Genomic DNA, 51,507 nt, shown 5'->3' with positions numbered 1-51,507 from the left:
GCTGCCAGAACGGCGTGCTGGTCTACCGCGACGGCAAACTCACGAAGGTCACCAGCCCGACCCCCTACGGCCGGATCGGCAACCAGGCGGGCAGCGAGGAATCGCCGATCGTGCTCGGCGACTACAAGAAGGACGAGGACGCCGAACTCGAGCGGCCCGAACAGGTCTCGCTGATCGATACCGAGAAGGGCACCATGCGGCTGGTGGATATCGGCACCAGCTACACGTTCCGCTCGCTCGAACGCGGACCGCACGGGGAGGCACTGGTCCTGGGCACCGACGGCGGGCTCCGGGTGATCGATCCGAAGGCCGGCACCGTGACCCGCACCATCGACGTCCTGGACCCGTGGCAGGAACCCATCGAATGGCAGCAGCCGCGACCGGCGCTGTTCGTACGCGATCACACCGCCTACGTGAGCGATCCGGCCACCCGACAGGTCCACCGCATCGATCTGGAGGCCGGTACGGTCGCCGCCTCGGTCACTCTGCCCGACGCCCCGAACGAGCTCAGCGGCGTGGTCTCCTGAGGTGAGTGCCGCTCACCCGGCGGGACAACCGGCCGCCGGGTGAGCGAACCCCACCAATAGGTGAAAACCGTTATCATCAAGAAATGTCCGACGAGGAACGGCGATTGCGCGCCTTCGACACCGCCAGCAGCGATTTCGATCGCCTCGGTGTCCATCTGTGGAACCCGATCGGGGCCGCGACCGTCGCCGCGACCGCACCGCGCGCCGGTGACCGTGTGCTCGACGCCTGCTGCGGCACCGGCGCCTCGGCGCTGCCCGCGGCCGGCCGTGTAGGTCCCACCGGCCGAGTGGATGCCGTCGACCTCTCCGCTCCGATGATCGATCAATTGCGCCGGACCGCGACCGGACTGGCGCAACTGCATCCCCGCGCCGCGGACGTCACCTCGTGGCCCGAAGGCGGCTACGACGTGGTCCAGGCGGTGCTGGGCATCTTCTTCTTCCCCGATATGACCGCCGGAACCGAGTATCTGGTCGGCCGGGCCCGGCCCGGCGGCCGGGTCGGGCTGACCATCTGGCGCCGTGGTTCCATGGAGGAAGCCGGGCGGCATCTGCATACCGCGCTCGCCCGCGTCACCGGGGCGGCGCCCCGCCCCCGCCCGAAGCATCCCCTCGACGGGATCAACGAATCCGCCGCGTTCCGGGACTGGCTCACCGACCGGGGGCTCACCGAGGTCGCCGTGTCCGAATACGAATTGCGGCTCACGATGACCGCGGAGACGGCCTGGCTGGTCGTCACCGGTTCCGGCTACGTCGGCGCGTTGTCCGGCCTGGATACCGCGAAGATCGCCGAGGTCCGCGGCGCCTACCTCGATACCCTCGCCGCGGCCGGGACGACCGAACTGGAAGCGACCACACTCATCGGTATCGGTACCCGGCCGATCCGTTGACCGGCGGTGGCCCACCGTGTTTCGGCATCGGTGAACGCGCCGCACCGCACGCGTCGGCACCCCTGGACGGCCATCCGGCGAACACGCGTTAACGGATAGGCGCCGAATCGGGATGGGTACCATGAACGTATCCGTCGATCGGACCGGGGATCCATCATGCGGGAGGGAGGTACCGGCATGCCGGAAAGCGACGGCCGTACCGCTCTGCGTGACGAGATCCGGTCGTATTACGCCGGTTTCGGACAGCCCGTGAGCCTGCGCAACGCCCTGCGCGACGCCGCGCTGCTGGTGCCGGTGACCGACGACGACCGGGTGTTCCTGCTGCGGTCCGGCGGGCTGCGCTGGTTGTGTGCCTTCACCACCGTCGAGGAATACGCCCGGTACACGATGGCGCGGGAAACCATGACCGCGGGCGGGGTCGTGGCGGACCGGCAGTACCGGTACCACACCTTCCGGGGCGCGCGGCTGGTCGCCTACGCCGAGCGACAGGAAGATCCCACCGGTATCGCGGTGGATATCGCGGGACGGGCGCCGATGGCCTTCCCGCCGAACGTCATGGAGTAGGCACAACCACGGGAGGGGCGGGGAATGACACAGCAGGTGCAGGTCGATCCGGCGGTACTGCAACAGGCCGCGGACGGGATCGAGGCCACCATCGGGGAATTGACCGAGCTGGGTATCGGGGAGACCGGCAATATGGGCCGGGGCTTCTCGCTGCTGACCATGTCGACCCTCGATATCGGCAAGCACACCGTGCAGAAGTCCTTCGAGGAGTTCACCGAACGCTGGTCGTGGGGCGTGCGCGCCCTGGTACAGGCCGGTAATTCGATCGCGCAGACGCTCGGTCTGGCAGCCGGGCGCTACGACGAGATGGACAACCAGGCCGAGGGCACCCTGAAACAGATGTGGACCCATCTGGTGGGCAACCCGCATCTGTCGGAAGAGGAGATCACCAGCCGGTCCTGGGGCGATACCTTCGCCGACAACCCCATCAACCATGTCCTCAACCCCGACTACAGCCCGGAATCCTTCGAGCGGGCGTTTCAGACCATCGAGACCAACAACCGGATCATCGAGGAGGTCGGCCCGCAGGCACTGGCGAATCTGAGTGTTTTGAGCCCGGTGAGCATTCCGACGACGATCGGGGCCACCGGCGAGACGCCGGGCTGGAATACGGGGGCCGCGCAACGCGCCGCGGAGATCACGCAGGAGTCCGGGGGGCAGTAGGTGGGGGTTTTCGATTTCGTCGACGATATCGGCGAGGCGATCGAGGACGGTGTCGAGAATGTCGTCGAGGGCGCCGGTGAACTGATCGACGACGGGCTGGATCTCGTCGCCGAGGGCGCGGACGCCATCGGGCTCGACGGCGCCGCCGAGGCGCTCGACGATTTCGGCGACGAGATCGCCTCGGCCACCGGCGGCGACGTCGAGGAGCGGGAACTCGGCGAGACCGATGACCCGACGGAGTTGATTCTCGGTAACCCCGCCGAGATCGGCTCGACGGCCCAGACCCTCGACGATATGGCGGCCGCCCTCGAATCCACCGGGGAGGCGCTGAAACAGATCGATTCGGCGAACTGGGTCGGCGACGGCGCCGACGCGTTCAACGAGGTCTACGACAAACAGCCGAAACTGTGGTTCGACGGCGCCGACGCCATGGCCGACGCGGCCGAGGCGATGACCGCCTGGCACAACGTGGTGAAAACCGCGCAGGGCAAGGCGGCCGACGCCATCGACGAGTGGAAGGCCGCCGCCAGGGAGGAACAGCGGCAGATCTCCTGGTGGAATTCGCTGACCGGCGAACAGCAGTCGCAGACCACCCTGGTGGACACCTGGACCCCGATGCGCAACAACGCCCGGGCGATTCTGCGCAACGCCCGGATCGCGCGCGACAACGGCGCCACCGTCGCGGTGGGCGCGATCACCGCCGCCACCGAGAAGGCCCCGGCCGAACCACCTTTCACCGACCGCTGGCTGGCCAACCTCTCCGATCTCGGCGGCGTGCTCGAACACGGTGCCCTGAATTTCATGTCCGGCCTGCTCACCAGCCTCACCGGGCTCGTGCAGTTCGTCCGGCAGGTGAACCCGTTCGACACCTACAACCTGACCCACCCGGCCGACTATCTGGAAGGACTGTCGAACCTGGGCACCGGGCTGGTTGTCGCGGCCGCGGATCCGGGCGCCGCGGTATCGGCGATCCTGGACGACGCCCGCCGCAATCCCTTCGAGTTCATGGGCGCCCTCACCGGCGACGCCCTGCTCACCGCGGCGACCGGCGGCGGAGGCAGCGCCAAGGTCGCGATCAGCGCGATGCGCCGGCTCGCCGACGCGGGTCAGACCGCCCGACGGCTCGACGACCTCGCCGATCTGGGCCGCCATCTGCCGGGCAACCACCCGCCGAATCCGCACACCCCCAGCAATCCGCCCGGTCATCCGAACCAGCCCTCGCACCAGGCCGGACCGGCCCCGGATTCCGGTCACACCCCGGATTCCGGCCCGATGGACACCGGCAACCGCCCGGATTCGGACGGCCCCGGCGGCGGTGACCGTCCCTCCCACGACACCGACGAGCCCCCGGCCCGATCGGAGCCCGCGCGGGACCGCGAAACCGACGAGGACCCGGGCGGCGGACAATTACCGGATCACACACCCGACGATCCTCCCGCCGCCCGCCCCGACAACGACCGGCCCGCGGATACCGATACCGAGGCACCACCGCCCCGGGCCGATACTCCCGAACCGGACCGCACCCCCGACCCGGATCCGCAGGGCCCGGGCGACGATCCCGACCCACCGCCGCAGCGCACCGAGCCGCGCCCCGACGCGGCCGACCCCACCACCCGCACCGACCCGCCACCGACCACACCGGCCGATTCCGGCCCGGGCTCCCACACCCCCGGCGATTCCGCAACGCGCCCGGCGGGCCACGACGATCCGCAGCGACCGCCGGCGCAGACCGGCACCGATCCGTCCGCCGGGCCCGGCCGCGACACCTCGCCCGACGCGCCCCGGGATCCGGCACCGGACACCGGCACAGACCGGCCTGGCACGGATCCGGCAGCCGAAGCGCCGAACTCCCGGGACGACACCGGCCCCGCGACCGGCGACACGAGCCGCCCGCCCTCGTCTCATCCCGAGAGCGACCGCCCGTCCACATCGGGCCGGGACACCGAGAACGCGCCGGGCAGCCGCCCGGAAGGCGGCGACCCGCCCGGGCCCCGCGGTGATACCGAGTCTCCCGGCGGCCGCGATACCGGCCAACCGGGCACACGCACCACCGACGAGTCGCCGGCCGGGGTCACCGACGACCCGAACGCCCCCCGAAACCGCCCGGACGACTCCGGTACGCCTTCGCCCTACCTCGCCCCCGGGACACACCCGGGTCCGGGCACTCCCGGCCCGCGCCCGGACGCCGGTCCCGACTCCCGATCACCGGATCCGGACGACCGGTCGCGGCGGCCGGACCATTCGTCCCCGGCTCGCCCTCGCGACACCGGGCCGGCGTCACGCGCGCCGGAGAGTTCTTCGCCCGCCCGCACCCCCGGCTCCGCGCCGTCACACACACCCGACCGCCCCGGCCCCACCACCCGCCCGGACCCCGGCGCCTCGTCGCCTGCCCGGCCCGACGCGAATCCCGCACCGGCCACCCGGCCGGACCACGAGTCACCCGCCCGGCGCCCGGAGTCCGACGGCCGAGCCGACCGCCCGGGCCCACGTCCCGATACTTCCGACAGCCGGCCCCCGCGCGACGGAACACGTCCCCACGGCGACGATCACGACGGTCCGCGCGCACCGACCCGCCACGACGATCCGGATTCACCGACCGATCGCACCGGCCGCGATCCCGCCGACCGGCCGGGAGACCGGCCCCCACATGACCGCGATCGCGACCCCGATCACCGGGATCACGACCCCGATAGGCGCGATCACGACACCCCCGCGGACCGCGATACCCAGACGCCGCGGGACCGGGCCGATACCGACCGCGACGCCCACGAACACGCCCGCGAATCCGGCGCCGACCACAACCGCACCCCCGAGCAGAAGACCTGCTCCACCGATCCGGTGGATATCGGCACCGGCGAATTCCTGCTTCCCGACGTCGATGTCGAGCTCGCCGGTGTGCTCCCGTTGCTACTGCGGCGGTCGCATCATTCGAACTACCGGTTCGGGCGCTGGTTCGGGCCGTCGTGGGCCACCACGCTGGATATCCGGATCGCCGTCACCGACGACGGTGTCGTCTTCTTCGGCGAGAACGGCATCATGCTCGCCTACCCGCATGCCGAGGCCGGCTTCCCGGCCCCGCCGCTCACCGGAGGCCGGCAGTGGTCGCTGACCGCCACCGAGTCCGGCGGTTACCGGGTGTGGGACCGGGAACGGGAACTCACCTGGCATTTCGCACCGGAACCGATACTCGGCGGCCTGGATACCGCGCTCGGCAATTACGCGGTATCGGCCCTCACCGACCGCCACCACAACCGCATCCGCTTCCACTACGACGCCCGCGGCGTCCCGGTGGAGGTGTCGCATTCCGGCGGCTACCGGATCCGGGTCGATACCGGCGGTGACCGTATCACCGGGCTGTCGCTCGTCACCGGTGCACCGGATGCCCCCGTCGCGATACCGCTGCGGATATTCGGTTACGACGCCGGGGATCTGGCGGTCTTCACCAACGCCTCCGGTGCCACCACTCGTTACACCTACGATGCCGCGCACCGAATGACCTCGTGGACCGATTCCAACGGCAACCGCATGGTCAACACCTACGACGACTCCGGCCGGGTCATCCGCCAGCGCGGGACCGCGGGCATGCTGAACTGCGATTTCGACTATCTGGAACTACCGGACGGCACCGGGCGGCTGACCCGGGTGACCGACTCACGCGGTGCGGTCACCGCCCACGGATTCGACCGTGATCTGCGATTGCGCGATCTGGTCACCCCCGGCGGCGCCCGATTCCACTACGACTACAACCTCGACCGGAAGCCGCTGGTCGTCACCGGCCCCGACTCCGCCACCAGGACGCGATACGTCTACAACTCCGACGGCGATCCGACGGCGATCACCCGGCCCGACGGCGCGAGGATCGAACTGGAATACGCGCTACCCAACCGCGCCGCCGCCGTCACCGGCGCGGACGGGGTGGTGCATCGCCGCGAATGGTCCGACAGCGGGGACCTGACAGCGGCGCCGGACGCCGCCGGTGGCCGGATCGAGTTCGCACACCGGGCCGACGGCGCCCTCGCCACCTTCACCGCCGGGGGCGGCCGGACCGTCGTGCACAGCGATGCCGCCGGGTTGCCGATCCGGATCACCGACCCGCACGGCGGGATCACGGAGATCGAGCGCGATGCCGCGGGCCGTCCGCTCCGCCGGATCGCCGCCGACGGTGCCACCACCCAGTACGAATGGTCGGCGGCCGGGAATCTCGTCCGGAGAACGGATCCCGGCGGCGCCGAGGAGGCCTGGGACTACGACGGCGAGGACAATCTCGTCCGGCATATCGACCGTGCCGGCGGGGTCACCGAATACCGCTACGGTGTTTTCGACCTGATCGCCTCGCGCACCGACCCCGACGGATCGGTCACCCGGTACGAATGGGACACCGAACGCCGCCTCACCGCCGTCCACAATCCGCTCGGGCAGCGCTGGACCTACGAATACGACCCCGCCGGGCGACTGACCGCCGAAACCGACTACTCCGGGGCCACCACCACCTACACCCGGGACCCGGCCGGTCGGGTCGCCGAGGTCACCCTCGCCACCGGCGTCACCCGGTACCACCGTCACGACATCCTGGGCAGGCTCACCGAGATCGCCACCGGTACCGGTGAATGGATCCGCTACACCCACGACCGCGCCGGCCGAGTCCTCGGCGCGGTCACCGGAGCCGGTACCGAAACAATCCACACGATCGAATACGTCTACAACGCCGCGGGATTGCCGGTCACCGAGCGAATCGACGACCGCGCGCCGATGCTGCACACCTACGATCCCTACGGCCGCCGCGCCGGCCGCACCATCCCGGCCGGCGCCGAGACCGGCTGGCATCACGATATCGCCGGCCGCGTCGAGAGGGTCGATCTCGGTGATCGCGATATCACCGTCGAATACGACCCTCTCGGCCGGCGCACCGGCTGGCGCACCGGCGAGGTCTCCGTCCTGCGCGCCTTCGATCGCAACGGCCGCGTCGTCCGCCAGGACGCGACCGCGTTTCCCGCACCGCTGCTGTCCCTCGGTCTCGGCGAGGGAAACCGCCCGTCCCCGCGCCCGCTGCACCGCGACGAATTCGACTACCGCCCGGATGGTCACCTCACCGCGCACACCACCAGCCGATCCGGAAACCCACCGCGGGCACGCCACTACACGCTGGACAGCATGGGCCGGGTCACCACCGTCACCGGTAGCGACCACACCGCCGAGCACTACGGCTACGACGCACTCGGCAATATCACCGGCGCGGCACGGATACCCGGGCCGCCCGGCGCCGACCCGGCCGTGCTGCCGCCCGGGTCGGCCTCTCCCCATCGATACGACAACAACCTGCTGGTCCACGACGGCCACAACCACTACAGCTACGACCGCGGCGGTCGCCTGATCCGCAAAACCGCCACCGGACCGTCGGGCCGGGCCGGTGTCTGGTTCTACCGCTACAACGGATTCGACCAGCTCACCGACGTCTATACGCCGGACAGGCAGTGGTGGCGATACACCTACGATGCGCTCGGCCGGCGCACCACCAAACAGCGTCTGGACACCACCGGAACCGTTCTGGAGCGAACCGATTTCACCTGGGACGGAGATCGGCTGATCGAATGCGCCGAACCGGGCACGACGACCCGCTGGGAATACCTGCCGGACTCCCACACCCCGATCACCCAGATCAGGTATCGCGAGGGTCGCGAACCCGAGATCTGCACGATCATCACCGACCTCGTCGGCACACCGGCGCATCTCGTCGACCCCGTCACCGGCGAGACCGTCGCCACCGCCACCACCGATCTCTGGGGCAACACGACCTGGGCCGGTACCGGCACCACGCCGCTGCGCTTCCCCGGCCAGTTCCACGACCCCGAAACCGGCCTGCACTACAACCGCCACCGCTTCTACGACCCCGAGACCGGCCGCTTCCTGACCCGCGACCCCCTGGGCCTGGCCCCCGCCCCGAACCCCTTCGTCTACCCACACAACCCCACCGTCTGGAGCGACCCGCTCGGCCTCATCCCCCGAGCCTGTGACGAGGACACCCCGGACCCCGACCGAGAACCCACCCCCGACCCCGACAACCCCACCCCGCCCGATCCCACTCCGGCCCGCCCGACCGCGGACACGGACCGTATACCGGACACCGATCCCGCTACGCCCGGTGGACCCGACACGGATACCGGGCGCCCCGGAACCGACGATCCCCCCGCCGACCGCGACCCCGCGGCCGCACCGCTCGCGGTTCGAACCGATTCCGCGGACGACAGCCCTACTCCGGACAGGCGGCTACCGACCTACCAACGACCGGATGCCTATTCCGGTGAGCCGAGACCACTCACCCGCGCTCAATTACGAGACCTCCGACGGCCTTACGATCCGAGTGGGAACCTGAAACCATCGCAGTTGGAGCCGAATACTCGGTATGAACACCGAGATGGCAATAGAGTAACGGTGGTCGTCACCCGCGCAGATAGAACGCCGGAGTACATCGAGACGTGGGGTAGTCGCGATGCAAGTGGTAACACCGTTGACACCATCAAGTACAACCCGCTGCTTCGAAATCCCCTCCCGAACACGACGTATCGAGTGAACCAGGATTTCTTGGTACGCACCGATGAATACGGACGGGTAGTGGAAGGCTACAACCAGCGGCTCGAAATCATCGACGAACCCAATCGGACGAGAAGCGAATCTCAGCAATCCAGCTTCAACAAGACAAAGGGGACCATCAGCGGCCCGAGCGTAGATGCGGGTCACCATTTCCGCGTAATGTTCGGATCTCCGGCAGAGCACCTGTTCTATACGCATCAGAGATCGAGCGTGAATCATGGCGGCGGCGAATTCTATATTATGGAGGGAAATATCGAAGATTTACTCGTGCAGCACGCAAATGACACACCGCCCGGTCGAGTGGAATACAGCGTGCTGATCGAGTACGATCATACTCCGTCGGCAACCGGTACCTGGCCGAAGAATGATGAGCGCGTGCCATCCAGATATGACGTTCAATACAGGCTTACCGGCACCAGAATATGGGAACAGGACATGATCGATAATGGCTGACAGCGAAAATTCTGGGCTGACCGGACAAAACGAGTTGGTCCAGCTGGTAAGTCGTGGAATCGTGAACGACGCACCGCCGAGATGGACCCGGATCGAGGCGGTCTATATCGCCGCGGGCAATTGGATCCACCGCAGACTCGACATCCAGACGGAAACCGGGCCGTACGACGGCCCGCCCGGAACCATCGATCCCGAACCGATTCGCAAGCTCCGGGAGGTCATGTACACACCCGGGTCAGGTACATGGTTCACCATGTACCTGACCATAGAATCGGACGGTGCTGTCAGCACGAACTTCGACTACGACAGCCGTCCGCCCGTTCCGGCTCGGCTCGGCCCTGTTCTCGTCGACGATCTCCGGAGGTACCCGCGTTCGGTGATCCCGGAATGGGCAGAAGAAGACATAGCCGATTGGAGCAACCGGAGCCCCGGTGGGGAAATAGGCGAGATCGGCAGCCCACATCCGGCCGATGCGGTCTCTCCGGAGTCCGGGTCCAGCGGTACGACCGCGAGCCGCCCGGATGACAACAATCAACCGGTCGGTGCCGCCTCGCCCGGATCGCCGACATCCGGAGAAATTCGCTATATCAGGATCGATCGCACCGATAACCCCGCAGTGGAACCCGTTACCACCTATTGCGAAATCGATGAGGACGGATTCGAGAATCGAAAAGTAGAAATCTACCCGGATGAGATCACGGATTATGCGGGCGGGCTCGTAGAAGGCGAAAGGACAATATTGTCCGACGATCCGGTGGCCCCCATCTCGGTTCTATCGAAACAACCAGGACTTCGGGCCCGCGAAATAACGGCGGCAGAGTTTCAGGAAGCCTGGACGGCCGCCGGTGGTTACGAAGACTAGCCGGGCCGACGGACGAGGGAGTCGAACGCGGGCGGAGTGCGGATGTCGAAGGTGATCGGTAAGGGCGGGAACGCGGCCGTCCGGGGCGGGATGTTGCGGGTCTCGGCCACTCCGGCGGGCATCGACCTCACCGCCCTGTGCCTGCGAGGCGACGGCAAGGTCGGCGGGGACGAGGATTTCGTTTTCTACAATCAGCCGCGTTCGCCGGACGGCGCGGTGCGGTTGAGCGGTGCGGAGCTCGAGATCGATGTGGCCGGTGTCGCGGCGGGTACCGATCGAATCGTGGTGTCCGCGTCGGTCGACGCGGGGACTTTCGGTGATATGGCACTCGCGGTGCGGATCGTCGAGGACGGCGGAGATACCTACGACCTCCCGATCACCGGGCTCACCTCGGAAACCACGGTGATCCTGGCGGAGGTCTACCGGCGGGCCGGGGGCTGGAAGATCCGGAATGTGGCGCAGGGTTATGCCACCGGTTTGGCCGGTCTGGCCACGGATTTCGGGATCACGGTCGACGATCCGCCGTCACCGGCGGTGATCGCTGCCCCAGATCCCTCCCCGCCGGCACCGGAACCTTCCGTCGGGCCGCCCGTTCATCCGGCCACATCCGAAGCATGGAACGCCGACTCCACGCCTTCGGTGAATTTCGCGAAAGGCGCGGTGACGCTCACCAAAGGCGCGCCCCCGGTATTGCTGCGGAAGGCGCCGCTGGTCCGATTGCGGGTGGCGTGGGAAAGCGGTACCGACTACGAGGCCTACGCCCTGGTCGTCCTCACCAGTGGCGAAGTCGTCCATATCGCGACCTTCCCCGCCGCGGGCGTCCCGGCCGCCCCGCACTACGGCGAACTCGTACGTCACCTCGGCGACCGGGGACGCGGTGACGTGCGGCGCGGGGGCGGGCAGGCGGAGGAGATCATCGAGGTCCGCCTGGCTCCCGAAATCCTCGCGGTGATCCCCGTCGCGTATTCGGCGATCAACAACGGCACCGGGTCGTTCCACAAGTACCGGGTGACCCTGTCGATCGAGAGCGGCGCCGACAGCGTCACCATCCCCGCCGACCAGGCCAAGAAGTCCGCCTGGATCTTCACCTGCGTACCGGGCATCGTCTACAACCGCCCCGAGGGTGTGCTCATCGAACGGCTCGAGTTCTACAGCAAACGGTTCTCCGAACGCCGCCCCGAAGTGATCCTGCGTCCCGGCGGCGAGGTGGAGGTCCGGATGGACAAGGGCCCGGTGAACCAGTTCAAGTCCGACCGAACCTGACCAGTTCACCGCAGACCACGCGCCGGGCCTACGGGATCCCGGAAACTCCTCTGGCTCCGCGGAACATCGGGGACTCACAGCGTTCGAAGCAATTCCTCGGTGTAGCCGGCCAGGCGGCGCGCGGCGACCGGGTCCAGCGTCGGGAAGGCCGGATCCAGAATCGTGCCCCGGTCGACAGCGGTCAGGGCGGCGGCCGGTGGCCGGTCGATGAAATCCAGGATCGGGGCCACCGACGCCTCGACCGGCCGGGCCCGGAATCGGGCGAGCACGCGAATCATGGTGCGGGTCAACGGGTTCAGGGTGGACAGATCACCACTGCGGGTGAAACCCGGGTGGTACATCACGAACGGGACAGTTCCGCCACCGCTCTCGGCGTAGGCGACTCCCAGCAGATCGTTCGCGCGCCCGGCGTGCAGCTGGGCGCGTACGGTGCTGTACCGGCGGGTGAGCTGCATATCGTCCCACCGCACCGCACCCGCGGTGGCGCCCACCCCGGCGACGCTCACGACAACCGGCGCGGGTGCCGCCGCGAGCTGTGGCCGCAGACCGTGGGCCAGCAGATACCGGCTCAGGTAGTACAGCGCGAAGACCGACTCCAGCCCCTCGGCGGTTTCCCGGCGGCGCGGCCAGGGCCGGTTGGCGAACAACGCCAGCGCGTCGATCGACGGGTACTCGCCGGCGAGATACTCCAGGATTCTGCGGTTCTCGGCGACCGAGCTCAGGTCGGCGCGCAGGAATTCGAGGCGGCCGCCCGCTTCGGCCCGCAACGCGTCGCCTTTCTCGGCGCTGCTGCCGATCGCGACCACCCGGTCACCGCGCGCGAGGCGGGCGCGGGCCAGCGCGCGGCCCATACCGTCGGTGCCGCCGCTGATCACAACGGTTTTCGTATCATCGCTCATGAGGCCGATCGTCGAGGTCGTCCGGTCCGGCGCGCAAGGAGGCAGTTTCATGTCCGGTACGCACACCGATGTTCCGGTCCTGCTCACCGGGCCGCTGCCGGACCCGGTTCCGCGCGCGGAGTACGAGGCCTGTCCGGTGACCGAGATCGCGCGACGGCTCGGGGACAAGTGGACCTTGCTGATCCTGGTCTTGCTCGGGCGCGGGCCGCAGCGATTCAACGCGCTCGAACGGGCGATCGAGGGAATCAGTCAGCGCATGCTGACCCGGACCCTGCGGCAGTTGCAGGCGGACGGTCTCGTGGTGCGGACGGTGTTTCCGACCGTGCCTCCGAGCGTGGAATACTCGCTGAGCGACGCCGGGCGGGATCTGCTCGGGCCGGTGTCGGCGTTGGCGTCGTGGGCGGTTACCCGGTCGCGGGAGAACGCCGGTTCCGTGGCATCGAGCGCGGATATCCCATGACCGTCCCGGCGGCCTCGGCCACCGCAGGCGAAGCTCGGTTCTGTCCTTGCCAATATTGCAATCATTGATGAACTAACCAGGCCGGGATAAACTCCAGTTCATGGTGTATCCATCCGGCCGTAAGCGGCTGTCGTGACGGCCCCGCGGCGCGGGCGGGTCACTCAGCATCGCGTGGCGCAGACCGTCGCGGCGGAGCTGCGCACCCGGATCCTCAACGGCACCGACGACTACCGGCTCCCCACCCAGGATCAGCTCGTCCAGGAGTTCGGCGTCTCCTACCCCTCCATCCGCGAGGCTATCCGGATCCTGGAAACCGAGGGCCTGGTCACCGTCCGGCGCGGCAATGTCGGTGGCGCCGAAGTGCACCGCCCCGACGAGACCTCGGCGGCCTATCATCTCGGGCTCGCGCTGCAGGGCGGTCGCGTGACGCTCGGCGATCTGGCCACCGGCCTGCAGATGCTGGAGCCCATGTGCGCGGCCGAATGCGCCCGCCGCGAGGACCGGCTGGACGTGGTGGTCCCGGCGCTCACCGCGAACATCGCGACATCGATGGAGCTCATCGACGACGGGGTCGCCTTCACCCAGACCGCCCGCGAATTCCACGACCTGGTGGTCTCCTTCACCCCGAACGCGACCGTCCGCTATGTGGTGAGCAGCCTGGTGGCGCTGTGGTCGGCCCAGGAGGAGGCCTGGGCCGAGGCGCTCACCGGCCGTGGCGAGTATCCCTCCCCGGAGCAGGCCCGCGCCGCCGTGCGCACCCATCAGAAGATCGTCGACGATATCGCCGCCGGTCAGGCCTCGGCCGCCGAACATATGGCCTGCGCCCATCTGGCCGCGACCCAGGCCCTGCTGCTCAAACGTTTCGACGACGGCATCGTCAACGCCTCGTCGACCATGGCGCAGCAGGCGATCCGGGGCGAGCGCGGCGTGCGGCGCTGAGCTACAACCGGGCCGAGCTGTGGATCTCGGTCACCGGACCGGGCTCGAAACCCCGGATCATCGCGTCCTGCGCGAAAGAGGCGAGGAGCACCCCGCTCTCGGTGCTGATCTGGCCACGGATATGGGCGCTGCCCGCGCCCATGAACACCGCCTCGTGGTGATAGCGCAGCCAGCCGTCCCATCGCACCGGATCGTGGAAGGTCACGGTGATACCCATGGGCGCGGTCGACAGGGTGTGGTGGGCCTGGGCGGTGCCGAGACCGGGATGCGGGCGCAGCGCCGTGGAAATGCCCAGATGTCCCGTGAAATGCGCCAGAACCGCGCGGCGTAGTTCGTCGGCGGCGGGCACATCGTCGTAGCGCAGCCAGGCATCGACCACCGGCGGGCCGATCTCGTCGGGGTCGTTGATATCAGCGCAGCCGACGATACGGACCTCACGTCCCGTTAGCGGCAGACTGTCGGCCGGTACCGCGTGCTCCGGTCCCGCCACCGGGAGCCCGGCGGGTGCGTCCAGGCGCACCAGATCCGGCTGCGGACTGTCCAGCAGCAGGGTGACGCTGGTGCGGACCCGCAACTCCTGGCGCACGGTCACCGTCACGCTCGCGTAGCTGCGTCCCGTCTTGATCGGGGTGACGGTGAAGTCCAGCGGGAGATCGGGGTCGGCCGCCGAGACGAACAGCGCGTGCGCGGAGCGGACGGTGCGGCCGGGCAGGGCCCGGGTGGCGGCCACGATGCTCTGCCCGAGGATCTGGCTGCCGTCGACCACCCGCCGGCTGCCGCCGTCACTGTCGCCGAGATACCGGGCCGGTACCACCGGATCGGCACGCACATCGAAGATCTCGATCATGCGCGCCATCGAGGATTCCGGGATACCGGTGGGATCGCCGGGTTCGGAGGCGAACTGCGTACTCATGAACGAACCCCTGTATAGCGCCCGGCACCGATGGTGACCGTGACGGCGCTCTGGTCGAAGGCGATATAACCGGCCAGCCGGGCGACGGGCGGATGCGGACGGGGGTAGGTCCAGGCGATCCAGGGCCGGTCGGAGCCGGGCAGCGTCCAATACGACGCCTCACCTTTGAACGGGCATACGGTGTGCAGGCCGTCGACGGGCTCGAGCCGGGTCAGGTCGACCGCGTCCGGCGGGAAGTACACGACCAGGCCGTGATCCTGTTCGTCGACCAGTAGACAGGCATCGCTCGTGGCCAGCTGCCGCCCTCCGGCGACCGCGGTCATCGTATTGGTGCGGGCGAGCAGATCGACGCGGTAGTCGGGGTGCCGGTCGTATCCCGACGGAATGGATTGTTCACTCATCTTCGGCTCCCAACTCTGTGTGCTCCGGACCTCACTGTGCCACGGGCAGATACGGCAGGAGACCGGCTTCGGGCCGGACTCCGAAGGAACGCAGCGCCATGGCCAGCATCGCGTAGGCGCCGACCGTGAAGACGATATCCATCAGCTGTTGTTCGTCGAACTCCCCGGCCAGGGCCTGCCAGGTGCCGTCGCCGATCGCGCCCTCGGTCCGCAGATCGTCGGCGGCGCGCAGCAGCGCGGATTCCTCCGGCGTCCAGCCGGGCGCGTCCGGCCCGGCGGCGATCCGCGCGATCTCGTCCTCGGAGATCCCGGCGTTACCGCCCAGCACGGCATGCTGAGCCCATTCGTAATCGCTGTTCCAGAGATGCGCCACCCGCAGGATGAGCATTTCGCGCTGCCGGTCGGAAAGCGCGGTGCCGTAGAGCAGGTGCCCGTTGAACGGCAGGAACGCCATGGTGAAAGCGGGATAGCGGGCGAGGGTACCCAGCAGGTTGGTCCCGGACTGGGTATTGGACGGCGCGGGCCCGCCGTGGTGCACCCGGGTCCGGAAGTCACGGAAGAAGGCGAGCAACTCCGGCGACCAGTCCGCGGGTTTCAGCGGGGGTATCCGCTCCATATCCTGCTCCTTGCCGATATCGGGATCGTGTGCGGTGCGGTTCACTTGATGGCTTCCGAACCGAGCACGGTGGAACGGGCCATCCGCCGCGGCTGGGTGCGGTCGAACTCGCAGGCCCGATGGACCAGGCCGGTGTTGTCCCAGAGCACCAGATCGCCCACCGCCCACGAGTGGGTGTACACGCGGTCGGGGGTGGTGGCCCGATGTTCCAGATCGTCGAGCAACGCGCGGTCGCCGTCGGGGTCCTCGCCGTCGATATGGGAGGCGGTGGCACCGAACACCATGGAACGGCGACCGGATTCGTGTTCCCACACCAGCGGATGCACTTTCGCCGCCAGGCGGTCCCATTCCGCGAGCTGTTCGGGTGTGGGATCGGGATGGCTGAGTTTCTGCACCCGCGCCATCCGGTGCACCACGCGGATATCGGCCAGCCGTGCCTTCTCCCGCTCGTCCAATTCCTCGTAGGCGAGATAGGTGCTCGCGAACGCGGTTTCACCGCCTTCCGCGGTGATCACCCGGGCGCTCATGATCGAGGTCTTGGCGATGACGCGGTCCAGGCAACCGTCGATATGCCAGAAATCGTTGCTCGGGAAATACTTGGCGAGCGGGTTGGCCGGGTCGAAACTGATCTCCATCACGTTCTTGTTGGGGAACGGGAACTTCGCCAGTTCGCCGAGTTTCGTGCCGAATTCGACCTGCTGCGCATCGGTGGCGTGCAGTTCCCGGAACAGCACGACCCCGTGCCGCTCCAGCAGATCCTCACAGATCCCGGGCAGATCCGGATCGGTGACGAATCGGTGCGCGTCCACCTCGAGAACCTCGACGCCGACCTTCTCGCTCAGTTCTCTCGTTGCTACCGCCGGCATGACTCTGCCTCCTGTCAGCTGGGAATATTCGGCGCCCGCAGATTGCGCAGCGGACGGGCGTAGGACGGGTCGCCGGTACTGCGCGACGGGGTCCCGTTGGCGTACAGATCCACGACCCCGGCGAACGGGAGCGGCATGGTCGGGACCGTGCCGGACCATTCGATGACATTGGTCCGCAGCGCGATCCGCCATGATCCGTCCCGGCGTTGCAGCCGGTCGAGATAGCGGCCGCCGGCGAGCCAGTTGCTGTCGTCGCGGTTGCGGGCGGCGAACAGGTAGTAGGTCTCGGTGTGGGCGATATCGCCGTCGATATCGCAGGTGTGGTTGAGCAGGTTGTGGTGGGTGGCGATCTGACCCTGCTCGTGCATGGCGCAGGCCCAGTCGTAGAGGTCGGCGGGGCCGCCGACGAAATCGCCGGCGGCGATCTCCGCGTCCGGATGGAACGCCGACAGGAAGATCGCGCGGTCGAATCGGTCCATCCCGCGCGAGAAACGGATCAGGCAGTCGGCGATGTCCTGGCGGTCCAGCAGGACGGCCAGCCGGCCCTGGAGATCTGTGGTGGTCATGAGTTCCTCGGAATTCCGGCGTCGCCCGCGGTCACGGGATCGGCGCCCAGATCGGCGCGCCGCGGGTGGCCCGCAGCGAAGGGATCTCCCGGCCGTCGATATCGGTGATGCCGTAGTCGCGGCCCAGTTCGGCGGTGATGAAGGTGCCCCCGGTGCGGGACATGAGGGCGGGGTCGCCGGCCAGGGCCGCGATGACCCGGCCCGGGTACTCCGGGGAACAACCATCGGCCGGCGTGGTGGCCGCGGCCCCGGACAGGCCCGGAATCGTGGCGAGATTGCGTTCGGCGCGTTCGGTCAGGGTGAGGCCCTGCCACAGCGAGACCGAGGCGATGCCGAATGGTTTCAGCTCGACCGCCATATCGCGGGCCATCCGGTCGACCGCCGACTTCGCGGTGCCGAAAACCACCCCGTAGGTGTAGGCGACGCCGGTATAGCCATCGGATATCGCCACGATCAGCCCCGCTTTCTCCGGCACCATGAGCGGGGCGGCGTAGCGGGCGGCCACGAAGTTGGAACGGACACCGATATCGACCATCTCCCAGTTGGATACCGGTTTCTCCCAGAACGGCGCCGGATCGGTCAGATCCTCGGGGAGCGAGAAGGCGTTGTTGACCAGGATGTCCAGCCGGCCCTGCTCGGCGCCGACCCGGTCGAAGAGCGCGGCCACCTCGGCGTCGGCACCGTGGTCCACCCGGACCGCGATCCCGGTGCCGCCGCGGCGTCCGCATTCGGCGGCCGTCTCGACGATCGTGCCCGGTAACGGATGTTCCCCGGACCCGGTCGTTCGCCCGGTGACGTAGACCGTGGCGCCCTGTTCCGCCAGCGCCAGCGCGATCCCCTTGCCGATCCCGCGGCTGGCACCGGTGACCACGGCGACCCGGCCGGTCAGTGCACCCATCCCGGTACCACCTATTCGCCGAAGAACTGTTCGCTGTAGTCGCCGTGGGCCCGGCCGACGAACCGGTCGTCGCGTAGCGGCGCGCCGAGCACACCCTGTGACCAGTCCACCGATTCGCCCTGGTCCTGCGCCCAGTCGTAGAGCATGATCCGTTTGCCGATCCGCCAGCGCCCGTCCCGCCATTCGAAACGGTCGAGGTAGCGGCCGCCGAGCACCGAATCACGGTGCCCGGCGCCGGTGTCGAGCCGGTGGTAGGCGATGACCTGGGTTTCCGACAGTGCCACCGCACCCCGCAGATCGATGGAGGTCTGCCCCAGCAGATGCTGGGTCGCCACCACCGCCGGGGACCCGGGGATCACCCAGCTCAGGTACTGGTCGAAGGTGCCGTCGAAGATACCGAAATCCACGGTGGCGTCGGGCCAGAAGGCGTCCTTCACCAGGGTGGCGTCGCGGCGGTCCTCGCCCCGCGCGAGCGCGACGATCCGGTCCCGGATGCGGGCGTGGGCGAGAACGGTGGCGATCTCCTCGGTGGCCTCGTCGGTCATCGGGTCCCTAGGCCTGGGCCGCGTCGGGGGCGTAGCCCTGGATACCTTTGGTCTCCAGATACTCGTCGAAACCCGCTTCGCCCCATTCGCGGCCGTTACCGCTCTTCTTGTAGCCGCCGAACGGGGAGGCGAAATCGAAGCCGCCGTTGATGGCGATCGAACCCGCCCGCAGCCGCCGCGCGATGGCCCGCGCCTGGGCCAGGTCGCGGCCCGCGACGAATCCCGACAAGCCGTACTCGGTGTCGTTCGCGATCTCGATCGCGTCGTCGATATCGTCGTAGCCGATAATCGCCAGCACCGGTCCGAAGATCTCTTCGCGCGCGATGGTCATATCATTGGTGACCTCGGCGAATACGGTGGGTTTGACGTAGAAGCCCTTGTCGAGCCCGTCGGGACGCCCGGGACCGCCGGCCACCACGGTGGCGCCCTCCTCGATACCCTTCTCGATGAGTGCCTGGATCCGGTCCCATTGCGACCCCGCGACCACCGGTCCGATGGCGACCTCGCCGGTGGGGTCGCCGACGGTGACGCCCTCGGTGGCGGCCCGGGCCGCGGAAACCGCCTCGTCCATGCGGGCGGCGGGCACCAGCATGCGCGACGGGGCGCTGCAGGTCTGCCCGGAGTTGCCCATCATATCCGCGACGCCCTGGCCGACATTGGTGGCGAAATCCTCGTCGTCGAGGATGATGTTGGGGCCCTTGCCGCCGAGTTCCTGGGCCACCCGCTTCACGGTGGGGGCCGCGTTGCGCGCGATATCGATGCCGGCGCGGGTGGATCCGGTGAACGAGATCATATCCACGCCCGGATGGGAGGCCAGCGGGACACCGACGCTCGGCCCGTCGCCCTGGACGAGGTTGAAAACCCCGGCCGGGACGCCCGCGGCATCCAGCACCTCGGTGAAGATCTGGCCGGTGAACGGCGACCGTTCCGACGGTTTCAGGATCATGGTGCACCCGGTGGCCAGCGCCGGGAAGACCTTCACCGCGATCAGTGCCATCGGCCAGTTCCACGGCGTGATCAGGCCGCAGACCCCGATGGGTTCCTTCACGATCAGGGTCGCGCCCTGCTGTTCCTCGAACCGGAAGCTCTGCAGGACCTCGGTCGCCTTCTGGAGATGGCCGAGCACCAGGTCCACCTGAAAGCCGCCGGCGAGCGCACTCGGGGCGCCCATCTCCTCGGTGAGCGCGGCGGCGAGATCACCGGTGCGCTTCTGGTATTCCGCTCCGATGGCGCCGAACAGTTCGAGCCGGTCGGCGACCGCGGTCTGCGACCAGCGCGGGAACACCTCCCGGGCCGCCGCGACGGCCGCGTCCACATCCGCGGCCGACCCCTGGGCGACCGTCCCGCAGACCGCTTCGGTCGCTGGATTGATCACTTCGAAGGTCCGGTCGGCCGCGGGTTCGACCCACCGGCCGTCGATATAGAACTTCAGGTACTCGCGCATCACTGCATCCCTTCCGCGTACCAGGTGCGGAACTCGTCGTAGCTGGGCATTTCCTCGGAGTTCGCCTTCGGGTCGACCGCGACGTGGATGACGCCGGGCTTTCCGCTGGCGAAGGCGCGTTTGATCGCGGGCGCGATCTCGGCGTCGGTCTCGACGTATTCGCCGTAGCAGCCGAAACCTTCGCCGACCTTGTCGAGGCGGGTCTCCTTGCTCCAGTGCACCGCGGTTTCACGCGAGCCCTGGCCGAAGGTGCGTTTGTAGACGCCGACCTCGAGACCCCAGGCGTAATCCACGGCGACGACACAGACCAGCGGCAGATTGTGCCGGACCGCGGTTTCCAGTTCGGCGATCTGGAACTGGAACGAGGAGTCACCGGTGATCATCAGCACCGGGCGTTTACCGCCGTCGGCGATGGAGGCGCCCACCGCGTAGGGCAGGCCGGTGCCGAGATGGCCGAAGTTCTGGTTCCAGATCACATCGTGGGGTTTGCACTGGGTGTAGGTCCAGCCGAAGATCGTGGTCGCGCCGCCGTCGCGGACCAGGATGCCGTCGGTGGGGAAATCCTTGGTGGCCTCGACGACCAGGCGCGCGGGATGAACGGGGGTGCCGCCCGAGGGGGCGGTCTCGGCCAGTTCCCGCAACCGCGACGCGTCCTGCTCGATCCACTGGGCGAGTTCGGGAGTCGCGGAGCGCGGGGTGTTCTTCAGCGCTTCGCTCAACTGCGGAACGATCGCCCGCAGATCGCCGACCAGCGGTACGTCGATGGGCCGGTTGACGCCGATGGCGCTGGGGTCCTGTTCGATCAGGATCCAGTTCCGGTTCTCCTCACCGGCGACCCAGTGCCGGCCCTTGCCGTAATGCACCGGTTCGCCGAGCTCGGTACCGATGGCCAGGCACAGATCGGATTTCACCACCGCGTCCACCGCCGAGGGCGAGAAGCCGTAGGGGAAGGTGCGCTCCTCGAGGCCTTCGATGAAGGAGGTGCCGCCGGAGGTCTGGATGACGGGGCAGGCCATGAGATCGGCCAGCGCCTTCACCGAGGCTCCGGCCCGGGCGGTGTGCACGCCGTGTCCCACCAGCAGAATCGGCTGCTTCGCCTGCCGGATGAGGTCGGCGGCGGCATCGATGCGGTCCTGGCCCGCGGTCTGGCCCACCAGCCGGTACCGCTCGGGCGGCAGCGCGGCGGGCACGTCGAGTTCCTCCTGGATCACATGCGAGGGGTACTCGATGTAGACCGGGCCCGGTGTTCCCGACAGTGCCTTGCGCAGACCCTCCCGGATGACCTCGTCGGTCTGATCGGCGTATTCGATACTCGCCGCGTATTTCACCGACGGCTCGAACAGCCCGGACTGTTTGATGAACTGGATCCGCCCGCGGCGCACCCGCTGCTCGGTGATACGTGCGCGCTGCCCACCCAGGAAGATGACCGGGGAGTTCTCCACCAGGGCGCACATCATGGCGCCCGCCAGATTCGCCACGCCGGGGCCGAGGGTGCCGATGCACACCGCGGCCTTTCCGGTCATCCGGGAGACGGCCTCGGCCATGAACCCCGCGGATTCCTCGTGATGCGGGGCCACCACATTCCAGCCGCGTTCGTCCGCGAGGTGGAACAGGTGCACGAAATTCGGGTCCGGGATGCCGAAGATGGTGTTGATACCTTCGGCTTCGAAGAGATCCAGAATCCGTTCGTAGACTTTGACCGCCATACTCACTTTCCTCCCATGGCCATTGCGAAACTCCGACCGATATGGTCGCTGTGGGCCGACGGAACGACCGGCAGCAGCCATGAATCCTCGGTGTCACGTATTTCGTCGATACGGGCGCCGACGTCCTCGAGCGTCCATTCCTTCTGGTACACACCGGGGGTCTCGGCGATATAGGCCCGCGCCACCCGGCCCGCGAGCGCCACCAGCATTTCGCCGCTCACCGTGCACGATTCATGCGCCAGCCAGCCCACCGCCGGTGCGACCAGTTCCGGATCCATCGGCGGGTACTTCGAGGTATCGAGCCCGTCGGCGAGCCGGGTGACCGCCGCAGGCACGATCACATTGGATTTCACACCGAATTCGGCGCCCTCCAGGGCCACCACATTCGAGAGCCCGATGACGCCCGCCTTGGCGACGGCGTAATTCGCGACGTTCTGATTACCGTAGAGACCACCGATGGACGAGGTCAGCACGACCCGCCCGTAGCCCGCATCCCGCATCACCGGGAACGCCGCCCGCACCACGTGGAACGCACCCCGCAGATGCACGTCGAGCACGGAATCGAAATCCTCGTAGCTCATTTCGGTGAGCGGGGCGTACCGCACATTGCCCGCGTTGTGGACGACCACGTCGACACGACCGTAGGTATCGAGCGCCTTGGCGACGATCGCCTGCCCGCCTTCGGGGGTGGCCACCGAATCGGCACTGGCCACCGCCCGGCCGCCGGCGGCCACGATCTCATCGGCCACCGTCTGCGCGACTCCCACATCGGAGTCGCCGCCGGGAATACTGCCGCCCACATCGTTGACCACGACCGCGGCGCCGCGAGAGCCGAGCAGCAGGGCGTACGCACGCCCCAGACCGCGCCCGGCCCCCGTGATCACCACGACCCGCCCGTCGAACCGCATATCGGACAACGCTTCTCCTAACCTTCGCCGCGGCGAATCATTCGCCGAGCGCCAAGCCCTCCAGCTCGCCCGTTTCCCGCCAGCTCTGCAGAATGTCCTCGAGGGCGTAGAAGCCCGGCCAGTACGGTTCGCCGAGATGCGAGCGGATGTTCCGCTCGCCCTCGTTGTTGTAGTAACCGGGCGTGCATTCCCGCTGGAAGTTGCTGTTGTCGACCGCGGTCTCCTTGATGGTGGCGCACCACTGGTCGACGGCCTCGACGGTCGGCTCCACCGTGCGCGAACCGCGCTCCAGCGCCTGGCCGATGATGTAGGCGGCGTGGGTGGCCTGCTGGTCGAACATATCGGTGGTGCTCGCGGTGACCCCGCCCTGGATGAAGCCGGTGAAGAACAGGTTCGGGAATCCGTTGCTGGTCAGCCCGTGCAGGGTGCGGTAACCACCGGCCCAGTGCTCGTAGAGCGAGAGCCCGTCGCGGCCCGCGAAGGGGTGGATCCCGTAGCGGCGGTCGAGTTCGGTGGTGATCTCGAAACCGCTGGCGAAGATGATGCAGTCCACCTCGTGTTCCACCCCGGCGGCGATGATCCCCTTCGCGGTGATCCGCTCGACGCCTTTGGTGTCGGCGACATCCACCAGGGTCACATTGTCGCGGTTGAAGGTGGGCAGGTATTCGTCGTTGAAACAGGGCCGCTTGCACAGGAATCGGTAGTACGGCTTGAGGGCCGCCGCCGTGGCCGGGTCCGTGACGATCTCGTCCACCCGCTGCCGGACGCGCTCCATGGCCCGGTAGTCCTGGTTCTCCCGGATCTCCATGAACTTCTCCGGGGTGACCTCGGCCCAGAGATTGTTCTCGTCCAGATAGGACTGGACATTGCGGCTGACCTCGGTCCAGCCGTCGCACACCAGATCCGGCTGGCCGGGCGCGAACGCCTCGAAGGCAGCGGTATGGAAGTTGCGACGCCGCTGCAACTGCCAGCCCGGTTGCAGCGACTCCACCCATGCCGGATCGGTGGGGACGTTACCGCGTTCGTTGATATAGGACGGTGTGCGCTGGAAGACGTACAGATGCTCGGCCGACCGGGCGATATGCGGAATCACCTGGATACCGCTGGCGCCGGTGCCGATCACCGCGACCTTCTTGTCCTCGAGACCAGTGAGGCCGCCGTTCATATCGCCACCGGTGTACTCGTAGTCCCAGCGGGCCGAGTGGAACATATGGCCGGTGAAATCGCCGAGTCCGGGGATGCCGGGCAGCTTCGGCTTGTTGAAGGGGCCCTGCGCCATCACGATGAACCGGGCGCGGATATCGTCGTCGCGGTTGGTGCCGATCCGCCAGCGCTGGATGGCCTCGTCCCATTCCAGCGATTTCACCATCGTGGAGAAGACGGCCTTCTCGTACAGCCCGAAATGTTTGCCGATCCGCTGCGCGTGCTCGAAACATTCGTCGCCGCGCGCGTACTTCTGGGTCGGGATGTATCCGGTTTCCTCGAGCAGCGGCAGATAACAGTAGGCGTCGGAATCGCATTGGATGCCCGGATACCGGTTCCAGTACCAGGCACCTCCGAAATCACCGGCGAGCTCGATGATCCGGAAGTCCTCGACCCCGGCCTGGACGAGCCGCGCGCCGGAGGTGAGCCCGGCCCAGCCGCCGCCCAGGACCGCCACGTCGATATCCTCGGACAGCGGGTCGCGGGGGGCGGCCGGGGTGTAGGGGTCGCCTTCGAAGAAATCGGTGAACCCGTCCTCGGACGCCACGTACTGCTTCTGTCCCTCCGGACGCAGCCGCTTATCGCGTTCGGCCAGATATTTGGCCCGCAGCGCGGCCTGGTCGATTTCGGGGGTCTGCGTGGGTGCGCAGTTGTTCATGCGAATTCCTCGGTGGGATTGTGAGAGGGGCCGGCGGTGCCGGGGTCAGGTGAGGTCACGCGGTTCACCGGTGCCCATGTATTCGGCGAGGTTGTGGTGCAGGTTCACGACACTGCGCTCGCGGTAGGGGTTGGGTTTCGGGCCCGAGAAGCCGGCGGTTTTCATCCCCTGCTGGACCGCGGCCATATTGTCGAAGTCCTGCGGGAGCACGGTGCGCCAGCCCGGATCGTCCTGCGGCGTATGGACCCATTCCGTCTGCGGCGCTTCGCCTTCGGGGAACAGTTCGTAGACCGCGGCCTCGAAAATGCACTTGTCGGGGTCGTAACCGTAGGGCCGCGCGCTGTAGCAGAGCATATTGTTCACGGCGTGGCCGATCTGGAAGTTCGGGAAGATCTGCCAGGCGGTACCGGCGGCCGCCACATCGGCCGGGGTGACCGTCGGCCAGATGACACCGCGTTTCTCGTCGTCGGCACGAGCCGAGGCGAGCCAGTGCGCCATGACCTCCGGCCCCGGGGTGCCCTCGGGCAGTTCGTCGGTGAGCCGCCGCGCCGCCTCCACCATGGTCCAGGTGGTGTTGGTGTTGGCGTTCTCCCAGGTGAAGTTCTGCAACTCGATGGTGGATTTACGGGCGTCGGGGCCGTGGCCGAGGCGGATCTTGCCCTGACTCTCCTCCTGCCCCTTCGGCGCGTCGTAGCCGATATTGCTGTGTTTGCCCTGCGCCCGCGCCCACCCCAGGAACATGCCGAAGTTCATGAACTCCGGATGGGTGTAGGGCACGTGGTAGGTCTCCATGAAGGCCTCGAGCGCGACCTTCCAGTTGCAGTCGAACACCAGCCACCGGCGCCAGCGGTAACGCATGTTCTCCAGCTGGAAGGGATCGAGCAGCGATGCGGCGGGTTCCAGGTATTCCCGCAGGCTCTCGGTCGGGTTCGGATCCAGGTTGACGAAGATCCAGCCACCCCAGGTGTCGACCTGTACGTCGACGAGGCCGTCGCGGCCGTCGCTGAGCCCGCACGGCCAGTCCTCGCGTTCGGGCACGAAGGTGTTGCGGCCTTCGAGGTCGTAGCGCCAGCCGTGGAATCCGCAGACGAACTGTTTCTTCTGGCCGTGGGCGCTACGTTCCCCGGGCGGGGTGTCGACCAGGCGTCGGCCGCGGTGCGCGCACACATTGTGATAGGCGCGGATCTTGTCCGGTGCGGTACGCACGATGATGAGCGAATCGTCGAGGATCTCGTAGGTGAGGTAATCGCCCACCCGGGGGATCTCCTCGATCCGGCCGACCTGCTGCCACACCTTGCGCCACAGCTTGTCGCGTTCGGCCTTCACGTATTCGGGGCTCAGGTACGCCTCCACCCCGATGGTCTTCGGCGAGGACAGCGGTTCGGTGTTCGTGGCGGCGATATCGTCGACGGTCTCGCTCATGGCGTTCTCCCACCCCAGGTCCGGGGACAGTCGGTGTCGGTGCAATACATTTCGGTGGTCAGCTGGTGATGGCGGCCCGGAACCCCTCGTCCTTCAGGAACAGCGAGGTGTTGTCGGCGCCGAGATGCGTCCATTTCAGATTCAGCCCGCCGTCGACCAGGATCGTCTGCCCGGTGATGTAGGACGACAGCTGCGAGAGCAGGAACAGCACCGCGCCGGCCTGTTCCTCGGGCCGGCCTCGGCGGCCCATGGCGATGGCGGTGCGATCGCGATCCGGGTCCTCGTCCACATAGGTGCCCGAGGCCGGGGTCTCGGTGACACCGGGCGCGATCGCGTTCACCCGGATATCACTGAGCGCCAGTTCGACCGCGAGGGTGCGGGTCGCGGCGACCAGCGCGGCCTTGGCGGTGCCGTAGGCGATGTGGAACGGCGCGGTGTTCATCCCGCTGATGGAGGACAGCGAGACGATGGAACCCGACCGCCCCTGCTCTTTGATCTCCGCGGCCACCGCCTGGCTCATGAAGAACATCGATTCGAGGTTCTGGTGGAACAACGCCCGCCAGTCCTCGCGGGTTACCCGAGTGGCGGGCATCCAGGTGGCAGGGGCGGCCCCGCCGGCAATGTTGACCAGGCCGTAGAGCTCGCCGTCGGCCTGCCGGGCCGCCTCCAGAACTGTGGCGACTCCTTCGTCGGTGGAAGCGTCGGCCTGGACCGGGATCACCTTCAGGCCTTCACCCGCCAGCGGTTCCACATGTTTCGCCAGGTTCTCCGCGCCCCGGCTCACGCCGAGCACGGTGGCCCCGGCCCGGGCGACCAGACGGGTCACCGCGGTGCCGATACCGCCGCCGCCCGCACCGGACACGATCACCACGCGTCCGTCGAGCCCGAAGAAGTCGTTCGTCATGGATTTCTCACCCGTCCTTCCGGAACGCGAGCACACTGCCCTCGGCATCGGCGGCGATATAGAGGGTGCCGTCGGCGCCCGCGGTGATACCCGCGAACGGCCCCTGCGGGCCGGAGAACGGCGGCATACCCAGCAGTGGTTTCGGTGTCACTCCCGGGGGCGCGCCCACCGGCAGGTTCCAGGCCAGTACTTCGCGGGCCTTCGTATCCAGGTCGATAGAGACCAGATTCTTGGCCCCGGAGTCGACGACCAGCAGTTCGGAGCCGCGGACCAGGATGCCCTGCGGGGTGTCGAGACCGTCGACGACGGTGTCCACACCCGCCGGGGTGACCGAGACGATCCGGCCCGCACCGGATTCGGCGACCAGGCAGGTGCCCCCGGTGGTGAAGGCCACGCCGATCGGCTTGTCCAGACCCGAGGCCAGGACATCGGCTCCGCCGCCGCCGTTCACCCCGAGGACGCGGCCGGTGCCGAATTCCGTGGTCACGATGACCCCGCCCGGCCCGACCTCGATCCCGTAGAGCTGATCCAACGGCGCCTCGGCGCCCGCCAGGAATTCGCTCTCCCCGGCGGCGGGACGCCAGCGTGCGACCTGGCCGCCGGCGGTGGCGACCACGAATTCGCCCGGGCCGGTGGCGGTGGCGCCCCGGACGAAGCCCGGATAGCCCGGGCTGAACAGCATGCCCTGGGTTTCGAGTCCATCCGGGCCGACCGCGTAGAAGTAGGTGCCGTCGGCGACGAACAGCGTGCCGTCGGGCCCCACGGTCAGGTCCAGCGGCCAGTTCAGGCCGCCGGGCAGGGTGGTGCGGGTTTCGCCGCCGGACAGGATCTCGGTGATCTCACCGGTGAAGTTGGAGACGAACAGGCGCCCGTTCACCAGGGTGCAGTTGTCCAGACCGGGGTTCAGCTGGGCCAGCAGGGTTTTCTCTCCGTTGCGCGGATTGATCCGCAGCACCTGCCCGGAGGCCACCTGAGTGGAGACGATCCAGCCCTCGGAGTCGAACTTCACCGAATCCGGGACACCGAGGTCACCGGTCACGCGCTCGGGTTCGCCGCCGTCGGGATGGATCCGCCAGATCTCGTTGAGACCCATCACCGGGTAGTACAGCAATCCGTCCGGCCCGACCTCCATGGCATTGGGCTGCTCGATGTTCTCGAGCAGGATGCGGGGCGCGCCACCGTCGAGCGGCAGTTCCATGAGGCGCCCGCCCGGCCGGCATTCGTTGACGAACAACCGGCCCTGATACACCGTGATGCCGTTGGCGCTGGGCAGATCGGCGCGCAGCAGCCGGGTGGTGCCGTCGGCGTGCCGGGCGCTGACCCGGCCGTCCATCACCTCGGTGGCGTAGAGGGTGCCGTCGGGCGCGAAGGCGCAGTCGTCGGGGGCGATGATATCGCCGCCCTTGGCGCTGATGGTCTCGATCGCGCCGGTATCGATATCGAGGGCACTGATCTGACTCCCCGTGACCTGCGCGATGTAGATCCGGCCGTCCGGGCCGGTCCGTAGGCCGTTGGCTCCGAAGAGCCGGCTGGGAGCGGTGATCCGCCGCTGACTCCAGCCGGCCGCGAGACCGATAGCCTGACCGCCCTGAAAGCGCGCCTCTTGCTGCAACATTCCGACTGACTCCCAACCGACCCGGCCGATAGCGCTGATCCGCCTCGATGTCGAGGACTTGTAAGGAATCTAACGCTCCATCCAGGCAAGCGCAATAAGTATTGCAATCTTTGTAAGGATAGTACCGAGCATGGGGTATCCGCAGGGATGGGGCCGCTTTCGGTACCGCCGGGCGCATCCGACCGGCAACCTCGCCACGGCTAGGAGAATAGCATTCTCTAAAGAGGAAATGGTTGACTTCCGAGATACGTTCGGACGGGATCGCGCAGGTCAAACGCCGCGACCCGCGACGTCGCGACGAGGCCGCGCACGACGACCGGCCCCCTATTCGACAGCCACCGCCGCGGTCGTGATGATGAACCGGGTGTCGGACCCGAACCGCCGGCGACCGGCGTGACGGTGCGCCCGTTGACGGCACCGCCACAGCCCTTCCGGCGGTCCCGGTAGCCGGCGATCGCCACCCGGGCCCGCCGAAGCCGAACCGGGACCGTACATCCCGACTCCGGGAATCCGTCGCAAACTAATCACACTGAGCGAATGCCGTGAGCGCCGGGACACATCGTCCTATGTTTCTCCGTCGGAAGACTTCGGTGCCGACGAAAGCAAACGACCAGTGCGCAGGAACAAACGCAATGCCCTCATCGCGGCCGGACTGGCAGCCGTTGTCCTGCTCACCGGTTGCACGGGTGGCGGAAACGGCGCAGCGCCGACCGACGGTGGCGAACTCATCACCGGTTTGTATCTGGAGCCGCGCGGGCTCGATCCGCACCGGCAGACCTACTGGGAGACCTACCGCGTCTCCCGTCACATCTTCGAACCGCTGGTCGGGGAGGATCTGACCACCACCGACGGGGTCCCCGGGCTGGTGCCGGTGCTGGCCACCGAGTGGAGTCACAACGGTGACGGCCGGATCTGGAACTTCCGGCTCCGCGAGGGCGTCCGGTTCCACGACGGCACCCCCTTCGACGCGGCCGCGCTGCACAAGAACGTCCAGCGGGTATGGGATCGCGCCTACGGATTCTTCGACGAACAGAGCGCCGGCCGGGTGAAGGTCTGGTTCGGCAACCTGCGCGACGCCCATCCCACCGGCGACCACACCTACACCTTCGAATTCGACAAGCCGTTCCTCGGTTTCCCGCGCATCCTCGCCCAGTCGATGTACACGCTGCCGATCGGGAATCCGGCGGTGTGGGAGAAATTCGGCAACGACGAGTTCGCCCAGCACCCCGAGGGCACCGGGCCGTACCGTTTCGGCTCCCGCGCGATCGGCGACCGCATCGTGCTGCAGCGCAACCCGGACTACTGGGGTGAACGCCCCCGTTCGGACACTCTCACCTTCCGGATCATCCCCAACAACCAGACCCGGGTGGCTTCGCTGCGCAGCGGCGAGGTGGATCTGATCAGCTACGTCCCGCCCGACGATGTCGAAGGACTCGAGAACGCCGGCTTTCAGGTGCCCGAGGGCACGGGCGCCGAACTCGTCTACTTCTCGTTCAACCGCCGCAACCCCGTTTTCGACGACGACCGGGTGCGCCGCGCGCTGATCCACGGACTGAACCGGGAAGCGCTGGCGAAGGAAGTCTTCAACGGCTACGCCACCCCGCAGTACTCGTTCCTGCCGCCCGGCAACGAGGCCTACGATCCGGCGGTCCGCGATTTCCCTTACGACCCCGACCGTGCGCGGCAGCTGTTGTCGGAAGCCGGTTTCGGGCCCAGCGAGCTACGGTTCAACCTGGTCATCGACGTCGCCAACGAGAATCTCGGGCAATGGCTGCAGGCGCATCTGAAGGCCATCGGGGTCGAGGTGGATATCGTCAGCCTGGACCGGGTGAACTATTCGGCGCGGATCGTCACACCGCAGCCCGGCGACGGACTGAGCATCGACGAGTTCGGTGAGACCGACGCGGAATGGCTGTACAACGGCTACAACGGCCTGCGGAACCGCGGACTGGACCCGGCGAAGTATCCGGATGTGACGGCCGCGATCGAGACCGCGCTGCACACTCCCGACCCGGACGGCCGGATCCGGCTGTGGCAGCAGGCCGAGGAGAAGCTGCGCACCAACGCCCTGGTGATCCCGGTGGTGAACCAGAACCGCTTCTACGCGGCCGGGCCCAACGTCGAAGGCTTCGTATTCCCCGCCACCAACTGGTACGACCTCGCACCGGTGTGGCTCTCGGGTTCACGATGAGGTCGTTGCGCCGGCTCGGGTTCCGCCTCCTCAATATGCTGCCGATCCTGTTCCTGGTCTCGATACTGGCCTTCCTGCTCGGCGTGCTGACCCCGGGCGATCCGGTGGAAGCACAGTTCGCGTCCCGCTACACCCCCGAGCAACTGGACGAACTGCGGGCGACCTATGGGCTGGACCGACCGCTGTGGGAGCAGTATTTCGTCTGGCTGAAGAATCTCGCGGCCGACGGCGGCGGATTGTCGCTCGGTCTCGGCACTCCGGTGTTCGACATGCTGATCCCGCCCTTCCTCAACACGCTGATACTGACCGTGGCGGGCACCCTGGTGTGCCTGGTGTTCGGCACCCTGATCGGCGGGCTGGCCGGCGTCTACCACGACACCTGGATCGACCGCGCGGTGATGCTGGTGGCGCAGATCGGCAGCAATCTGTCGGTGTACTGGTTCGGGCTCGTGCTGATCAGTGTGTTCGCGCTGCAACTGGGCTGGCTGCCCGTGGGCGGGATGCAATCCCGGGGCGGCGGCGGATTCGGTGATCTGCTCCGGCATCTGGTGCTGCCCGCCGTATCGGCCGCGCTGATCTCCACTCTGGTGCTGGCCCGGTTCGTGCGGATCGGGGTGATCCGCGAAGCGGCCGGGGACTATGTGCGGACTTTCCGATCGCAGGGAGTCGCGTTACGGACGATCTACGGCCGCAACGTGTTCCGCAATATCGCGCCGAGCATCGTCAATGTCACCGGACTCGAGATCGGGACCCTCATCACCGGCGTGTTCTTCGTGGAGATCGTCTTCAACTGGCCCGGAATCGGCACCCAGCTGGTGAACGCGGTGAACGGTAAGGACTATCCGGTGATCCAGGGCGGCATCGTGCTGGTGGCACTGTGCTACCTACTGGTCAACCTGCTCACCGATATCGTCGTCGACGCCCTCGATCCACGACTGCGGGGGGCCTGATGGTGTTCGCTCTCCCCCGGGCCTCGGTGCTCGCCGCCGGGCCCCGCCGGCGATACAGCGCCCAGTTCGTCGCCGCCGTGGCCGCGATCGGCGTCGTGGTACTCCTCTCCTTGCTCGCGCCCCTGATCGCGCCCTACGATCCGCTCGCGACCGATCCCGCCGCCAAATTCCTCCCGCCCGGCAGCGGCGGTCATCTGCTCGGCACCGACGATCTCGGCCGGGATCTGCTGAGCCGGGTGCTGTGGGGCGGCCGGACCTCCCTGCTGCTGGCCGTGGTCTCGGTGGCCGGGGCCACCGCGCTGGGTTCGGTGGCGGGACTGCTCGCCGGGTTCGCCGGCCCCCGGGTGAGTGGGCTGGTGATGCGGATGGTGGATATGCTCTTCGCTTTTCCGGTCGTGCTGGTCGCGGTCGCGCTGGCGGCGCTGTTGCGGCCCGGAGCGGTGGTCGTGGTGGTGGCGATCGTGTTCCACGTCGTCCCCTACGTCACCCGAGTGGTGTTCGCGGAGGTGAAACAGCACACGCGGCGCGAATACGTGGAGGCGGCGACCGCGCTCGGCGCGACCCGCTGGTCATTGATGGTGCGTGAGGTACTGCCGAATGTGCGCGGGCAGATCGTGGTCTACGGGACCGGTCTGGTCGCCGCGATGGTGGTGTTCTCCGCGAGTCTCAGCGCGGTCGGGATCGGTGTGCAGCCGCCCACCCCGGACTGGGGCCAGATGATCGCCTCCGGCGCGAAAGTCCTGCTCTCCGGCCATATGTATGTGGCGGTGATCCCGGGCATCACGGTGGCGCTGGTCGCCCTCGCCTTCAACTGGCTCGGTGACGCCCTGCACGATCTGTCCGACCCCCGGACTCGGGGCGGGCGCCGATGACCGCCCTGTCCACCCACGACCCCGATATCCGGCGGCCGGCCCCGGCCGGGCCCACGGTGCTCGAGGTCGTGGATCTGAGCATCGGGTTTCCCGGTGACGGTACCGGCGAGCCGACCGTCTCGGGGCTGTCCTTCGCACTGGCCGCCGGTGAAGTGCTCACCCTGGTCGGGGAATCCGGCTCCGGCAAGAGCCTCACCGCGGCCGCGGTGATAGGCCTGCTGCCTCGCGGGGCCCGCGTCCTGGGCGGCACGGTGCGCTTGCGCTCCGGCAGCGGCCCGGCGGTCGATCTCACCTCGCTGCCGGAACGGAAACTCACCCGCTACCGGGGCACCGGTATCGGCATGGTGTTCCAGAACCCGCTGGGCGCACTCGATCCCGCGCACCGCATCGCCGCGCAGCTCGACGAAGTCCTGGTCCGGCACCGCCCGGATACGACCCGGGCCGCACGCCGCGAACTGGCGACGGATTGGCTCACCAAGGTCGGTTTCGACAACCCGGAACGGGTAGCGGGGTCCTATCCGCACGAACTGAGTGGCGGTATGCGTCAGCGGGTCGCGGTGGCATTGGCGGCCCTGTCCGAACCCGCGGTCCTCATCGCCGATGAGCCGACCACCGCCCTGGATACCGTTGTGCAGCGCCAGATCCTGGATCTGCTGCGCGATATCACCCGCAGTACCGGATCCGCCCTCCTGTTGATCACCCACGATTTCGATGTGGTGGCCCATATGGCCGACAGCGTCGTGGTGCTCTCGCGCGGACGCGCTGTCGAACAGGGCTCACGCGATACCGTGCTCACCGCGCCCGCGCACCCCTACACCCGGGAGTTGCTCGCCGCGGTCCCGCGGCTGGGTAAGCGGGCGGCGCTACCGCGGTGGCACGGCCCCCGGAGCCTGTCGCCGGCCGCCTCCGCGCCGGAGACTGCCACGCCACCGGCCCGCAACGAGGCGGCAGCACCGTTGCTGCGACTGGAATCGGTGACCAAACGTTTCACAGTCGGCGGATTCGGCACCGGCCTCGCCAAACGCGACCATCTCGCTGTCGACGGAGTGTCCCTCGCGATCCGTCCCGGCGAGATCTACGGTCTCATCGGACCCTCCGGTTCCGGGAAATCCACACTCGGGCGGGTGATGGGCGGGCTGCTGCCCGCTACCGCCGGCACGGTCGTCTTCGACGGCGCCCGGATCGACGGCACACCATCCGCCGGCCTGCGTGACCTGCGGGCGCGGTTGCAGTACGTCTTCCAGGACCCCGTCGGTTCACTCAACCCGGGCGTTCGGGTCGGCGAACAGATCGCCCGGCCGCTGCGCCGGTTCGGCCGGGTCCGCTCCCGCGCGGCGGCGGCGGAGGCGGTCGCCCGGGCGCTCGACCTCGTCGGCCTGCCGGCCGAATTCGCCGCCCGGTACCCGCACGCGCTGTCGGGTGGTCAGGCACAGCGGGTGTGTCTCGCCCGGGCGCTGGCGCTGGAACCGGAGGTTCTGATACTCGACGAGCCGACCTCCTCGCTGGACGTCTCCACCCAGGCCGAGATCATCGATCTCCTGCTGGGACTGCGGGAACGGCTGAATCTCACCTGTGTGTTCGTCGGGCACGACCTGGGTCTCGTCGAATGGGTCAGCGACCGGATCGGCGTCCTCTCCGGCGGCCGGCTGGTCGACGAGTTCCGCACCGAGCATCTCTACGACGCCGCCCGCTCGTCCGCGACACGGGCCCTGCTCGACGCCGACCTCGGCCCGACGAAAGCGCTGCGCTCATGACTCCTCCGTATTCCGGCGTCCCCGTGTCGGCGGTGGCATTCACCACTGCCGAGGTGGTGGCGATCCTGGACGACGCGCGGCTGCGGGAGGTCTGGTCCGGCCATCCCGCCGCGTTCGCGGTGGTCGGGATCGACCGCCTCGCCGGTCCCGGCGCCACTCCGGCCGCGACCGATCTCGACCCCAGCCTGCTGGCGACCGCCTTGGCCTCCTACGGCGGCCCGGCGGTGGTCCTCGCCGCGACGGCGCATATCGATCTGCCCTACAACCTGGCCCGCCGGGCACTGTCGGTGGACCACCTCACCCGCGGCCGGTCCGGAGTGCTGCTGGGCAGCCGCGACCCGCGCGGCCGTACCGAGAAGGCCTGGAGCGGGGCCGGGCTGGGCAGGACGGCCGAACTCGGGCCGGATACCGCCGCCGATACCGCCCGCGCGATCGCCGGCCTGTGGCAGAGCTGGCCGGCGGACAGCGTCGTCGGGGACAAGGAATCCGGGATCCTGGTGCGTTCGGAACGGATCCGGCGGGTCGATCACCGCGGTGCCGCCGTGACCGCCGGACCGCTGAGTATCCCCGGCTCACTCCAGGGCACACCGGTACTGGCCTGGTACGAGCCGGATCCGGCGGCCGGAATCCGCGGCGTCGAAGTGTACGACCTGACCGTGCTGGGTGGTTTCCCCGATCGCGCTGCCGTGGCCGCCGCGGTTTCGCACCACCGAGAAGCGGAGTCCGGCACCGGGGCGAACCGTGCGGGAGCCCGGCCGGTGCTGGCCGAGGTACCTGCCCACGATCCCGCATCCGCCGCCGCACTACTCGCCGCCGGAGCCTACGGAATCCTGCTGCGCACCGCGGTCGGCGACGACCCCACCGCCACCGCCGCGACCCTGCTGCGGACCGCCGCCGATCTCGTCTCCACCCCGGGTTCCGCGTTCCGCGCCGATCCTCACACGACCCTGCGAGACACCCTGGGCCTGCCGCCGCCCGCCGATCTGCTGACCGCTGCCGCGCCGGCGTTCGCCGCGCCGTCCACCGGGGTCTATCGCTGACCGCCGATCCATCCGCCGAAGAAAGGACCCCCATGGCAGCCCCCACCACGGCCGATCTCCGGTCACTGCTGGCCCGTCCGGAGGCCGGCTACGACGCGCTCGCCGCCACCTACCGACCGCATTTCGATCGCATCGCCGCGGGCAACGCGGACCGCGAACGCGCGCGCGAGTTCCCGTTCGAGCAAGTGCGGCTGCTGGTGGACGCGGGGTTCTCCCGGTTGCGAATTCCCCGCGCCTTCGGCGGCGACGGCGCCACCCTGCAACAGGTGTTCCTGCTCCTCGCCGACCTCGGCGCCGCCGACCCGAATATCGCCCATGTCTTCCGCAACCATCTCGCGTTCGTGGAGGACAGGCTCAACTCCCCGGACCATCCGGCCACCGAGGTCTGGCTCGAGCGTTTCCGGCGCGGCGATTTCGTCGGCGGTGGCTGGACCGAGGCGAACAACGCGAAGTTCGGCGATATCGGCACCCGGCTCACGACCACCGCCGGAGTCACCCGGCTGACCGGGAACAAGTACTACGCCACCGGCAGCCTCTACGCGGACTGGCTCGATGTGATCGGCCGCGACGAGGACGACCGGCTCGTCACCGCGCTCGTGGCGCGCGAACAGGACGGCGTCACCCTCACCGACGACTGGGAGGGCTTCGGACAGCAGACCACCGCCAGCGGGTCGGCCCGCTACCGCGACGCGGTGGTCGACGAACACGGGCTCTTCCCGGCCGAGGAGCGGTTCGCGTATCAGGGGCTCTTCTATCAGACCGCCCTGCTCGCGGTGCTGGTCGGAATTGCGCGGGCGGCTTTCCGCGACGGTACGGAGGCGCTGCGCCGGCGGACCCGCAACTACCCGCTGGGCATCGACGAGGTCCCGGCCCGGGATGCCCTGCTGCAACAGCGGATCGGCCTGCTGGCCACCCGGGTGTTCCAGGCCGAGGCCGCACTCGAGAAACAGTCCGCGACCCTGGACGCCGTCGCCACGGCCCACCTGCGCGGCGACGAACAGGCCGAGAAGGACGCGCTCGTCGAAGCCACCGTACGCACCCACGAGGCGCAGACGGTGATCGTGGAATCCGCGCTGGAGGTGACCGCCGCGGTCTTCGATGCCCTCGGCGCCTCCGCGACCGCGGTCTCCGCGGGACTGGACCGGCATTGGCGCAACGCCCGGACCCTGTCCTCCCATAATCCACGCATCTTCAAGGAGCGGGTGCTCGGCGACTACTACGTCAACGGCACCCCGCCGCCGGGCGGTTCGAACACCTTCCTGCGCCCGCAGGGCCAGGGCGCGTAACCGCCATGACCGAACCCCGTTCCGGCCACGTGCTGCTCGGCGTGAATGTGCTCGTCTACGGCTATATTCCGGCGGCCTGGCGCTCGCCGCTGCTCGGCACCCTGGATTTCGTCTCCGCGCAGTACTGGGAGCGGATCGGCCGGCTGGCCGAACGCGCCCGCCTCGACGCGGTGTTCCTCGCCGACGGGCTCGGCCTCGGCGACCCCGCCTACGACGCCAACCCCATCCGGCTCGATCCGCATATCATCTGGACCCACGTCGCCCGGGCCACCGAACACGTGGGTCTCATCGCCACCGCCTCCACCACCTTCAACGATCCCGTCGACCTCGCCGCCCGCATCCTCACCCTCGACCACCTGTCGCACGGCCGCGCCGGCTGGAACCTGGTGACCACCCGCGACGACCGCTCCGCGGCCAACTTCGGGCTCGAGCGGGTCGTACCGCGCACCCAGCGTTACGAACGCGCGGCCGAATTCGCCGCCCTGTCGCGCGCCCTGTGGTCGGCGGCCGGCACCGGCGAGCGGGTCCGCCATCACGGCGCCTTCTTCGACTACGAGGGCGATTTCCGCGCGCCCGCCTCCCCGCAGGGCCTGCCGGTGCTGTTCCAGGCCGGTGGTTCGCCCGGCGGCCGCGATCTCGCCTCCCGCTACGCCGACGGTGTGTTCACCGCCGAGATCACTCCGGAAACCGCCCGCGCCCACTACCGCACGGTCAAAGACGGTGCCGTGCGCGCCGGCCGCGCGGCCGGCGAGGTCGCCATCATGCCCGGTCTGCTGCTGACCCTGGGCTCCACCGAAGAAGAGGCTCGCCGCCGGGTCGACGACCTGTACGAATCCAGCCCCGCCGCCTATTCGGCGGCATGGCTGTCGCATGCCATCGGAGTCGATGTCTCCGCACTCGACCTCGACGAGCCCTTCCCCGACGCGGTGCTGCGCGGCCCGGCCGACCCGGACCTGTTCACCGGCAGTATCGGATTCCGCGAATCCATTCTCGAGCAGATCCGCCAGACCCGGCCCACCGTGCGCGAATACCTGCGCCAGACGCGCTATTCCGGTTCCGGGCACGGCGGCTTCGTGGGCACGCCGGAACAACTGGCCGACCGGATCGAGCACTGGTACCGCACCTACGCGTGCGACGGTTTCAACCTGCAACCGGATATCCTGCTCGACAGTCTGGAAGTGATCGCCGACGAAGTGGTCCCGCTCCTGCGCGCCCGCGGCCTGTTCCGCGACGACTACGAATCCACCACCTTGCGCGGCAACCTCACCGCCGCCGGGTCCCGGGGTCTCACGGTGCGAGGTGCGCAGTCGTGATCGCGGGCCACCGCGATACTTTGTGCGCGCCGTAGCCGCCCCGGGCACCCGCTCGAATCCGGCCGTCCCGCCCCCGCGATCCCCGGTTCCGGCGGAGTGTCATGGCCCGAAATCGGCACGTCGGGTCACCGGCTACCCTCACCATCGAGTAGACGGACTCCCGACTACCGGACAGGCGGCATGACCGATACCGACACCTCCCGCGACCACCGGCGCCCGGAACAGCTGGCCCGGCTGCTCACCGACCTGCGCGAGATGGGCGTCGCCGTGGACGATTCCACGCTCACCCGGGCGCTCTACACCAGTGACGCGAGCCTCTACCGCGTGGTTCCGCAGGCGATCGCCTATCCCGGAACCGCCGACGAGCTCGGCGCGGCCGTGCAGAGCGCGTTGCGCAACGGTATCGCGATCACCCCGCGGGGCGCGGGCACCTCGTGCTGCGGCAACGCCATCGGGCCCGGCCTCATCGTGGACACCCGCCGTCACCTCGACCGGGTCCTCGGTATCGACCCGGCGGCCCGCACCGCGACCGTCCAGCCCGGCACGGTGCAGGCGGTGCTGCAGTCGGCCGCGGCGCCGCACCGCCTGCGGTTCGGGCCGGACCCCTCGACCAGCAACCGGTGCACGATCGGCGGGATGATCGGCAACAATGCGTGCGGGCCGCGGGCACTGGGGTATGGGCGCAGCGCCGACAATGTCGCCGCCCTCGAGGTGGTGCTGGGTACCGGGGAGCGGTTGCGGGTGGCGTCGGGCACCCGGACCGTCTCCCCCACCCTGGACGCCGTAGAGCAGCTGGTGCGCGACAATCTGGCGACGATCCGCACCGAGTTCGGCCGGTTCGGCCGGCAGGTCTCGGGCTATTCCCTCGAACATCTGCTGCCGGAGAACGGGTTCGACGTCGCTCGCTTCCTCGCGGGCACCGAGGGCACACTGGCCGTGATCACCGAAGCGACCGTGCGCCTCGCCGCCGACGCGGCGCACAAGGCGATGATCGTCCTCGGCTACCCCACCATGCCGGCGGCCGCCGACGACGCGCCCGCGATTCTGCGGCACCACCCGACCGCCGCCGAAGGCCTGGACCGCCGGATCGTCGACGTCGTCGCGCAGCAGCAGGGCGCCGCGAGTATCCCCGCGCTTCCCGAGGGCGACGCCTGGGTTTTCGTCGAACTCGCCGACGACGATCCGGCGCTGCTGCGCGAGCGCGCGCAGGCCCTGCTCGCCGCGGCCGGCGCCGGCGACGGACGGATCGTCGAGGACGCCCGGGCCGCCGACCGCCTGTGGAAGATCCGCGCGGACGGGGCGGGACTCGCGGCACTGAGCCTGGACCGGCCCGCATACGGCGGCTGGGAGGATGCGGCGGTACCGCCGGACCGCCTGGGCGCCTACCTGCGCGATTTCGACCGCCTGATGAGCCGGCACGGCGTCCGGGGCCTGCCCTACGGCCATTTCGGCGACGGATGCGTGCACTGCCGGATCGATTTCCCGCTCGACACCGCCGACGGGCCCCAGGCCTACCGGCGGTTCGTGGAAGAGGCCGCCGACCTGGTCGGCGGGTACGGCGGATCGATCTCGGGAGAACACGGAGACGGCCGCGCCCGCTCGGCGCTGCTACCCCGTATGTACTCCCCTGCCGCGATCTCGCTGATGGGGCGGGTGAAGGCGATCTTCGATCCGCGCAACCTGCTCAACCCCGGCGTCCTGGTCGATCCCCGGCCGGTGGAGACGGATATGCGCATCCCGCTTGCCCGCACCACACCGCTGGCGCTGCGTGAACCGCTGCTGGTGGAATCGATCCACCAGTGTTCGGGCGTCGGGAAGTGCCTGGCGAACGGGAACGCCGCCGGCCAGGTGATGTGCCCGTCGTATCAGGCCACCGGCGAGGAGAAGGATTCGACCCGCGGCCGGGCCCGGGTGCTGCAGGAGATGGTCAACGGAGAACTCGTCACCGGCTGGGACGCACCCGAGGTCGCCGAGGCGCTCGACCTTTGCCTGTCGTGTAAGGGGTGTTCCCGGGATTGCCCCAGTGGTGTCGATATGGCCTCCTACAAGTCCATCGCCACCGACCGCGCCTACGCCGGGCGGATACGGCCGCGCAGCCACTACGCGCTGGGCCAGTTACCCCGGTGGGCCCGGCTGGTGTCGGCGCTGCGGCTGGGTCCCGCACTCAACGCCGGGACCCGGCTCCCGGGGCTGGGCGCTCTGATCCGCTGGTCCGCCGGGGTCGACCGCCGCCGGGACCTGCCGGCGTTCGCCCGCCGCTCGAATCGGCGGGCCACCCGGATACCGGATGCGACGGGACAGCCGGTGGTGGTGTGGGTCGACTCCTTCACCGACGGTTTCGACAACGATCATCTGGACGCGCTCGTCCGGGTACTCGCCCGGGCCGGCTACCGTCCCCGCTTCCTCGAAGGGCAGGCCTGCTGCGGCCTGACCTGGATCTCCACCGGTCAGCGCGCCGGGGCGCGCCGGCAGCTGGAAGCCGCGCTCGATGTGCTGTACCCGATCATCGCCGGTGGCACCCCGGTGATCGGTGTCGAGCCCTCCTGTATCGCTGTGTGGCGCGGTGATGCCCGCGAACTCCTCGACGATCCACGCGTGCCCGTCGTGGCCGCGGGGATCCGCACCCTCGCCGAGATCCTCGGCGAAACCCCCGGGTGGCAACCGCCCGACCTCACCGGTGTCGAGATCCTCGCCCAGCCGCACTGCCATCACGCCGCGGTTCTGGGCTGGGCCACCGACGCGCGGCTGCTCGAGCGGACCGGCGCGACCGTCACGACCCTCGGCGGATGCTGCGGGCTGGCGGGTAACTTCGGCGTCGAGAAGGGCCACTACGAGGTTTCGGTGGCCGTCGCCGAGACCACGCTGCTGCCCGCGGTCCGGGCCGCCGGGCACGAGACCGTGATCCTGGCCGACGGTTTCTCGTGCCGCCTGCAGCTCGCCGAACTGTCCGCCCGGACCGCGACCACCCTCGCGCAACTGCTGGCCCGCCAACGGACGTGACTTCGCTTCCGTTGCCGCGTCCACGGCATCGGGACGTTGTCGGGCGGGCGGTGTAGCCTCCACCGGCGTAGCACCACCCACCCCGACCAGTGAGGACACCGATGCCCCGGGACATCGCGGATCTACCCTTTTCGCAATGGCTGGAAAAGGCCGATGACCTGCGGCCCGAGGAGGAGTACGACTGCGCGCGATTCGAGCCGGCCGAATACGCCGGCGCGGATATCCGGCACGCGGTATTCGGCGAGTGCGCGTTCCGCTCACTGACCTTCTCCGGCGGTTCGGCCCATAACGCCCGGTTCGCCGATGTCTGGTTGCACGGGGTGCGGTTCACCGGTACCGAGATGCCCGATGCCGTATGGATGGATGCCGAGGTGATCGAGGGTGCCTGGTCGGGTGTGGAGGCCAGTGGCGCCGAATTGCGGCGGGTGGTCTTCCACGACTGCAAATTCGATTCGGTGAACCTGCGCGGCGCGAAACTGTCGAAGGTCCGCTTCGTGGATTGTGTACTGCGGCACGTCGATTTCGGCGGGGCGCAACTCACGGAGGTCGAGTTTCCCGGCACCGAGATCGCGGCCCTGGTGCTGCGTGACACGCGACTGAACAAGGTCGACTTCCGGCAGGCCCGGAGTCTCGGTATCGGCGACGGGGTGGATGCTCTGCGCGGGGCGATCGTCACCCCCGGCCAGCTGTTCGACCTCGCACCGGCGTTCGCGGCGGCCGCCGGTCTCGTGGTGAAGCCGCTCTGACCGGACGCCGGATCGCACCGTGCCCCGCACCGGCGGCGGTCAGTTCAGCGAGCGGAAGAAATCGCGCACATCGCGGGCGAACAGGTCCGGGACCTCCATGGCCGCGAAATGACCGCCGCGATCGAATTCCGACCAGTGCGTGATGTGGTACTGCCGTTCGGCCAGCGGCCGCACCGGCTGTGTGATGTCGTGAGCGAACACCGCCACCCCCAGCGGCACGGGGCAGGGGGCGCCACCCCGCGCGGTCTCCCGGGTCAACCGCGCCGACGACGCCGCGGTGGCGGTGAACCAGTACAGCGAGATATCGGTGAGCATCCGCTCGTCGTCGACGGGTGTGCGTGGGTCGGTCCACTGCGCGAAACGTTCGGCGATCCAGGCCAGTTGCCCCACCGGCGAATCGGTCAGCGCGTAGCCGAGAGTCTGCGGGGTGAGGGCCTGCAGCGCTTGATAGGGCGGGCGGTTGGCCAGTAACTGCCGGACCTTGTCGAGCCGGGCCTCGTCGGTGGCGGACAGCTCTACTCCGGCCTCGGGATCCGGCCGGGTGGGCAGGTAGTTGACGTGCACCCCCACCACATGGCCGGGGGCGTGCGCGCCCAGTGCCGTGGAGATACCCGAACCGAAATCCCCGCCCTGCGCACCGTAGCGCTCGTACCCGAGCCGGTGCATGAGTTCGGCCCAGGCCCGCGCCACCCGGGCGACGTCCCAGCCGCGCTCATGGGTCGGCCCGGAGAAACCGAATCCGGGTATCGACGGGATCACCAGGTGGAAATCACGTGAGAGCGGTTCGATCACGTCCAGGAATTCCAGGAAGGAACCCGGCCATCCGTGGGTCAGGATCAGCGGGAGGGCATCCGGTTTCGGCGACCGCACGTGTACGAAATGGATGTTCTGGCCCTCGATTTCGGTGGTGAAGTGCGGCAGGCGATTGAGCTCGGCCTCGTGCTCACGCCAGTCGTAGCCGGTACGCCAATATTCGGCCAGCTCCCGCAGGCGGGCGAGCGGGAAACCGTAATCCGATCCGGCGCCGTCGATCTCGTTGGGCCAGCGGGTGCGGGCCAGGCGGTCGGTCAGATCGTCGAGGTCGGCCTGCGGGACGGCGATTTCGAACGGGGTGACGGCGGTCGGGTTCACGGCGGTCTCCTGGGTGGTGGGGTAGGTGACGGGGGATGCGGGCGACCCGCAACCGGTGACGCCGAATACGAGGGTGACGGCGGCGAGTCCGGCTGCGGCGCAACGGATGAGTCCGGAGATGACGACTCCTAATTAGTTGGTGTTGCCAACGATAACAAACGTTGGCGAGACCAACAAGTAGTTCCGGAGCGAACTTGCACTCGCCGCCCCATGCGGCTACACCGGGGAACCGGCCGCCTACCGCGACGGGGCGCGGACCCGCCTACCCCCGCTGATGATGCGTCAGCAGCCGGGCCAGCAGCCGGCCCAGCACCTGACGATCCCGATCCGGGAGCGGCGCGAGCAGATCGTCCTGCACCCGGTCGAGCTCCCGGTCGAGGCGCCCCAGTTGACCCCTTCCCGCTTCGGTGAGGCTGATCAGGTTGCGGCGGCGATCACCCGGGTCGGGGGTCCGTTCCACGAAACCCGGCTCGGCCAGTTCGTTGATGGCCGCCACCACGTCGCTGCGATCCATATTGCAGCGGCGCCCGATCTCGGCCTGACTGGCGACACCGAACTCGTCCAGCGCGGCCAGGACGCGGTAGTGATACCCGCGCGCACCCGCCGCCGCGAACGCCTCCGAGGCGAAGCGGTGGGCATACACCGCCATCTGGGTCAGCAACCAGCTGGGCTTATCCGTCAGGCGCGCGGGCGTCTCTTCCATACCCGAACGGTACATCCATTGGCGTAGCCAACAGAATATCGCTGTTTTCCGGACACGGCTCCCGGCCCCGCGCGGGCCGATTCAGCGGACCTCATCCACCGCGAGGGTCTGCCCGACCGCCGTGCCGAGGGAACCCGGCAGGCGGGCGCCGACTCCTCACCCGGCGGGCGGGGTACGCCGCAACACCACCAGGTAGGACCGTGCGATCGCCCACTGCATCGGTACCGTGAGCGGCCCCGCGAGCCGCGTGAGCCGGCTCGCGGGCCGCGAGAACGCGGTGACCACACCGAATACGGTCTCGGTCGGCCGGTCGTACTCGACCGCGAACAATTCTTCACCGCTCTCCGGATGCCCGGGCAGGGTGCCGTAGGCGAAACCGATCCGGTCCGGCTCCCGCAGGACGTAGACGACCCGGCAGGGCGCGCGTAATCCGAACGGGCCGGGACCGAGTTGCACGGTGACCTCGGCGTCCGGCTCGGCCACCGGGCTCGAGGTAGCCCGGAGAATGCCCAGCCCGCGCTGCATCCGGTAGCCGAGCACGGCCTCGCCGAGCCGGTGGAAATCGCCCGTGCCGCGCCCGACCTCGCGGCGGAGCCGCAGGTGGTGGTAGCCCGGAGGTAGTTCGCCGAGCGTCGCGCCGATCTCGGTGTAGGTGAATCCGGGCCGGCCGGGCGAAACGCTCATATGCCGATCCTCGTGGTTCCCGCCGGATTACGCGAGGCCCCTGGCGCTATCGCGGGTCCCGGCCGCGAGCGATATCGGGTCCGGTGGTGATCGCGCGGGCGACCGTCCGCGCGACCTCCTCGTCGGTGAGGGCGCTGTCCTGGATCAGGGCGTGCGAGAGCACCGTGCGCACCACGACCTCCGCCGCCTGCCGGGCCGGGAGCGCGAGCGTGGTGTCCGCCCGGCTCGCGATCAGCGGTTCGGCGAAGGCGGCGACCGTGCCGACGAGAGTGAGCCGGGACCGGCCCTCTTCGATCGCGACGGTGAGCAGCCAGGCGGGTTCGTGCACCCGGATGAACTGGAAGGCCCGATGCTCGCGCAGGTATCGGAGTGCGAAAAGCGTTGCGGCGTAGGCGAGCTCACCGACCGAGGCGCCGGCATCGATGACGGTGAACGCGGCCGCCACCATCTTGCCCACCTCGTGGCGGCCGACCGCCGATACCAGGCCGTCCTTGTCGCCGAACTCCCGATAGGCGGTGGCCCGGGACACTCCGGCCCGGGCGGCGACCGCGGTATGGGTGAGTGCGTCCAGACCACCCTCCGCGATCAGCGCGACCGCCGCGTCCAGCAGCGCGTCCGACGACCGGGTCGAAGAGGTCATGGCTCTTTCTACCCCGAAACCACCGGCAGACGGTCACCCCCTCGGCCATACTGAGACTAGTTTGCCAATCAGTCTCAGTAGCGGTAGCGTCCGATCCGGCGGTCTTCCGTCGCGGGAGCCGGACAACGAGGTCGGAGGCACAGATGAGCGCAACCGGGCGAACGGAACTGCGCGATCACGCCGTTGTACTGGGAGCCAGCATGGCCGGGCTCCTCACCGCCCGCGTCCTGAGCGAGAGCTTCGCGCGGGTGACGGTGGTCGAACGTGACGACCTGTCGGCCCCGGGAGACCGGCGGGGAGTCCCCCAGGGCCGGCACGTACACGCCCTGCTGGCCCGCGGCCGTCAGGCGCTCGAGGAACTGTTCCCCGGAATCACCGCGGACCTCCTCGCCGCGGGGGCGGTGGAGTGCCGTGCGCTGAACGAGATGCGGATGACGATCGCCGGCCATACGCTGCGGCAGTCCGACGCCGGTTATTCGCTGCTGCAGGCGAGCCGGCCGTTCCTGGAATGGCAGGTACGGCAACGCGTCCGGACGCTGCCGGGGGTGGAGATCGCCGACGACACCGCCGCGGCCGGTCTGCTCACCGACACCGGCCGGACGCGGGTCACCGGGGTCCGCCTCGATACCGGCGCCCGGATCCACGCCGACCTGGTGGTCGCCTGTACCGGCCGGCACGGGCCGATCCTGGACTGGCTGGCCGATCTCGGCTACGACCGGCCGCCCGAGGAAGGCGTGCGGATCGATATGAAGTACGCGAGCCGCTATCTCCGGTTACCGGGCGGCCCGGTGGGCGGCGACAAGGAGATCGTGGTCGCGAACCAGGATCCGGCCCGCGGCCTGGCACTGTTCGCGGTGGAGGACGACCGCCATATTCTCACCCTGATCGGGTACGGCGCGGACCATCCGCCCGGCGATCCGGACGGATTCTGGCGTTTCGCGGCGTCGGTGGCACCACCGGATGTGCGCGCCGCGCTGGTGGACGCCGAACCGCTGACCGAGATCGCCTCCTACCGGTACCCGGCCAATCTTCGCCGCCGCTACGAACGACTGGCCCGGTTCCCACACGGACTACTTGTACTCGGCGACGCCGTCTGCAGTTTCAGCCCGGCCTTCGGTCAGGGAATGACCGTCTCCGCACTACAGGCGCTGCGCCTGCGCGAGGTCCTCGCCGCGGGCGACCACGCCCTGTCCCACCGCTTCTTCCGCGCGGCCGCGGCCACCGTCGACGACCCCTGGGCCATCACCCGCCTGTTCGATCTGGCCATGCCGCATGTGGATACCACCGCGGTATCCCGCGCGCTCGGGCCGCTGGCCGGTCTGGCGATGGCGATCGGCGAACGCGACCCCGTCATCGGCCGTCGAGCGGCCCGGATCGCCGGACTCCTGGACCCACCCGCGTCGATGGCGCGGCCGGATCTGGTGGGCCGGGCCGCGCTGACCGTGGCCGGCCTGGGCGCACGGAGGCTGCGCCGGATCATCGATCCGGCGCCGGCGTCCCCGGCTCCCCTGTTCGATCCGCTGCCCGCCGGGCCCGCGCGCGGGTTCCACCGGCTGACGGTGCGATCGGTGGTCCGGGATACCGACGACAGTGTGATGCTGGAATTCGAGATACCGGATGACCTGCGGGATCGGTTCGCCTACACCGGCGGCCAGCACGTGACCGTTCGCGGCACCCGGCGCGGTGAACCCATCCGCCGCAGTTATTCCCTCTGCGACCCGCCGGCGTCAGGGCGTCTGCGCATCGCGGTCAAACGCGTACCCGGCGGCGCCTTCGGCGCCTACGCGCTGGACGCCGGTATCACCGGATCCACGCTCTCGGTATCCGAGCCGGCCGGCACGTTCACCCCCGCACTCGATCCGGGGGCCCGCCGGACCTACGCGGCGGTCGCGGCGGGTAGCGGGATCACACCCGTCCTGTCGATCCTGGCCACCGTCCTGGAATCCGAACCGCACAGCGTCTGCACCCTGTACTACGGCAGCCGCGACCGCGCCCACATCATGCTCGCCGGAGAAATCCGTGATCTCCGCCGGCGATACCCGGACCGGTTGCGCGTCGTCCACCACCTCTCCCGCGACCGGGCCGGCACCGGCGCCGATCCGGGCGCGCAGTACCGATCCGGCCGGATCGTCCCGGCCGGCCTCGCGGAACAGCCTGCGGACCACTGGTTCCTGTGCGGACCGCGCCCCCTGGTCGCCGAGACGGTCGCGGCGCTCACCGCACGCGGTGTGCCGAGGGCGCGGATCATGGTGGAACTGTTCGATACCCGGACACCGGAGACCGGCACGACCACCGGCACGGCCCGCAGCCGGGTCACCCTGACCGGGCACGGTGCGCCACTGACCTTCGAGATGCCCCGCGACCGCAGCATCCTCGACGCCGCCCTGGACCGGCGCGAGGATCTCCCCTATTCGTGCCTGGGCGGTTCCTGCGGGACCTGCCTGGCGACCGTGGAACACGGGCAGGCCCGGATGGAGCCCGACCCACTGGCCGCCATCACCACCGACGAGATCGCCGCCGGCCGGGTACTGCCCTGTCTGGCCCACCCGCTCACTCCGGAACTGACACTGCGCTTCGGAAGGTGACCCGCCCCGGCGGCCGTCAGACCGTCATGGCGTCCAAGACCGCGGTGGTCGCCTCCGCGACGGCGGCATTGCTCGGGGCCGCGATCGGGTATCCGGTGGTCGACCGGCTGAATATCACCAGTACGACCGAGGTTCCGGTGGGACTCCAGACGACCCCGGCGTCGTTGACGGTGCCGAACCCGCCCGCGCCGGTCTTATCCGCCGCCACCCAGCCGACCGGCAGGCCCTTGCGCATCCGCTCGCCCGAGGTCACGCTGCCTCGAAGCCACCCGGTGAGCATGCGCCGGTATTCGGGCGCGAGGCCGTTACCGAGGATCAGGCGGTGATATCCGGTCGCGAGGGCGGTCGCGGTACTGGTGTCGCGGGTGTCGCCGGGCAGCGCCTCGTTGAGCGCGGGCTCCCAGCGGTCGAGCCGGGTTTCGGTATCGCCGACTGTCCGCGCCAGATCGGTTACCGTGCGCGGGCCCCCGATCCGGCGCAGGATCAGATTGGCGGCGGTGTTGTCGCTGCGCACGATCGCGGCCTGCGCCAGGCTGTACCAGGTCAGGGTTTCGCCGGCCCGGTAACTGGTGACCGGTGAGTTCGGGACGATCTCGTCCTCGGCGATCGGCACCCGCTCATCGAGTTTCAGTTCCTCACGTTCGGCCAGCCGCAGCAGCGCGGCCACCGCGTATACCTTGAAGGTCGAGCACATCGCGAACCGGTCGTCGGCGTTCCATTCGACCGTCCGGGCACCGGTCGGGCTGTAGGCGGCGATACCGAAGATCACATTGTGCCGCTGGCCGATCTCGGTCAAAGTGGTGGCGAGCGCGGAGTTGTCCGGGACGTTGAGTGTGGGCAGTGGCGGCGGCTCGCTCCCCCGGTCGGTACCACAGCCGCCGGCCGTCAGCGCGACGACTGCGAGGGCGGCCAGCGTCGCTCGGCCTCGCGCGGGCGCGCGCGAGTCGGATCGGTGAGGGTTCACACCGGCAGCACACACGTATCATCGCGCGCGTCGCCAATATCCGACACTCCCGCGTATCATTTGCATTTGATATGGATGCTGTTCAGGGCGGGTCGTCAGGCGACACTCGGCATGTCGACCGGTTACCGGACGGCGACCGCGGGGCCCTGGTTCAATAGCGCCATGGACCTCATCCGCCATCTCGGCTATTTCGTCGCCATCGCGGACGAGGGACACTTCGGCCGGGCCGCGACCGTGCTGGATATGACCCAACCCCCGCTCTCGCAGGGCCTGCGGCGCCTGGAGACCCGGCTCGGTGTCGAACTCGTCCATCGCACCCGGCAGGGCGCCGTCCTCACGGCGGCCGGACGGCAACTGCTGCCCCGGGCCCGGTTACTGGTCGACGACGCGGCGCGGCTGCTCGCCGAGGCCGAACGCATCGCCCGCACCCGCGGGACGGTGCACTGGGGCGCCACCGCGGCACTTCCGGACCGGATCGTCACGGCCTGCGTCACCGTGCTGCGCGGCGGAAACACCGCCGGTGAGGCGGTTTCCACGACGGTGGGCGGTACCGTCGACCTCGTCGCGGCGGTGCGGTCGGGCCTGTGTGACGTCGCGGTGATCGAACATCCGGCGCTCGTCGACGGAGTCGATTGCCGGCCGGTGGTGAAACTGCCGCGCTGGATCGTCGTGCCCGCCGACCATCGCAGCGCGGCCGCGGAACGCCCGGTCTTCCCCATGCTGGCCGGCCTCACCCACGCCGCCTTCCCGCGGGCCGCCAACCCACCGGCCTCCGATACCGTCCGGGACCTGTTGCGCGAGCGCGGCCTCGACGTTCCCACCGTGACCGTGCACGACGATCGCGCGATCCTCGCCGCGGTGGCCGCCGGTACCGGCTTCGGGCTCACCACCACCCCGCCGGCCGATATCCCGGGGGTCGCGTGGTTGCGGATCGCGCCGCAGGCGGTGGCATTGCGCTGCCGGGTGATCCACCGGCCCGGCGCCGAGGATCAGGCCGACGCGCTGGACCGGGTTCTCTACCGGGAACGCCTGCGATGACGGTCACCGACCGCCTCCGCGCGGTATTCGCCGACGCCGGATGTACCGGACGATTGCACGCCCGCCGCTGCGACGGCGGCGCGCAGGAGGTCTCGGTCGGCGGCACCGAGCGGGTGCCCACCGCCTCGGTGTACAAACTTCCGCTGCTGCTGGCCTTCTGCCGCGCAGTCGACGCGGGCCGCCTGGATCCGCTGTCCCGGCTCACCGTGGAACCGGCCGTCTGCACACCCGGCCCCACCGGCCTGTCCGCGCTGCACGATCCGGTGACGCTGAGCCGCCGCGACCTGGCGACCTCCATGATCACCGTCTCCGATAACGCGGCGGCCGATCTGCTGCTCGGCGAGATCGGGCTCGGCGCCGTGCACGAACTGCTCGAATCGGTGGGTCTCGAGCAGACCCGGCTGGTCGGCGGAACCGCCGATATCCATCGCAGTCTGGTCCGCGATACCGACACCCACGACACCGCGGCGGCCTTCGCCGCGCTCGCCGACAACGACGAGGCCTGGACCGTCTCCGCCTACGATCCCGCCTATACGAGCGCGACGACGCCGGAGGAGATGACACGGCTGCTCGCCGCGCTCTGGCGCGGCGAGGTGGTTTCCGCCGCGCAGACCGATTTCGCCCGCTCGGTTCTGCGCCGTCAGGTCTGGCCGCACCGGGTCGCGGCCGGTTTCCCGCATCGCGCGGTGCGGGTCGCCGGGAAGACCGGCACCATCGGCATCATCCGTAACGAGGTCGCGGTGGTCGAGTTCCCGGGCGAATATCCGGTCGCGGTCGCCGTTTTCACCCGGGCGGCCCGGGCCGATCCCGCCCTGCCCGCCGTGGACGCCGCGATCGCGGAGGCGGCACGGATCGCGGTCACCGAATTGCGCCGCGCACTCCCCACCGGATGACCGGCCGCGGACGATGGGGTCCGGCGGTCGCGCCCCCGCCGGAAAACAAGATGATCTATGCGGCACTTCGGTTCATACTCGGACCTTCGTGATCCACAATCGAAGGGGTGGGGTATGAAGCTGGCGGAAGCACTGTCATTGCGTGCCGACGCGGCGCGCCGGGTCGAACAGTTGCGTACCCGGATCGTCGGCAACGCCCGGTTCCAGGAAGGTGAGGAGCCGGCCGAGGACGCGGCGGCGCTGCTCCGCGAAGCCGGTGAGGTACTCGGTGAATACGAGACCCTGATCCGGCGGATCAATCGGACCAACGCCGCTACCGCCGTGGGCGCCGACGGCACGCTGACCGACGCGCTCGCACGCCGGGACGCGCTGCGGCTGCGGCATTCGGTGATCACCGACGCCGCCGACGCCGCGGCGGGAAAGAACCGGCCCGGGTACGCCCGCCAGCTCCGGTCGGAGCTGAAGATCCTGTCCGCGCTGCCGGTCGCCGAACTCCGGGCCCGGGCCGACCGGCTGGCCGCGGAACTGCGGGAACTCGATGTCCGCATCCAGCGGACCAACTGGGAGGTCGATCTGCTGGACTGATCGGCAGCTGGAGCAGGTAGTCGTCACGGAGGCGCGCACAACCCGCGACCGACGGGCAATCGGTCACCTTCTGGTGCACGAGGGGCAGTGCCGGGGTTCGACTCCCCGAATGACAACGCAGCCCAGCACAGCGCACAGGTGAAGGTGCACGGCGCACAGCGCACAACCGGGTGCGGATCCGCGACGACGAGGGCGGGTACGGGGTACTCCAGCTGTGTTGTCGGCGCGGCTTCGCCGCGCGGGGGTTCGGCCCGAACCCTTTGTGGGCCTCGTTGGACTCGGCGCCGAGTGTCGAGGCGTTGCACGGGTATCGGATGCACTCGCGGCCCGTACGGGTATGCCGTACGGGCCGCGCGCGTGAG

The 51,507-nt window shown here is 68.9% G+C and carries 41 protein-coding genes and 1 pseudogene; 22 read left to right on the top strand and 20 right to left on the bottom strand.

Annotation, left to right across the window (positions count from 1 at the left end):
• The 7 genes and pseudogenes from ACWDU1_RS01995 to ACWDU1_RS01965 form a co-directional block, all read left to right on the top strand.
• A pseudogene (locus tag ACWDU1_RS01995) lies at window positions 1–527 on the top strand (hypothetical protein); the annotation flags it as partial.
• Window positions 528–610: 83 nt separating this feature from the next.
• Window positions 611–1,414: a class I SAM-dependent methyltransferase gene (locus ACWDU1_RS01990; RefSeq protein WP_449995068.1), complete on the top strand. Its 804-nt coding sequence runs from the start codon at window positions 611–613 to the stop codon at window positions 1,412–1,414.
• Between the two features lie 177 nt (window positions 1,415–1,591).
• Entirely contained in the window at window positions 1,592–1,978 is a 387-nt protein-coding gene (locus ACWDU1_RS01985; protein WP_449995067.1) for an SseB family protein, read from the top strand.
• A 24-nt stretch (window positions 1,979–2,002) separates the two neighbouring features.
• Complete coding sequence (locus tag ACWDU1_RS01980) at window positions 2,003–2,641, top strand: type VII secretion target (RefSeq protein ID WP_449995065.1); 639 nt, start codon at window positions 2,003–2,005, stop codon at window positions 2,639–2,641.
• Window positions 2,642–9,682 (top strand): putative T7SS-secreted protein, encoded by a 7,041-nt coding sequence (locus tag ACWDU1_RS01975; protein WP_449995063.1) that lies wholly within the window; start codon window positions 2,642–2,644, stop codon window positions 9,680–9,682. It abuts the gene before it with no gap.
• Window positions 9,675–10,544: a DUF6881 domain-containing protein gene (locus ACWDU1_RS01970; RefSeq protein WP_449995061.1), complete on the top strand. Its 870-nt coding sequence runs from the start codon at window positions 9,675–9,677 to the stop codon at window positions 10,542–10,544. Before ACWDU1_RS01975 ends, ACWDU1_RS01970 begins: the two co-directional genes overlap by 8 nt.
• A 42-nt stretch (window positions 10,545–10,586) precedes the next feature.
• Window positions 10,587–11,807, top strand: a complete 1,221-nt coding sequence (locus ACWDU1_RS01965; protein ID WP_449995059.1) for a TerD family protein — start codon at window positions 10,587–10,589, stop codon at window positions 11,805–11,807.
• 74 nt (window positions 11,808–11,881) lie between these two features.
• Here the strand turns inward: ACWDU1_RS01965 and ACWDU1_RS01960 are convergent, their stop codons facing one another.
• Entirely contained in the window at window positions 11,882–12,706 is an 825-nt protein-coding gene (locus tag ACWDU1_RS01960; RefSeq protein ID WP_449995057.1) for an SDR family NAD(P)-dependent oxidoreductase, read from the bottom strand.
• A 49-nt stretch (window positions 12,707–12,755) separates the two neighbouring features.
• On the opposite strand from ACWDU1_RS01960, the gene ACWDU1_RS01955 reads away from it, so the two are divergent.
• Both ACWDU1_RS01955 and ACWDU1_RS01950 read left to right on the top strand, forming a co-directional pair.
• Window positions 12,756–13,166: a winged helix-turn-helix transcriptional regulator gene (locus ACWDU1_RS01955; protein WP_449995055.1), complete on the top strand. Its 411-nt coding sequence runs from the start codon at window positions 12,756–12,758 to the stop codon at window positions 13,164–13,166.
• Window positions 13,167–13,298: 132 nt separating this feature from the next.
• Window positions 13,299–14,105, top strand: a complete 807-nt coding sequence (locus ACWDU1_RS01950; protein WP_449995053.1) for a FadR/GntR family transcriptional regulator — start codon at window positions 13,299–13,301, stop codon at window positions 14,103–14,105.
• Between the two features lies 1 nt (window position 14,106).
• Here ACWDU1_RS01950 and ACWDU1_RS01945 read toward each other — a convergent pair whose 3' ends face one another.
• The 14 genes from ACWDU1_RS01945 to ACWDU1_RS01880 are packed head-to-tail and all read right to left on the bottom strand — an operon-like array spanning window position 14,107 to window position 28,770.
• On the bottom strand, window positions 14,107–15,018 hold the full coding sequence (locus ACWDU1_RS01945) for an acyl-CoA thioesterase (RefSeq protein WP_449995052.1): 912 nt from the start codon (window positions 15,016–15,018) through the stop codon (window positions 14,107–14,109).
• A complete protein-coding gene (locus ACWDU1_RS01940; RefSeq protein ID WP_449995050.1) occupies window positions 15,015–15,419 on the bottom strand; it encodes a DUF427 domain-containing protein in 405 nt (134 codons plus the stop codon). Before ACWDU1_RS01940 ends, ACWDU1_RS01945 begins: the two co-directional genes overlap by 4 nt.
• Before the next feature lie 31 nt (window positions 15,420–15,450).
• On the bottom strand, window positions 15,451–16,080 hold the full coding sequence (locus tag ACWDU1_RS01935) for a carboxymuconolactone decarboxylase family protein (RefSeq protein ID WP_449995048.1): 630 nt from the start codon (window positions 16,078–16,080) through the stop codon (window positions 15,451–15,453).
• The gene (locus tag ACWDU1_RS01930) at window positions 16,077–16,901 is read right to left on the bottom strand and encodes a TauD/TfdA dioxygenase family protein (protein ID WP_449995046.1); all 825 of its coding nucleotides are present in this window, start codon (window positions 16,899–16,901) and stop codon (window positions 16,077–16,079) included. Before ACWDU1_RS01930 ends, ACWDU1_RS01935 begins: the two co-directional genes overlap by 4 nt.
• A gap of 14 nt (window positions 16,902–16,915) precedes the next feature.
• Window positions 16,916–17,467, bottom strand: a complete 552-nt coding sequence (locus ACWDU1_RS01925; protein WP_449995044.1) for a nuclear transport factor 2 family protein — start codon at window positions 17,465–17,467, stop codon at window positions 16,916–16,918.
• A 31-nt stretch (window positions 17,468–17,498) separates the two neighbouring features.
• Window positions 17,499–18,365, bottom strand: coding sequence for an SDR family NAD(P)-dependent oxidoreductase (locus tag ACWDU1_RS01920; RefSeq protein WP_449995042.1), 867 nt, complete (start codon window positions 18,363–18,365; stop codon window positions 17,499–17,501).
• Window positions 18,366–18,376: 11 nt separating this feature from the next.
• On the bottom strand, window positions 18,377–18,910 hold the full coding sequence (locus ACWDU1_RS01915; RefSeq protein WP_449995040.1) for a nuclear transport factor 2 family protein: 534 nt from the start codon (window positions 18,908–18,910) through the stop codon (window positions 18,377–18,379).
• Between the two features lie 7 nt (window positions 18,911–18,917).
• Entirely contained in the window at window positions 18,918–20,354 is a 1,437-nt protein-coding gene (locus ACWDU1_RS01910; RefSeq protein WP_449995038.1) for an aldehyde dehydrogenase family protein, read from the bottom strand.
• On the bottom strand, window positions 20,354–22,060 hold the full coding sequence (locus ACWDU1_RS01905) for a thiamine pyrophosphate-binding protein (RefSeq protein WP_449995036.1): 1,707 nt from the start codon (window positions 22,058–22,060) through the stop codon (window positions 20,354–20,356). Before ACWDU1_RS01905 ends, ACWDU1_RS01910 begins: the two co-directional genes overlap by 1 nt.
• A 2-nt stretch (window positions 22,061–22,062) precedes the next feature.
• Complete coding sequence (locus tag ACWDU1_RS01900) at window positions 22,063–22,977, bottom strand: SDR family NAD(P)-dependent oxidoreductase (protein WP_449995034.1); 915 nt, start codon at window positions 22,975–22,977, stop codon at window positions 22,063–22,065.
• Between the two features lie 28 nt (window positions 22,978–23,005).
• Window positions 23,006–24,829: a flavin-containing monooxygenase gene (locus tag ACWDU1_RS01895; RefSeq protein WP_449995032.1), complete on the bottom strand. Its 1,824-nt coding sequence runs from the start codon at window positions 24,827–24,829 to the stop codon at window positions 23,006–23,008.
• A 45-nt stretch (window positions 24,830–24,874) separates the two neighbouring features.
• Window positions 24,875–26,251, bottom strand: a complete 1,377-nt coding sequence (locus ACWDU1_RS01890; RefSeq protein WP_449995030.1) for an aromatic ring-hydroxylating oxygenase subunit alpha — start codon at window positions 26,249–26,251, stop codon at window positions 24,875–24,877.
• A 58-nt stretch (window positions 26,252–26,309) separates the two neighbouring features.
• On the bottom strand, window positions 26,310–27,155 hold the full coding sequence (locus ACWDU1_RS01885) for an SDR family NAD(P)-dependent oxidoreductase (protein ID WP_449995028.1): 846 nt from the start codon (window positions 27,153–27,155) through the stop codon (window positions 26,310–26,312).
• A 7-nt stretch (window positions 27,156–27,162) separates the two neighbouring features.
• Window positions 27,163–28,770, bottom strand: coding sequence for an SMP-30/gluconolactonase/LRE family protein (locus tag ACWDU1_RS01880; RefSeq protein WP_449995026.1), 1,608 nt, complete (start codon window positions 28,768–28,770; stop codon window positions 27,163–27,165).
• 613 nt (window positions 28,771–29,383) lie between these two features.
• On the opposite strand from ACWDU1_RS01880, the gene ACWDU1_RS01875 reads away from it, so the two are divergent.
• From ACWDU1_RS01875 to ACWDU1_RS01835, 9 genes are all read left to right on the top strand, one after another.
• The gene (locus ACWDU1_RS01875; RefSeq protein ID WP_449995024.1) at window positions 29,384–30,961 is read left to right on the top strand and encodes an ABC transporter substrate-binding protein; all 1,578 of its coding nucleotides are present in this window, start codon (window positions 29,384–29,386) and stop codon (window positions 30,959–30,961) included.
• Window positions 30,958–31,911 carry an ABC transporter permease gene (locus tag ACWDU1_RS01870; RefSeq protein ID WP_449995022.1) on the top strand — a complete coding sequence of 318 codons (954 nt, stop codon included), beginning with the start codon at window positions 30,958–30,960 and terminating at the stop codon, window positions 31,909–31,911. Before ACWDU1_RS01875 ends, ACWDU1_RS01870 begins: the two co-directional genes overlap by 4 nt.
• Window positions 31,911–32,783 (top strand): ABC transporter permease, encoded by an 873-nt coding sequence (locus ACWDU1_RS01865; RefSeq protein WP_449995020.1) that lies wholly within the window; start codon window positions 31,911–31,913, stop codon window positions 32,781–32,783. Before ACWDU1_RS01870 ends, ACWDU1_RS01865 begins: the two co-directional genes overlap by 1 nt.
• Window positions 32,780–34,537 carry an ATP-binding cassette domain-containing protein gene (locus tag ACWDU1_RS01860; RefSeq protein ID WP_449995018.1) on the top strand — a complete coding sequence of 586 codons (1,758 nt, stop codon included), beginning with the start codon at window positions 32,780–32,782 and terminating at the stop codon, window positions 34,535–34,537. The genes ACWDU1_RS01865 and ACWDU1_RS01860 overlap by 4 nt, the downstream gene beginning before the upstream one ends.
• A gap of 32 nt (window positions 34,538–34,569) precedes the next feature.
• Window positions 34,570–35,577, top strand: coding sequence for a hypothetical protein (locus ACWDU1_RS01855; RefSeq protein ID WP_449995016.1), 1,008 nt, complete (start codon window positions 34,570–34,572; stop codon window positions 35,575–35,577).
• Window positions 35,578–35,609: 32 nt separating this feature from the next.
• Entirely contained in the window at window positions 35,610–36,863 is a 1,254-nt protein-coding gene (locus tag ACWDU1_RS01850; protein ID WP_449995014.1) for an acyl-CoA dehydrogenase family protein, read from the top strand.
• A 5-nt stretch (window positions 36,864–36,868) separates the two neighbouring features.
• Window positions 36,869–38,176: an LLM class flavin-dependent oxidoreductase gene (locus ACWDU1_RS01845; protein ID WP_449995012.1), complete on the top strand. Its 1,308-nt coding sequence runs from the start codon at window positions 36,869–36,871 to the stop codon at window positions 38,174–38,176.
• A 180-nt stretch (window positions 38,177–38,356) separates the two neighbouring features.
• Window positions 38,357–41,176, top strand: a complete 2,820-nt coding sequence (locus ACWDU1_RS01840; RefSeq protein ID WP_449995010.1) for an FAD-binding and (Fe-S)-binding domain-containing protein — start codon at window positions 38,357–38,359, stop codon at window positions 41,174–41,176.
• A 101-nt stretch (window positions 41,177–41,277) separates the two neighbouring features.
• Complete coding sequence (locus tag ACWDU1_RS01835; protein ID WP_449995008.1) at window positions 41,278–41,922, top strand: pentapeptide repeat-containing protein; 645 nt, start codon at window positions 41,278–41,280, stop codon at window positions 41,920–41,922.
• 39 nt (window positions 41,923–41,961) lie between these two features.
• Here ACWDU1_RS01835 and ACWDU1_RS01830 read toward each other — a convergent pair whose 3' ends face one another.
• The 4 genes from ACWDU1_RS01830 to ACWDU1_RS01815 form a co-directional block, all read right to left on the bottom strand.
• Entirely contained in the window at window positions 41,962–43,053 is a 1,092-nt protein-coding gene (locus tag ACWDU1_RS01830; RefSeq protein WP_449995006.1) for an epoxide hydrolase family protein, read from the bottom strand.
• Between the two features lie 262 nt (window positions 43,054–43,315).
• Window positions 43,316–43,756, bottom strand: coding sequence for a MarR family winged helix-turn-helix transcriptional regulator (locus tag ACWDU1_RS01825; protein ID WP_449995004.1), 441 nt, complete (start codon window positions 43,754–43,756; stop codon window positions 43,316–43,318).
• A gap of 156 nt (window positions 43,757–43,912) precedes the next feature.
• Window positions 43,913–44,440: a DUF1990 family protein gene (locus ACWDU1_RS01820; RefSeq protein ID WP_449995003.1), complete on the bottom strand. Its 528-nt coding sequence runs from the start codon at window positions 44,438–44,440 to the stop codon at window positions 43,913–43,915.
• A gap of 46 nt (window positions 44,441–44,486) precedes the next feature.
• Window positions 44,487–45,080, bottom strand: a complete 594-nt coding sequence (locus ACWDU1_RS01815; protein WP_449995001.1) for a TetR family transcriptional regulator — start codon at window positions 45,078–45,080, stop codon at window positions 44,487–44,489.
• A 143-nt stretch (window positions 45,081–45,223) separates the two neighbouring features.
• Here ACWDU1_RS01815 and ACWDU1_RS01810 point away from each other — a divergent pair, with 143 nt between their 5' ends.
• Entirely contained in the window at window positions 45,224–47,665 is a 2,442-nt protein-coding gene (locus tag ACWDU1_RS01810) for an FAD-dependent monooxygenase (RefSeq protein ID WP_449994999.1), read from the top strand.
• A 16-nt stretch (window positions 47,666–47,681) separates the two neighbouring features.
• On the opposite strand, the gene bla is transcribed toward ACWDU1_RS01810, so the two are convergent.
• Window positions 47,682–48,629: a class A beta-lactamase gene (bla, locus tag ACWDU1_RS01805; protein ID WP_449994998.1), complete on the bottom strand. Its 948-nt coding sequence runs from the start codon at window positions 48,627–48,629 to the stop codon at window positions 47,682–47,684.
• A gap of 162 nt (window positions 48,630–48,791) precedes the next feature.
• Between bla and ACWDU1_RS01800 the strand changes: the two genes are divergently transcribed.
• The 3 genes from ACWDU1_RS01800 (at window position 48,792) to ACWDU1_RS01790 (ending at window position 51,145) form a co-directional block, all read left to right on the top strand.
• Window positions 48,792–49,667 carry a LysR family transcriptional regulator gene (locus ACWDU1_RS01800; RefSeq protein WP_449994996.1) on the top strand — a complete coding sequence of 292 codons (876 nt, stop codon included), beginning with the start codon at window positions 48,792–48,794 and terminating at the stop codon, window positions 49,665–49,667.
• Window positions 49,664–50,560 carry a serine hydrolase gene (locus ACWDU1_RS01795; RefSeq protein WP_449994994.1) on the top strand — a complete coding sequence of 299 codons (897 nt, stop codon included), beginning with the start codon at window positions 49,664–49,666 and terminating at the stop codon, window positions 50,558–50,560. Before ACWDU1_RS01800 ends, ACWDU1_RS01795 begins: the two co-directional genes overlap by 4 nt.
• Window positions 50,561–50,674: 114 nt before the next feature.
• A complete protein-coding gene (locus tag ACWDU1_RS01790; protein ID WP_449994993.1) occupies window positions 50,675–51,145 on the top strand; it encodes a DIP1984 family protein in 471 nt (156 codons plus the stop codon).
• Window positions 51,146–51,507 lie beyond the last annotated feature (362 nt).

The organism is Nocardia sp. NPDC003345 (assembly GCF_053589395.1).
The sequence above is the reverse complement of the archived record's forward strand: the minus strand, read 5'-3'. Positions and strand labels throughout refer to the sequence as shown.

Coding starts and splice junctions, on each gene's coding strand:
- ACWDU1_RS01990 (WP_449995068.1), top strand. CDS start 611: ATGTCCGACGAGGAACGGCGATTGCGCGCCTTCGACACCGCCAGCAGC.
- ACWDU1_RS01985 (WP_449995067.1), top strand. CDS start 1,592: ATGCCGGAAAGCGACGGCCGTACCGCTCTGCGTGACGAGATCCGGTCG.
- ACWDU1_RS01980 (WP_449995065.1), top strand. CDS start 2,003: ATGACACAGCAGGTGCAGGTCGATCCGGCGGTACTGCAACAGGCCGCG.
- ACWDU1_RS01970 (WP_449995061.1), top strand. CDS start 9,675: ATGGCTGACAGCGAAAATTCTGGGCTGACCGGACAAAACGAGTTGGTC.
- ACWDU1_RS01965 (WP_449995059.1), top strand. CDS start 10,587: ATGTCGAAGGTGATCGGTAAGGGCGGGAACGCGGCCGTCCGGGGCGGG.
- ACWDU1_RS01960 (WP_449995057.1), bottom strand. CDS start 12,706: ATGAGCGATGATACGAAAACCGTTGTGATCAGCGGCGGCACCGACGGT.
- ACWDU1_RS01955 (WP_449995055.1), top strand. CDS start 12,756: ATGTCCGGTACGCACACCGATGTTCCGGTCCTGCTCACCGGGCCGCTG.
- ACWDU1_RS01945 (WP_449995052.1), bottom strand. CDS start 15,018: ATGAGTACGCAGTTCGCCTCCGAACCCGGCGATCCCACCGGTATCCCG.
- ACWDU1_RS01940 (WP_449995050.1), bottom strand. CDS start 15,419: ATGAGTGAACAATCCATTCCGTCGGGATACGACCGGCACCCCGACTAC.
- ACWDU1_RS01930 (WP_449995046.1), bottom strand. CDS start 16,901: ATGCCGGCGGTAGCAACGAGAGAACTGAGCGAGAAGGTCGGCGTCGAG.
- ACWDU1_RS01925 (WP_449995044.1), bottom strand. CDS start 17,467: ATGACCACCACAGATCTCCAGGGCCGGCTGGCCGTCCTGCTGGACCGC.
- ACWDU1_RS01920 (WP_449995042.1), bottom strand. CDS start 18,365: ATGGGTGCACTGACCGGCCGGGTCGCCGTGGTCACCGGTGCCAGCCGC.
- ACWDU1_RS01915 (WP_449995040.1), bottom strand. CDS start 18,910: ATGACCGACGAGGCCACCGAGGAGATCGCCACCGTTCTCGCCCACGCC.
- ACWDU1_RS01910 (WP_449995038.1), bottom strand. CDS start 20,354: ATGCGCGAGTACCTGAAGTTCTATATCGACGGCCGGTGGGTCGAACCC.
- ACWDU1_RS01905 (WP_449995036.1), bottom strand. CDS start 22,060: ATGGCGGTCAAAGTCTACGAACGGATTCTGGATCTCTTCGAAGCCGAA.
- ACWDU1_RS01895 (WP_449995032.1), bottom strand. CDS start 24,829: ATGAACAACTGCGCACCCACGCAGACCCCCGAAATCGACCAGGCCGCG.
- ACWDU1_RS01890 (WP_449995030.1), bottom strand. CDS start 26,251: ATGAGCGAGACCGTCGACGATATCGCCGCCACGAACACCGAACCGCTG.
- ACWDU1_RS01885 (WP_449995028.1), bottom strand. CDS start 27,155: ATGACGAACGACTTCTTCGGGCTCGACGGACGCGTGGTGATCGTGTCC.
- ACWDU1_RS01880 (WP_449995026.1), bottom strand. CDS start 28,770: ATGTTGCAGCAAGAGGCGCGCTTTCAGGGCGGTCAGGCTATCGGTCTC.
- ACWDU1_RS01870 (WP_449995022.1), top strand. CDS start 30,958: ATGAGGTCGTTGCGCCGGCTCGGGTTCCGCCTCCTCAATATGCTGCCG.
- ACWDU1_RS01865 (WP_449995020.1), top strand. CDS start 31,911: ATGGTGTTCGCTCTCCCCCGGGCCTCGGTGCTCGCCGCCGGGCCCCGC.
- ACWDU1_RS01860 (WP_449995018.1), top strand. CDS start 32,780: ATGACCGCCCTGTCCACCCACGACCCCGATATCCGGCGGCCGGCCCCG.
- ACWDU1_RS01850 (WP_449995014.1), top strand. CDS start 35,610: ATGGCAGCCCCCACCACGGCCGATCTCCGGTCACTGCTGGCCCGTCCG.
- ACWDU1_RS01845 (WP_449995012.1), top strand. CDS start 36,869: ATGACCGAACCCCGTTCCGGCCACGTGCTGCTCGGCGTGAATGTGCTC.
- ACWDU1_RS01840 (WP_449995010.1), top strand. CDS start 38,357: ATGACCGATACCGACACCTCCCGCGACCACCGGCGCCCGGAACAGCTG.
- ACWDU1_RS01835 (WP_449995008.1), top strand. CDS start 41,278: ATGCCCCGGGACATCGCGGATCTACCCTTTTCGCAATGGCTGGAAAAG.
- ACWDU1_RS01825 (WP_449995004.1), bottom strand. CDS start 43,756: ATGGAAGAGACGCCCGCGCGCCTGACGGATAAGCCCAGCTGGTTGCTG.
- ACWDU1_RS01820 (WP_449995003.1), bottom strand. CDS start 44,440: ATGAGCGTTTCGCCCGGCCGGCCCGGATTCACCTACACCGAGATCGGC.
- ACWDU1_RS01815 (WP_449995001.1), bottom strand. CDS start 45,080: ATGACCTCTTCGACCCGGTCGTCGGACGCGCTGCTGGACGCGGCGGTC.
- ACWDU1_RS01810 (WP_449994999.1), top strand. CDS start 45,224: ATGAGCGCAACCGGGCGAACGGAACTGCGCGATCACGCCGTTGTACTG.
- ACWDU1_RS01800 (WP_449994996.1), top strand. CDS start 48,792: ATGGACCTCATCCGCCATCTCGGCTATTTCGTCGCCATCGCGGACGAG.
- ACWDU1_RS01795 (WP_449994994.1), top strand. CDS start 49,664: ATGACGGTCACCGACCGCCTCCGCGCGGTATTCGCCGACGCCGGATGT.
- ACWDU1_RS01790 (WP_449994993.1), top strand. CDS start 50,675: ATGAAGCTGGCGGAAGCACTGTCATTGCGTGCCGACGCGGCGCGCCGG.